At 40.9% G+C, this 57671-nt stretch carries 60 protein-coding genes; 6 read left to right on the top strand and 54 right to left on the bottom strand.

Annotation, left to right across the window (positions count from 1 at the left end; genetic code table 11):
- Positions 1-196: 196 nt before the first annotated feature.
- Entirely contained in the window at positions 197-640 is a 444-nt protein-coding gene (locus D5F11_RS18495; protein ID WP_120117421.1) for a YppG family protein, read from the bottom strand.
- A gap of 197 nt (positions 641-837) precedes the next feature.
- Here D5F11_RS18495 and yppF point away from each other — a divergent pair, with 197 nt between their 5' ends.
- Positions 838-1047, top strand: a complete 210-nt coding sequence (gene yppF, locus D5F11_RS18490; RefSeq protein ID WP_120117420.1) for a YppF family protein — start codon at positions 838-840, stop codon at positions 1045-1047.
- A gap of 19 nt (positions 1048-1066) precedes the next feature.
- On the opposite strand, the gene D5F11_RS18485 is transcribed toward yppF, so the two are convergent.
- The 3 genes from D5F11_RS18485 to D5F11_RS18475 all read right to left on the bottom strand — a co-directional run bounded on the left by D5F11_RS18485 (position 1067) and on the right by D5F11_RS18475 (position 2887).
- Positions 1067-1444 (bottom strand): YppE family protein, encoded by a 378-nt coding sequence (locus D5F11_RS18485; protein ID WP_120117419.1) that lies wholly within the window; start codon positions 1442-1444, stop codon positions 1067-1069.
- Between the two features lie 99 nt (positions 1445-1543).
- Positions 1544-1750, bottom strand: coding sequence for a hypothetical protein (locus D5F11_RS18480; protein WP_126646627.1), 207 nt, complete (start codon positions 1748-1750; stop codon positions 1544-1546).
- Between the two features lie 138 nt (positions 1751-1888).
- Positions 1889-2887, bottom strand: a complete 999-nt coding sequence (locus D5F11_RS18475; RefSeq protein ID WP_245998252.1) for a DUF2515 family protein — start codon at positions 2885-2887, stop codon at positions 1889-1891.
- Between the two features lie 85 nt (positions 2888-2972).
- Here D5F11_RS18475 and recU point away from each other — a divergent pair, with 85 nt between their 5' ends.
- Together recU and D5F11_RS18465 are read left to right on the top strand one after the other, a co-directional pair.
- Positions 2973-3584, top strand: coding sequence for a Holliday junction resolvase RecU (recU, locus tag D5F11_RS18470; RefSeq protein ID WP_120117417.1), 612 nt, complete (start codon positions 2973-2975; stop codon positions 3582-3584).
- A gap of 40 nt (positions 3585-3624) precedes the next feature.
- A complete protein-coding gene (locus D5F11_RS18465) occupies positions 3625-6303 on the top strand; it encodes a transglycosylase domain-containing protein (protein ID WP_120117416.1) in 2679 nt (892 codons plus the stop codon).
- Positions 6304-7031: 728 nt separating this feature from the next.
- Here the strand turns inward: D5F11_RS18465 and nth are convergent.
- The 13 genes from nth to D5F11_RS18400 all read right to left on the bottom strand — a co-directional run bounded on the left by nth (position 7032) and on the right by D5F11_RS18400 (position 21162).
- Entirely contained in the window at positions 7032-7700 is a 669-nt protein-coding gene (gene nth / locus D5F11_RS18460) for an endonuclease III (protein WP_120117415.1), read from the bottom strand.
- 25 nt (positions 7701-7725) lie between these two features.
- Positions 7726-8427, bottom strand: a complete 702-nt coding sequence (locus tag D5F11_RS18455; RefSeq protein ID WP_120117414.1) for a DnaD domain-containing protein — start codon at positions 8425-8427, stop codon at positions 7726-7728.
- 464 nt (positions 8428-8891) lie between these two features.
- Positions 8892-10079 (bottom strand): pyridoxal phosphate-dependent aminotransferase, encoded by a 1188-nt coding sequence (locus D5F11_RS18450; RefSeq protein WP_120117455.1) that lies wholly within the window; start codon positions 10077-10079, stop codon positions 8892-8894.
- Between the two features lie 19 nt (positions 10080-10098).
- Positions 10099-10575, bottom strand: coding sequence for a cell wall elongation regulator TseB-like domain-containing protein (locus D5F11_RS18445; protein ID WP_120117413.1), 477 nt, complete (start codon positions 10573-10575; stop codon positions 10099-10101).
- Between the two features lie 204 nt (positions 10576-10779).
- Positions 10780-13584 carry an ATP-dependent DNA helicase DinG gene (gene dinG, locus D5F11_RS18440; protein ID WP_120117412.1) on the bottom strand — a complete coding sequence of 935 codons (2805 nt, stop codon included), beginning with the start codon at positions 13582-13584 and terminating at the stop codon, positions 10780-10782.
- An 89-nt stretch (positions 13585-13673) separates the two neighbouring features.
- The gene (gene panC, locus D5F11_RS18435; RefSeq protein ID WP_120117411.1) at positions 13674-14519 is read right to left on the bottom strand and encodes a pantoate--beta-alanine ligase; all 846 of its coding nucleotides are present in this window, start codon (positions 14517-14519) and stop codon (positions 13674-13676) included.
- Positions 14520-14866: 347 nt separating this feature from the next.
- Entirely contained in the window at positions 14867-15703 is an 837-nt protein-coding gene (gene panB, locus D5F11_RS18430) for a 3-methyl-2-oxobutanoate hydroxymethyltransferase (RefSeq protein ID WP_120117410.1), read from the bottom strand.
- Positions 15704-15987: 284 nt separating this feature from the next.
- Entirely contained in the window at positions 15988-16968 is a 981-nt protein-coding gene (locus D5F11_RS18425) for a biotin--[acetyl-CoA-carboxylase] ligase (RefSeq protein ID WP_185830780.1), read from the bottom strand.
- Positions 16953-18146 (bottom strand): CCA tRNA nucleotidyltransferase, encoded by a 1194-nt coding sequence (locus tag D5F11_RS18420; protein WP_120117408.1) that lies wholly within the window; start codon positions 18144-18146, stop codon positions 16953-16955. Before D5F11_RS18420 ends, D5F11_RS18425 begins: the two co-directional genes overlap by 16 nt.
- 4 nt (positions 18147-18150) lie before the next feature.
- A complete protein-coding gene (gene bshA / locus D5F11_RS18415) occupies positions 18151-19290 on the bottom strand; it encodes an N-acetyl-alpha-D-glucosaminyl L-malate synthase BshA (protein WP_120117407.1) in 1140 nt (379 codons plus the stop codon).
- On the bottom strand, positions 19287-20003 hold the full coding sequence (bshB1, locus tag D5F11_RS18410) for a bacillithiol biosynthesis deacetylase BshB1 (RefSeq protein ID WP_185830779.1): 717 nt from the start codon (positions 20001-20003) through the stop codon (positions 19287-19289). Before bshB1 ends, bshA begins: the two co-directional genes overlap by 4 nt.
- A gap of 12 nt (positions 20004-20015) precedes the next feature.
- The gene (dapB, locus tag D5F11_RS18405) at positions 20016-20822 is read right to left on the bottom strand and encodes a 4-hydroxy-tetrahydrodipicolinate reductase (protein WP_120117406.1); all 807 of its coding nucleotides are present in this window, start codon (positions 20820-20822) and stop codon (positions 20016-20018) included.
- A complete protein-coding gene (locus D5F11_RS18400; RefSeq protein ID WP_120117405.1) occupies positions 20815-21162 on the bottom strand; it encodes a nucleotide pyrophosphohydrolase in 348 nt (115 codons plus the stop codon). The genes dapB and D5F11_RS18400 overlap by 8 nt, the downstream gene beginning before the upstream one ends.
- 141 nt (positions 21163-21303) lie before the next feature.
- Between D5F11_RS18400 and D5F11_RS18395 the strand changes: the two genes are divergently transcribed.
- Complete coding sequence (locus D5F11_RS18395) at positions 21304-22179, top strand: YitT family protein (protein WP_120117404.1); 876 nt, start codon at positions 21304-21306, stop codon at positions 22177-22179.
- A gap of 120 nt (positions 22180-22299) precedes the next feature.
- Here D5F11_RS18395 and D5F11_RS18390 read toward each other — a convergent pair whose 3' ends face one another.
- From D5F11_RS18390 to prsW, 32 genes are all read right to left on the bottom strand, one after another.
- A complete protein-coding gene (locus tag D5F11_RS18390; RefSeq protein ID WP_120117403.1) occupies positions 22300-22977 on the bottom strand; it encodes a zinc metallopeptidase in 678 nt (225 codons plus the stop codon).
- 61 nt (positions 22978-23038) lie between these two features.
- Positions 23039-23821: a sporulation protein YpjB gene (ypjB, locus tag D5F11_RS18385; RefSeq protein ID WP_120117402.1), complete on the bottom strand. Its 783-nt coding sequence runs from the start codon at positions 23819-23821 to the stop codon at positions 23039-23041.
- Positions 23822-23886: 65 nt separating this feature from the next.
- Positions 23887-24483 (bottom strand): lipoprotein heptaprenylglyceryl N-acetyltransferase LhaT, encoded by a 597-nt coding sequence (lhaT, locus tag D5F11_RS18380; protein WP_120117401.1) that lies wholly within the window; start codon positions 24481-24483, stop codon positions 23887-23889.
- 99 nt (positions 24484-24582) lie between these two features.
- Positions 24583-25359, bottom strand: coding sequence for a menaquinol-cytochrome c reductase cytochrome b/c subunit (locus tag D5F11_RS18375; protein ID WP_120117400.1), 777 nt, complete (start codon positions 25357-25359; stop codon positions 24583-24585).
- A 54-nt stretch (positions 25360-25413) separates the two neighbouring features.
- Positions 25414-26088: a menaquinol-cytochrome c reductase cytochrome b subunit gene (gene qcrB / locus D5F11_RS18370; protein WP_120117399.1), complete on the bottom strand. Its 675-nt coding sequence runs from the start codon at positions 26086-26088 to the stop codon at positions 25414-25416.
- Between the two features lie 14 nt (positions 26089-26102).
- Complete coding sequence (locus D5F11_RS18365) at positions 26103-26618, bottom strand: QcrA and Rieske domain-containing protein (protein WP_120117398.1); 516 nt, start codon at positions 26616-26618, stop codon at positions 26103-26105.
- 142 nt (positions 26619-26760) lie between these two features.
- Positions 26761-27225: a YpiF family protein gene (locus tag D5F11_RS18360; protein ID WP_120117397.1), complete on the bottom strand. Its 465-nt coding sequence runs from the start codon at positions 27223-27225 to the stop codon at positions 26761-26763.
- Between the two features lie 349 nt (positions 27226-27574).
- Positions 27575-28123 (bottom strand): ReoY family proteolytic degradation factor, encoded by a 549-nt coding sequence (locus tag D5F11_RS18355; protein ID WP_120117396.1) that lies wholly within the window; start codon positions 28121-28123, stop codon positions 27575-27577.
- A 33-nt stretch (positions 28124-28156) separates the two neighbouring features.
- Positions 28157-29410: a tetratricopeptide repeat protein gene (locus D5F11_RS18350; RefSeq protein ID WP_120117395.1), complete on the bottom strand. Its 1254-nt coding sequence runs from the start codon at positions 29408-29410 to the stop codon at positions 28157-28159.
- Between the two features lie 104 nt (positions 29411-29514).
- The gene (gene aroB / locus D5F11_RS18345) at positions 29515-30597 is read right to left on the bottom strand and encodes a 3-dehydroquinate synthase (protein WP_120117394.1); all 1083 of its coding nucleotides are present in this window, start codon (positions 30595-30597) and stop codon (positions 29515-29517) included.
- Positions 30598-31077: 480 nt separating this feature from the next.
- Positions 31078-31524 (bottom strand): nucleoside-diphosphate kinase, encoded by a 447-nt coding sequence (ndk, locus tag D5F11_RS18340; protein ID WP_120117453.1) that lies wholly within the window; start codon positions 31522-31524, stop codon positions 31078-31080.
- 98 nt (positions 31525-31622) lie between these two features.
- Positions 31623-32585: a heptaprenyl diphosphate synthase component II gene (gene hepT, locus D5F11_RS18335; RefSeq protein ID WP_120117393.1), complete on the bottom strand. Its 963-nt coding sequence runs from the start codon at positions 32583-32585 to the stop codon at positions 31623-31625.
- 15 nt (positions 32586-32600) lie between these two features.
- A complete protein-coding gene (gene menG, locus D5F11_RS18330) occupies positions 32601-33311 on the bottom strand; it encodes a demethylmenaquinone methyltransferase (RefSeq protein WP_120117392.1) in 711 nt (236 codons plus the stop codon).
- 24 nt (positions 33312-33335) lie between these two features.
- On the bottom strand, positions 33336-34139 hold the full coding sequence (locus tag D5F11_RS18325) for a heptaprenyl diphosphate synthase component 1 (protein WP_185830778.1): 804 nt from the start codon (positions 34137-34139) through the stop codon (positions 33336-33338).
- A 173-nt stretch (positions 34140-34312) separates the two neighbouring features.
- Entirely contained in the window at positions 34313-34462 is a 150-nt protein-coding gene (locus D5F11_RS26705) for a hypothetical protein (RefSeq protein WP_185830777.1), read from the bottom strand.
- A 104-nt stretch (positions 34463-34566) separates the two neighbouring features.
- Entirely contained in the window at positions 34567-34800 is a 234-nt protein-coding gene (mtrB, locus tag D5F11_RS18320) for a trp RNA-binding attenuation protein MtrB (protein WP_120117390.1), read from the bottom strand.
- A 16-nt stretch (positions 34801-34816) separates the two neighbouring features.
- The gene (gene folE / locus D5F11_RS18315) at positions 34817-35383 is read right to left on the bottom strand and encodes a GTP cyclohydrolase I FolE (protein ID WP_120117389.1); all 567 of its coding nucleotides are present in this window, start codon (positions 35381-35383) and stop codon (positions 34817-34819) included.
- Between the two features lie 119 nt (positions 35384-35502).
- The gene (locus D5F11_RS18310; RefSeq protein WP_120117388.1) at positions 35503-35775 is read right to left on the bottom strand and encodes an HU family DNA-binding protein; all 273 of its coding nucleotides are present in this window, start codon (positions 35773-35775) and stop codon (positions 35503-35505) included.
- Between the two features lie 286 nt (positions 35776-36061).
- Positions 36062-37540: a stage IV sporulation protein A gene (spoIVA, locus tag D5F11_RS18305; protein WP_120117387.1), complete on the bottom strand. Its 1479-nt coding sequence runs from the start codon at positions 37538-37540 to the stop codon at positions 36062-36064.
- A gap of 155 nt (positions 37541-37695) precedes the next feature.
- Positions 37696-38403: a hypothetical protein gene (locus D5F11_RS18300; RefSeq protein ID WP_120117386.1), complete on the bottom strand. Its 708-nt coding sequence runs from the start codon at positions 38401-38403 to the stop codon at positions 37696-37698.
- Positions 38404-38448: 45 nt separating this feature from the next.
- Entirely contained in the window at positions 38449-38649 is a 201-nt protein-coding gene (locus tag D5F11_RS18295; RefSeq protein WP_120117385.1) for a DUF2768 domain-containing protein, read from the bottom strand.
- 206 nt (positions 38650-38855) lie between these two features.
- A complete protein-coding gene (locus D5F11_RS18290) occupies positions 38856-39911 on the bottom strand; it encodes an NAD(P)H-dependent glycerol-3-phosphate dehydrogenase (RefSeq protein WP_120117384.1) in 1056 nt (351 codons plus the stop codon).
- A gap of 20 nt (positions 39912-39931) precedes the next feature.
- On the bottom strand, positions 39932-41242 hold the full coding sequence (der, locus tag D5F11_RS18285) for a ribosome biogenesis GTPase Der (protein WP_120117383.1): 1311 nt from the start codon (positions 41240-41242) through the stop codon (positions 39932-39934).
- Between the two features lie 367 nt (positions 41243-41609).
- Positions 41610-42224, bottom strand: a complete 615-nt coding sequence (locus D5F11_RS18280) for a YphA family membrane protein (protein WP_120117382.1) — start codon at positions 42222-42224, stop codon at positions 41610-41612.
- 175 nt (positions 42225-42399) lie between these two features.
- Positions 42400-43536, bottom strand: coding sequence for a 30S ribosomal protein S1 (gene rpsA / locus D5F11_RS18275; protein WP_120117381.1), 1137 nt, complete (start codon positions 43534-43536; stop codon positions 42400-42402).
- 155 nt (positions 43537-43691) lie between these two features.
- A complete protein-coding gene (locus D5F11_RS18270; protein ID WP_120117380.1) occupies positions 43692-44270 on the bottom strand; it encodes a lysophospholipid acyltransferase family protein in 579 nt (192 codons plus the stop codon).
- Positions 44267-44947, bottom strand: a complete 681-nt coding sequence (cmk, locus tag D5F11_RS18265) for a (d)CMP kinase (RefSeq protein WP_120117379.1) — start codon at positions 44945-44947, stop codon at positions 44267-44269. The genes D5F11_RS18270 and cmk overlap by 4 nt, the downstream gene beginning before the upstream one ends.
- 114 nt (positions 44948-45061) lie before the next feature.
- Positions 45062-45232 carry a DUF5359 family protein gene (locus D5F11_RS26700; protein WP_185830776.1) on the bottom strand — a complete coding sequence of 57 codons (171 nt, stop codon included), beginning with the start codon at positions 45230-45232 and terminating at the stop codon, positions 45062-45064.
- A gap of 145 nt (positions 45233-45377) precedes the next feature.
- Positions 45378-46031 (bottom strand): flagellar brake protein, encoded by a 654-nt coding sequence (locus tag D5F11_RS18260; RefSeq protein WP_185830775.1) that lies wholly within the window; start codon positions 46029-46031, stop codon positions 45378-45380.
- Between the two features lie 92 nt (positions 46032-46123).
- Positions 46124-47476: a germination protein YpeB gene (ypeB, locus tag D5F11_RS18255; RefSeq protein ID WP_120117377.1), complete on the bottom strand. Its 1353-nt coding sequence runs from the start codon at positions 47474-47476 to the stop codon at positions 46124-46126.
- A gap of 14 nt (positions 47477-47490) precedes the next feature.
- Positions 47491-48258: a spore cortex-lytic enzyme gene (sleB, locus tag D5F11_RS18250; RefSeq protein ID WP_245998254.1), complete on the bottom strand. Its 768-nt coding sequence runs from the start codon at positions 48256-48258 to the stop codon at positions 47491-47493.
- A gap of 199 nt (positions 48259-48457) precedes the next feature.
- The gene (gene prsW, locus D5F11_RS18245; RefSeq protein ID WP_120117375.1) at positions 48458-49147 is read right to left on the bottom strand and encodes a glutamic-type intramembrane protease PrsW; all 690 of its coding nucleotides are present in this window, start codon (positions 49145-49147) and stop codon (positions 48458-48460) included.
- A gap of 96 nt (positions 49148-49243) precedes the next feature.
- On the opposite strand from prsW, the gene D5F11_RS18240 reads away from it, so the two are divergent.
- The gene (locus tag D5F11_RS18240; protein WP_120117374.1) at positions 49244-50218 is read left to right on the top strand and encodes an asparaginase; all 975 of its coding nucleotides are present in this window, start codon (positions 49244-49246) and stop codon (positions 50216-50218) included.
- An 879-nt stretch (positions 50219-51097) separates the two neighbouring features.
- Here D5F11_RS18240 and D5F11_RS18235 read toward each other — a convergent pair.
- The 3 genes from D5F11_RS18235 to D5F11_RS18225 all read right to left on the bottom strand — a co-directional run bounded on the left by D5F11_RS18235 (position 51098) and on the right by D5F11_RS18225 (position 53912).
- Complete coding sequence (locus D5F11_RS18235) at positions 51098-52090, bottom strand: YpdA family putative bacillithiol disulfide reductase (RefSeq protein ID WP_120117373.1); 993 nt, start codon at positions 52088-52090, stop codon at positions 51098-51100.
- 382 nt (positions 52091-52472) lie between these two features.
- Positions 52473-53045: an adaptor protein MecA gene (locus D5F11_RS18230; protein ID WP_120117372.1), complete on the bottom strand. Its 573-nt coding sequence runs from the start codon at positions 53043-53045 to the stop codon at positions 52473-52475.
- A 36-nt stretch (positions 53046-53081) separates the two neighbouring features.
- Positions 53082-53912 carry a metallophosphoesterase gene (locus tag D5F11_RS18225; RefSeq protein ID WP_120117371.1) on the bottom strand — a complete coding sequence of 277 codons (831 nt, stop codon included), beginning with the start codon at positions 53910-53912 and terminating at the stop codon, positions 53082-53084.
- Between the two features lie 244 nt (positions 53913-54156).
- Between D5F11_RS18225 and D5F11_RS18220 the strand changes: the two genes are divergently transcribed.
- Positions 54157-54630, top strand: coding sequence for a hypothetical protein (locus D5F11_RS18220; RefSeq protein ID WP_120117370.1), 474 nt, complete (start codon positions 54157-54159; stop codon positions 54628-54630).
- A gap of 399 nt (positions 54631-55029) precedes the next feature.
- Here the strand turns inward: D5F11_RS18220 and D5F11_RS18215 are convergent, their stop codons facing one another.
- Both D5F11_RS18215 and D5F11_RS18210 read right to left on the bottom strand, forming a co-directional pair.
- On the bottom strand, positions 55030-55824 hold the full coding sequence (locus D5F11_RS18215) for an SDR family NAD(P)-dependent oxidoreductase (protein ID WP_120117369.1): 795 nt from the start codon (positions 55822-55824) through the stop codon (positions 55030-55032).
- A gap of 122 nt (positions 55825-55946) precedes the next feature.
- Entirely contained in the window at positions 55947-56954 is a 1008-nt protein-coding gene (locus D5F11_RS18210) for a helix-turn-helix transcriptional regulator (RefSeq protein WP_120117368.1), read from the bottom strand.
- Between the last annotated feature and the right edge of the window lie 717 nt (positions 56955-57671).

Below are 57671 nucleotides of genomic sequence, written 5' to 3'. Positions count from 1 at the left end.
AAATCCATCTAACTCTCTTCTGAGCCACAGAATATAGCTCTTTAAGGTGGCCGAGTCGTCGAGTTATCCGGTGGCGAACCGACAGGACGTCGCTCCCTGACCCAGGCGAGTGCCGCAAAGCAAGGATTAAGTTAATAACTGATGAAAACAAAGGCAAGCCCTCGCCTAGGTTTGAGCCGATAATACGCCATTGTGCTTAGGATTTAAAAAATCCCCCCAGACCTTTGGCCATATTTGAAACTTGTGTCAACGCATTCATCATTTGGCCTGCAGTATCCATCATTTTGTTTAAATCAAGAGAACCGTTTTGGGATTTGAATGAATTCAAGAATGTGTTGAAATGACCTGATTGCGCTGGTTTGGGGAATTTGGGAATTTGATAAGGTTGAGTATATTCACCCTGATATTGGGTAAGCAGATGATCTTCTTCAGTCTGCAACGGATTATGAAATAATTGGCTTGGCATGTTATTGCTCCCCTGAGGCTGGTTCATATATTGTTGTTGAGTATGCATATGATTCATTTGCGGAGCCGGTTGGTAAAAGCCATTAGGGGGATACATCCCATAACCTGCATGATAAGGAGCGTACATGTGGTGATAAGGAGATAATAAGCTTGTATTCCTTCTCATGTAGTACATCCATGTTATCCTCCTTCTTCAGAATTACTCTACATATAAAATATGCGCTTTGAGGGAAAACGTGATGAACGCACAATTGCAAACGCATACAAAAAATGTCGATTTTTCTTTCCCTTTGTCGGAAGTCTCACTTTTCTATTAAAAAGAAAATCAAAAATTCTATGTTACTATGTAAAAAAAGCCTGGGAGGTATGTTCATGACAATTCACGAATTGAAGGAAAAGTTTTTCCAAAAAAGGTCATATCCTATTGAAGACACTTGTCAATTGTTGGACTTTGCTAAACAGACTTATATTAATAACGAAATATCCCTAAAGGAATTCCGGAGTATTATTCGTGAGTTGGAAGCACTTGGGGCCCATAATGTGGATGTTGATTTTGAAAGCGCTATTAAAACTGAAGCATAAAAGAAAGCAAATCCCGGGGTCATTGATCCGGGGATTTGCTTTCTTTTATTTCTTCAAGGATTCGTTCCAGAATATATTCAATCGATTGAATATGGCCCTTGAATTTTTTTAAGCTTGTATTGGAAAAAAATGCTCTAATGGATACCATTTGAAGATTTTCGGCAGTATTTTTTATTTGTAAGGGATAAAGATTTTTTGGCCTGATATCGTCCACCCATTGAACAGCTTCCCGTTCCCACTCCTCACTCATTGCTTTGACTTTGTCAGCGAATGGCTTTACCTCTTTATAAAAATCGCTCTGTTTTCCGGTTTTACGGCAATGATGATAGGACTCAGCTGCTTGGCGATTGTATTCAAGCAACCCCCTTGTCATTTCTTCCAAATGCCTATATTTCATCTTTCTTCAGCCCCTCTATTTACAGCTGAATAAAGCTGCCTGATGCGACTAACTGCAATAATCATCTTATACTCTTACAAGCAACATTTCAAGATGGCTTTATGAAACATGGTATTGCCTTATTCGCTCTCTCGCACTTTTCAGTTCCAATTGGGCAAGCTTTCTATCCACGGACCTTCTTTCACGATCCATAGCGACCGTTTCGTTCGACTCTTCGCTTCTAACCCGTTCGCAAACTTGTTTTTCCAACAAATCCAACTGCTCTTTGATTTCCGCCAACCTGTTGAGACAATCATTCATATTCATCGTTATCTCCTCCGTCAAGACTTGTTTGATAACGTATTCTCTCTTATAAATCAACTTCCTTCCATCCTGACAAAACTAGAAGCAAATCGGCAAACAAAGTGTTAAATTTTTTACCTCGGAGCGCTTTTCGACAGGTTGTCACCGTTTCGATAGCAACTGCTTTGCAAGATGATATAGTTCTAGCTGTTCATCCTTTTGATAAAACCAATTTGTCAAAGCAACTGGTGAAATCGTGCATGGAGCTTTCTCCCATCCCGGCTTGGGCTGGTGATTTAATGACCAGTCTCCCACCTGCCTGTTGTGATGTTCAATAATAGGCAGTACAGTCCTAATAAAAGGATTCTTCCGCTTTCTTTTTTCATAGCCATACCGTTCATAATCATAACGTGAACCTGTAGGCTCTGTGTTGATGGCGAAATGGAGAAATCGTGGGTAAAGATCATCGTCAAACAAAATGGAGGAAAGGCGTTTGCCCAAATCAATCCTCTTCCATACCTTTTTAAATTGAACTACACTCTCTCCATACAACTCACCATTGGTTGTCGGAAAAATAACACAATTAAAATGTAAAAGCTCATGAAGAATAAAAAATGCCGAATGAAATATTTTGTACTTATAAGATGGATGTAAAATAACCGGTTGTTGAATGACATACTGTTCGTTGACAATCAGGGCATACAGCAGCCTCTTCCTGTCTCCCATTTCCCAAAAAAGCTGCCATTCATATTGCATAAAGCTCGAGACATAAAAATGCTCCAGCAAATGAAACAGTGGCCGTCCGATCATTTTTGAATATTGATATATAAGCAGTTGAGGAAAGGCATCTTTAAAAATAATCCAATTCGCCTTTTCTAATGTAAGAAAAAGCCTTTTTCTAGTCTCTTCATCAAGCAAATCAGGGATTACTTCTCCATATAGATCTCCCATATTCCAGCCAGTATTCCTCGAAACCATCGAGGCCAAAAAAGCCCATGCTATTTCTGGATTTTTCAAAAAATAACGTTGATAGGTTTTTGTCCTTGAAATATTATCTTTATTTCCTTTATACTCTTCCTGTTTAATTTGATTTATAATAAAATGTTCATTGGATTGAATCCTGTAAAATGAACTATCGGGCTTCATCACTGTTTGCTCCAAATCATTTTCTCTTTAATATGTACTAAAGTTCCATATTTTTATTCAATGCCTGTGATATAATTTAGTTTCATAAGGGGGATAAATCATGGAATTTCATTATCCTACAGGCCGTAAATATGTGGCACAGCCTAAAACAGTTAAAAAAGCAGAGTCTCCTAATAAAGATATTATTTATAGCAATAGGGGCATGACACTGGAAGAAGATTTAAACGAGACAAATCAATATTATTTAACTAAAGGACTGGCTGTCATCCATAAAAAGCCCACGCCGGTCCAAATCGTTCATGTTGATTATGCTAAGAGGAGCACAGCGGTTATCAAAGAAGCATACTTTCGCCAAGCATCAACAACTGATTATAATGGGATATCCAATGGAAAATATATCGATTTCGAGGCAAAAGAGACAAAAAGCTCCACATCCTTTCCATTAAAAAATATTCATGAACACCAGATAGATCACATGAAAAATGTAATCAAACAAAATGGAATTGCTTTTGTCATTATTCGTTTTTCAGCTTCGGAAGAAATCTTTTTGCTTGAAGGCGAGCGCCTATTCAAATTTTGGGACCGCATGGAAAATGGCGGACGCAAATCAATCACAAAACAGGAATTGGAAACCTATGGGCATTCCATCGAAATAGGATGGGCACCAAGGATCGATTATTTAAAAATCTTACGGAATCTCTATTCTTTCTAAAATGATAAGGATACTGCGGTACGGAAAGTGAGGATTATTAATGGGAGAGAATTATCAATCTCGGACAGAACGGCGCCGTAAAGTGGGTGCCAATAAAAAGCAAGATACAAATAAAGGCAAGAAAAAAAGCTTATTCAAAAAAGTGATTGTGGTTTTTTTAATTCTTGCATTTGTAGGTTTGGCGGCTGGTGCCGGTACGTTTGCCTGGTATGTTAAGGATGCACCCAAGCTAGATAAGCAATTGCTAGTTGACCCCGTTGCATCTCAATTGCTTGATATTAACGGAGAGGTATTTACGACACTGGGAGCAGAACGACGTGATTATGTTGAATTTGATCATATTTCTAAACAGGTAAAGGATGCTGTTTTAGCTACAGAAGATGTACGCTTTTATAAGCATCATGGGATCGATATCAAGAGGCTTGCCGGCGCTGTCCTTGCGAATTTTTCACGGGGCTTCGGTTCTGAAGGAGCTTCTACATTAACACAGCAGGTTGTTAAACGCTCTTTCCTTTCTGACGAAAAAACACTGAAAAGAAAAGCGCAGGAAGCATGGCTTTCCATCCAGCTTGAAAATAATTACACGAAAGACCAGATCTTTGAGATGTATGTGAATAAAATCTATTATTCCAACGGGATTCACGGAATTGAAACAGCTTCAAAGTTCTATTTTAATAAAACCCTTGATGAATTGGAGTTGCAGGAAGCAGCATTTTTGGCAGGACTTCCACAAAGCCCGAACAATTATAATCCGTATAAACATCTTGAAAAAGCGGATAAAAGGAAAAACATCGTTTTATCACTGATGCATCAGCATGGCAAGATCAGCAAAGAACAAATGGAAAAAGCACAGAAAATTTCCGTTGCTGAAACACTCGTTCCCCAAGAGGAGAACCAAAAAGAATCTTATAAATATGATTCTTTTGTGGATCAAGTCATCAGGGAAGTAGAAGAAATGGGAGACTATAATGTCTTTGCGGATGGGTTGAAAATTTATACAACACTTGATCCGGATGCACAGAAACACACCGAAAATATGCTCTTTACGGACGAAGTCGTCCAATATCCGGACGAAAAATTCCAAGCCGGGATCGTATTGATGGATACAAAATCAGGGGAAGTAAGGGCAATTGGAGGCAGCAGGAACCAAGAGGTTAAACGTGGACGCAACTTCGCTACACAATTGAAAGATAAAACTCCGGGGTCTACTGCAAAACCGATTTTTGATTATGGCCCTGCTATTGAATATCTAAATTGGTCTACCTATGAGCAAATTGTGGATGAGCCATATACTTACTCAAATGGTTCACCAATCAATAATTATAACAGAACCCATTTAGGACAAATGTCTATGCGCGAAGCATTATATATGTCAAGAAATATCCCGGCCTTAAAAGCTTTCCAAGAAGCTGGGCAGGAAAATGTCAAACAGTTTGCAGAAAAACTGGGATTGGACGATTCTGATCTTGTGGAAGCAGACTCAATCGGAGGCGGTGAACAGCATCCTTCCCCTATGACTCTTGCCGGTGCTTATGCAGCCTTTGGCAATAACGGGATGTACAATAAACCGCATACGGTCAAAAAGATTGTTCTAATGGATGAAGAAACAGAAATCAAAAATAAAGTGGAGCCGGAAGTTGCCATGAAGGATTCAACAGCTTACATGGTCACCGATATGTTAAAAGATGTGCTTTCGGGTAAAGCCGGTGCTACAGGTGGAGCTGCTGCTATACCTGGATTGCCAGTAGCCGGGAAAACCGGTACAACTAACTATACTCAAAAAGAGATGTTGGAGAATAACATTCCAGATGGAAGTTCCCCAGACTCTTGGTTCGCTGGCTATACAACGAATTATACAATTGCTGTTTGGACAGGCTATGAGAACAGAAAGAATCCAATCCTTCCAAAGGACTTGACAATCTCTCAGCAGCTATTCAAAAGCCTGATGACCCATGTATCAGCGGATATTCAAACGCCTGATTTTACCATGCCTAAGAGCGTAGTAAGGGCTGCAGTTGAAAAAGGATCCAACCCTGCCAAAAAACCAAGTAAACATACTCCGGATAGCAATATTGTGTACGAGTTATTTGTTGCAGGTACGCAGCCGACAGAAGTATCCCAGACATACGATAAATTAGATGCCCCATCAGTGAGCGGAAAATATGACAAGGGTGGAAAACAAGTTGTCTTCTCATGGAGTCATTCTGATAAGGATGTGAAATACAACGTACAGGTTGACCTTGGGGGCGGCAAGAAAAAAGACCTTGGTACAACATCCGATACTGGATACACAATCAGTGCGGTAGAACCTGGTGAAACTTACGGAATACAAGTTGTCGCAGTTTCTGGTTCTCAACGAAGTGCTGCTGGAACAGCCAGCGTGACAGTCCCGTCTGACGAAGATGAAAAAGATGAGGATGAGGACGAGGAAGATGAAGACAAGCAAGATGAGGATGATCAGGATTCTGAAGACCAGGACGATCCAGAAAATCAAGATGAAGATCAGAATAAGGATCAAGAGCCTGATCAAGACCAAAATGATGATAAACAAGATCCAAACAATGAACAGCAGCCTGATAACGGGAATAACGGCAATGAAAATCCGGGAAATCAAAATCCAGGAAATGACAACAAAGATGATAATAAGGATAAAGAACCTGATAACCCTGAAGCGCCAACCAACGTAATCCCTGATGGCCGCGAAGAAGATAATGGATAAAAAGATGAGGCTGTCTAAAAAGCCCCTAAAGTAAATCAGTCGGAGGAAAACAGTTTTTTCGTTTTTCTCCGACTGATTTTGTATTTGTGGATCTCTCCCTCCGAAAGCAGCCGGCGGATACCTGATATTGTGAGGCCATGGCCACAATCCCAAACTCCACGTGAAGGCACCGCAGGGATACCGGCGGAACGACCGATTGCCCTTGCTTTCTAGCTCGGATTTGCGTTGAGCGCAGATCCAAAAGTTGTTTTCGCCTTCGCGCTCATTTTACTAGCGGGAAGGCATTTATAGTAAAAACAGGAAAAAATATAACAAAATGTCTTTTGTAACTGAACGTCTATACAGAAAAGTAGGATATTGTCCGAATTAGATGATATTTTGTCCAAGCATGAGGATTTACTATCCAGGAAAAGCTGAATACTGGCCAATTTGACCGTGATATTGGCCGAAAAAAATACTAGCCGAGTAAGAAAAAAATATCCGAAAAAGTTTACTGTCCAAATTAGCTGAAGTACTGTCCAGGCATGAAGAGATACTATCCTGAAAAAAGAAATACTAGTCAGTTTGACCGAATTACTGCCGAAAAAATAAAAATACTATCCAAGTAAGAGAATGCTATCCCCAAAAGCGGAATGATTTCTTTTATCTTTGAAGTTGGTCCGGTAATAGTAACCGTTTTTAATGAAAACAGCAAAAAACGGGCACTAAGCCCGTTGGTCATCCTTTTTTTATTTTTTTAATGTTACAGCATCTTTCTTTTTCATTCTTTTTTTCCCTTCCCTGCACACATCGAGTAAAGGGCAAATATGACATTGCGGATTTTGAGCCTTACAATGGTATCTTCCAAAAAAGATCATTCTATGATGGCTGACAGACCATAGTTCTTTCGGTATTTTTCTCATAAGTGCCTTTTCAACTTCTAATACACTGTCTTTCCAGCGACAGAACGCCAACCGCTTGCTGACACGTTCAACATGTGTATCTACGGCAATGGCAGGAACTCCAAAAGCCACAGAGACAACTACATTTGCAGTCTTACGACCGACCCCAGGTAGTTTAACAAGCTCATCACGATCCTGAGGCACTTCTCCCCCATACTCTTCCAATAACAGAAGACACAATTTTTGAATGTTTTTCGCCTTATTACGATAAAGTCCGATTGAACGGATATCCTGCTGTAGTTCCTCTACAGAAACTTGTAAGTAGTCCTCTGGCGTTTTATATTTTTTAAAAAGCGATTTTGTTACCTTGTTAACAAGTACATCAGTGCATTGCGCCGATAATAAGACAGCAATAACAAGCTCAAACGGGTTCGAATGATTTAGTTCACATTCTGCTTCTGGAAACATTTCTCCCATTGTATCTATACAAAACCGGATATCCTGTTTATTTAACATATGCCTCACCTTCCACTGCCATAGATCATGGTTCGAGCCAATTATAAAACGGAATGGTCTTAGACGATTCTTCTGATGCCGACCGAGTGGGCTGTTTTGATTTTTGCCTGAATTGTATGCCCTGCATCCTAGCCTGTTCAATTGTACGGACTCCGTTTCTTTTCCAATTGAATAGAATTCGGTCTATATAGCGGAAGCTCAGCTTTCCCGCCAATACTGCTTCTCTCAATGCTGCTTTGATAAGTACCGGATCCTGTCCGTCATCATCAAGCCACATGGCCAGATTTTCGCATTCCATTGGAGACAGCGGCCTTCCAAATTCCTGCTCAAAAATAGTATATAAATTATTTTCTTCATGCAATGTATGTTTTAAGTCGCTCTGTTTTTTCTCAAATTGCAACTCATCAGCGAGTCTTACCCATAGTGGGCTTAATGAATATGTCTCAAAATGGATCCCATCTTCCGACATACCTTCCTCAATCGAAAGAAATTGCATCTGAACAAGTTTTCTTAACTGGGTGGAACATTCACTGGTGTTGATTGTCATTCTTTCTGCCAATTGTTCAGGTGTAGGAAAGCCATTTCCTGACTCAATAAATGACATAATATGAAATAGTAATGCCAATTCTTTCTCATCCAAACCGATCTGCTTATACTTTTGCAATAAAAGATTTGGGACTTGAATCATGCCGGCTTCCATCCACGACACTATTATATCTTTATCCATATTCAGCACCTCGTCTTTACTAGCGTGGAAACCGCTTTGTCCTGACTAAAAAAATTATAAAATACTGGTGTTTGTGAATAACTTATTTATCATATTTTGTGCTCTTTCCAGCTTCGAAGGACAGGACGTCTTAATGACAGAATGCCACTGCTCGAGCCCGCCAAGTGTCATTTGGCGCAAGGATTAAGCCAATCGCTGAAGCACTGATAAGCAGACACTCTCGCACTTCGTTTCCCTTTATCTCATTAGAGTTACTGTCAGTTACAACGCACCTTAGCCCTCGAGGCATAGGCCTCTTCCGGCTGAGAAACGTCTCCTCTGGAATTGTCTTATGCTTGTCGGGGTTGGCAAGGCGTTTTCGCCATTCAACTTAGTCTGAACGTCGGTGAACAGGAGCTTGCGCATTTGCCCTTCGATAGAAAAACCACGCACAAGTTGCACGTGGCTTTAGTTCCAAAAATAAATTAATGGCTTTTAGACTCCACAAAAGATTGAATGCGGCGGATTGCTTCCTCCAGCAATTCTAGCGATGTAGCATAGGAAAGCCTAATGTTTTCGGGCGAGCCAAAGCTGGAACCGGGAACAACAGCTACCAACGCCTCTTCAAGCAATGCCTCCACAAAGCTGTCTACATCCTTGTAACCGGAAATTACAGCGGCTTCTTTGACGTTTGGATACAGATAAAATGCTCCTTGAGGTTTCAGGCAGGTTACACCTGGAATATTTGTGAGCTTCTCAAAAATGATGTTCATTCGTTCTTCAAAAGCCTGTCTCATTTTTTCAACGGATTCCTGGGTTCCGTTATAAGCTTCAATTGCTCCGAATTGAGATGTGGTTGTAGGGTTCGATGTTGAATGACTTGCAACATCTGTCATCGCTTTAATGATTTTTTCATTTCCAGCTGCGTATCCAATTCTCCAGCCGGTCATAGAATGCGATTTAGACACCCCATTAATAATAACCGTTAAATCTTTGAGCTCAGGTGACAGCTCTGCTATTGAAACATGCTCGTGGCCGCCGTATAAAAGTTTTTCGTATATTTCATCAGAGATGATCAATATATTATGTACTTTACACACTTCACCAATCTCAGCCAACTCTTCTTTAGAGTAAATCATACCTGTCGGATTGCTTGGAGAGTTAATAATCACAGCTTTTGTTTTTGGTGTTATGGCATCCTCAAGCTGTTTTCTGGTAATTTTGAAATGATTGGCTTCTTCTCCATTGATAAAAACTGGCTCGCCTCCTGCCAATTTTACTTGCTCAGGATAGCTAACCCAGTATGGTGTCGGGATAATAACCTCATCTCCATCGTTCAAGATGACTTGGAAAAGTGTGTAAAGGGCATGCTTTGCTCCGTTTGTAACAATGATTTCGGAAGCTTGATAATCAAGACCCTGATCCCTTTTGAATTTTCCAATGATCGCCTTTTTCAATTCAGCAAGTCCGCCAGCAGGTGTATACTTTGTATGTCCTTCTTCCATGGAACGATATGCCGCTTGAATGATGTTTTCTGGAGTATTGAAATCAGGTTCACCAGCCCCAAGCCCAATTACGTCGAGGCCACTCGCTTTTAATTCTTTTGCTTTCGCTGTTATAGCCAGTGTGGATGAAGGTGCAACTTTAGACACCCGATGTGACAATTCAATCATTTGCATTCCCTGCTTCCTTTTATAGATTTTCTATTTTTCTCCACCATTTTCCAGAATCAAAGTGGATGTAATAATAATTCAAGTTGGAGTTTTCATCCAAATAAGACAATTCCCAGACAGGCAGTTCCTTTTCCATTCCAAGCCTGACACCCAGAACTTCTTTAGGCTTCTTCTCACTCAGCAATTTATTGAGCGCATCCTGTTTTGAAACACCATCTGACATTTTCTTCACATGGACTTTTTCTTTTTTATTAGCAGGAATCCAAGCAGCCATTTCCTGGCCTTTGCTGTTTTTCCCTATTACAGCATAGTAAGTACTTGAACCATTATATAAATAAAACTCGTCCACATCTTTAATATCTGTTTCCTTCTTAAGCCTTTCCTCTGCAGCAACCCTTGCTTTCTTTATGGGTGCCTTCGCTTTGCTATATACGCATCCGCCAATTCCTACAATAAGTAAAATGCAGGAGAGAATAATTGCGAGCCATTTATACATGTGCATCCCTCGTTCATGCAAAAAATCTTCGTTATATTGAGCACGCATTCCTCAATACACATATTTTGTTACTTATAAGCGGCTTGTTTTATGCCACAATATTAGTAAGCAACGCGGTATCCCGTCATCATTATATCATGATGACGCCGTCGTTTTTTAAAAAATCTAGTCCACAATTGTAAGACGTCGCTTTTTCGCGGCGTTTTACTTTTTCTTCAACCACTGCTCAACTGAAGGGATAAGGTCACTTAATGGTCCCTTTTCAATCCCTACGGAAGGAATGGACCTAAGAAAAGCTTTTCCGTATACGGTTGTCATGATTCTCTGATCAAAAACAAAGAAAACACCACTATCCGTTTTTTTTCTGATTAAGCGTCCAAACCCTTGTTTGAATTGAATAATCGCTTCTGGGAGAGAGTAGGATGAGAATGGATTTTTGCCGCTTGCCTGTACAGACTCCAACTTTGCAGCCGTGACCGGATCATCGATTGGAGAAAATGGCAGTCTTACAACGACGATGCAAGACAAATTTTCTCCTGGAATATCAATCCCTTCCCAAAAACTGTTTGTGCCCAAAAGAATCGCTTTTTGAAACTGCTGGAAGCTTTTCACAAGCCTGCTCCTGCTTCCTGATGAAACGCCGTGTCCCAAAAGTACAAAATCTGCCAGTTCATTACTGTCGTAGAGCAATTCATACGTTTTTCGCAGCATTTCATGAGATGTAAACAGCACGAGCATCCGCCCTTCTGCTGCATTTGCAATAGCAATCAAATGACAGGCTATTGATTCTGCGTACTCTTCCATTGGTGTTGCGCTGATATCTGGAAGGTCTGTCGGGATAAACAGCTTCACCATCTGTTGATATGGAAATGGAGAAGCAATTTTGGTTTCGATCCTGTCAAATGAATGAATACCAATCTCATCATTAAAAAACTTGAACGTATTATTGGTCGTCAAAGATGCAGACGTCAAGACAACACTTTTATTGGCCTCAAAGAGCTTTTCAGCTAAAAAATGGTCTATATTTAACGGCTGTCTGTGAATGCTCGTTCTGTTTGCTAAGATTTTTTGATCGCTTTCCAGCCAGATTACCTCATTTGCTATGGTTTGTGACAGCAAATATTTAACCTGTAGCCCTATTTCAGCCCATTCATCATAAAAACCTGTCATTTCTTCCAAAAACGCCAATTCTGCTGACGAAAGAGATGACTGCATTTTTTTGATCAGAGAAAGCCTCTCATCCATTCCTTCCGAAATAAGCTTATGGAAATCCAAAAAGCGTTCAGCACACAACATGACTCTCTGCCAGCTGGCTGAAGATCGAATGTTTTCAGATACCCTCAGCTTAGCTCTCCTATTCTTTTCCTTGCGGGACTGGTTATTCTTGAGGAATTGACTCAACAATATAAATAAATCATCTGTTTCCGCTTCAAGCTCTTCTATCGCCCTGTCCACCAGGAAGGTATGCCTGGAAAGAGTCGCATTCAATTTGGCTGTATACTTTTCAAGGACGTAAAAACGCTTCTTTTTTTCAGTTGTTCCCAATTTTCCCAGCAAAAACTTAATATGCTGATAATCAAGCTGTCGTCCAAGGTTAGTCCTGACCGATTTTTCCAAGTGATGTGCCTCATCAATCACAACATAACGGCTTTTTGGCAATATTTGATGTTTCAAATCAGCGATAAGCATGGAATGGTTTGTAATAATGATTTCGGCATGTTCGGCAAGGCTTTTGGAATGTAAATAAAAATCATGAGAAGCCCAAGGGTCACTGTATTGATCAACAAAAGAACCATCATTGCAGATCCTTTTCCAATAAAGTTTCCCTCCGCTTGATAGGTTCAATTCATCCATATCCCCTGTTTCCGTCTCCAGAAGCCAAACCAAAATCTTCATTTTGGTGATCGTTTCATCGTAGGAAGGATCTGGCTCCATAAGTGTCTGTTCAAACTTTAGCATATTGATATAATGCTTTCTGCCTTTGATCAGAGCAGTCCTAAATGAAAATGGGATTGCCTCTTTCAGTACTTTTATTTCTTTCTCCAAAATCTGATGCTGTAATTGAATCGTGTACGTACTAATGATCACTTTTTCCTGTTTAGCAATCGAAAAATATATACTCGGAAGCAAATAAGCAATCGTCTTCCCGATCCCAGTACCTGCCTCTATTACAGCATGCCTATCAGCACAGAAGGAATTATGAACGGTGTCCATCATATCAAATTGTCCATTCCGCGGTTCAAATTCTTCCATGTATGGCTGAAGAAGTTTAATTTTATCATCCGGCTTTTCGGGATAGTCAAACGAGCGGATTGGAGTCTCCTTAGTCGGTATCTCTTTTTTCTTCAACACAATACCGCGAAACAAATCGAGATCATTAGGAAGTTTCTCCAGCAGGCTATCCTTTTCTTTCCTAACCGATTCAAAAAAAGAAAGCATGTTGCTGTTTAGTTTCTTTGATAATTTACAAAGCCTATCCAAGGTTTCGATCGGGAGACTTTTTGCTTTTTCCAACAGCATCAACAATAATTCTGCTGTAGCAAGGGCGTCACTGTCCGCCTGGTGCGGTGTGATATGCTCAAGCTCCATTTGATCAGAAAGCTCTTCCAGTTTATAACTGTTTGCCTCAGGAAGGAGGATATTGGCTAATTCAACCGTATCCAAGGTTTTTTTTATGGGACTGGTTAAACCAGCCGCTTCCAATTCCCCGGCTAAAAAACTGTGGTCAAACTTAACGTTATGGGCCACAAAAACTGCCCCTTCCAATAAGGAATGGACCACTCCGGCAATTTCCTTGAATTTTGGTGCTTTGGCTACTTCTTCCTCTCCGATGCCTGTCAATTCTTTAATAAAAGAAGGGATGGGCACTTCGGGATTGACAAAAGAAGTATATTGATCCATGATACGTCCGTTTTCGACAACCACTGCCGAAATTTGCATCACTCTGGATCCTTTAACGTATGAATTTCCCGTTGTTTCAACATCTACAACGACATATTTGTCTGCCATCCGCTTCACACCTTTAATACTATAAACAATCGTTGCTCTTAGTTAGTTTACCATATATGAGCCCTCTTTCCACCCAAAATCAAAACCAATTATATATCAATAATAATATTGTCAATGAGCCTCGCTTTGGAAAATTTAACAGCAGCTGCAATAATCACTTTACCTTTTGGAGACGCAATCTGCTCCAACTCAGGAAAGCTTAATAACTCAACATAATCAATGTCGGCCTTCATATTTGCTTTCATATAATCCTTCACTTCACCAATAATAGCTTCAATGTCCTGGACACCGTTGCTTATTAATTCTTTTGCTTTCTGCAAGCTTTTATATATAGCAGCTGCCTGAATCCGCTCTTTATCATTTAAGTAGACATTTCTTGAACTGACCGCTAACCCGGAAGATTCCCTGACTGTCTCGACAGGAACAAGCTTAAGGGGAAAATCGAGATCTTCAACAAGACCAGATACAACAGCAAATTGCTGTGCGTCTTTTAAGCCGAAATAGGCACGATCAGGCAGTATGATATTAAAAAGCTTCGACAATACCATCACAACCCCGTCAAAGTGGCCTGGCCGGTTGATTCCACAAAGGGCATTGGTTCTCCTTAATACAGTCATTCCTATGGATTTTTCGTTACGATACATATTTTCCAGGCTCGGCATAAATAAGATGTCAACCCCGGCTTCCTCCGCCAGCTGTTTATCTCGTTCAGGGTTTCGGGGATAAGCATCATAATCTTCTCCCGGGCCAAATTGAAGCGGGTTGACAAAAATACTCATGATGATGATATCATTGCTTTTTTTGGCTTCCTTGACAAGTTTCAAATGTCCTACATGCAAATAGCCCATTGTCGGGACAAAGCCTATCGATTTTCCCTCTGCTTTATGCTGTTTCGCCAGTTGTTGCATTTCCTGCTTTGTCGTGATTGTGATCAACTCATTTTCCTCCTAAAAAAGCGCAAACTCCTTGCCCAGCACGGCCAAACAAGACGATCCAGAGGAGACTGTTCTTCAGTCTCCTCTGGGAAACGACTTGTGACCTCGAGGGCTAGGCGCTGGCCGCCTCAAACCGCCACATCCTGTGGTTTCGGTGGCACTAGTACTTCCTGTACGTCGGCAGGCTTAAATCGCGACTTCCTGTCGCTTCGCTTGCACTAGCACGTCCTGTACGTCGGCAGCTCAGATCGCGACATTCTGTCGCTTCGCTTGCACTAGAACGTCATGTACGTCGAAGCTGAACAAAGAAAAATTTCTTTTATATAAAATTTTCCATAGCAAGATACTTACTTTCCTCCGTACAAAGAAGACAGTTCTTCCTGCTTCATTTCAAATGTATGTTGCTGAAGATCGGGAAACACACCTGATTTTACTTCTTCTACATATTTCCCAATACCTGCTGATGCTTCAAAATCTATATCTGCAAATTTTTTAACAAACTTGGGGACGCGGTCTACGCCGAATGTAACAACGTCATGAAAGACAAGAACTTGTCCATCTGTATCAGGCCCTGCACCAATCCCGATGACGGGGATATTGATTTGGGAAGCGACTTCTTTTCCTAATTGATGCGGTATACATTCCAAAACGATGGCAAAAGCGCCAGCCTCTTCACATTTTTTCGCCTCTTCAATCAATTCGGAAGCAGCTTCAGCTGTTTTTGCCTGTACCTTATATCCGCCGAGCACTCCCGCTGTTTGCGGTGTCAATCCAAGATGCCCCATGACAGGCACGCCTGCATTTGTCAGAGCCCTGATCGTTTCAACCACTTCTCCCCCGCCTTCAATCTTAACAGCATGTGCCCCGCTTTCTTGCATGATTTTACCTGCAGCCCTCAGAGCCTCTTCTTTGCTGATATGAAACGTCATAAATGGGAGATCAGTGACAATAAATGTGTCCTTCGCACCTCGCTTAACCGCTTTTGTGTGATGGATCATATCATTCGTTGTAACGGGTACTGTCGAATCATAACCCAGCACAACCATCCCTAGGGAATCGCCAACAAGAATCATATCCACTCCTGCTTCTTCCGCGAGCTTCGCCTGCGGGTAATCATAAGCAGTAAGCATCGCAATTTTTTCCCCAGCTTGTTTCATTTTCAAAAAATCTGTTGTTGACTTCATTTTGTTCATCCTCCTTTTTTGTAGAGGATACGAAATGAAACAGAGTAGCAGCACTTTGAATGCAAAAGGAGTCCTCTCCAAAAAAGGCAGAAGGACTCCGTAACTGTCACTCGTTCGTTTCGGTCCTCTGTCCCCGTCCTTTTAGAGGATCAAGGCAGAATTAATCGTTTTTTCTTATATTTTGTGGTGCAGCTCAAAATATGATACCGCCCAAAAAAAGTATAGCAAATATTTCGTCGAATGACCAACAAAAGTGGAAAGTTGCCCATGATGGCAAAAGAAATCTATGTTTGCTGTATATCGGCAGAATATATATTGTGGATGACGCCCTCATCATCCTCAATTCTCAAAACTCCTTCATCAGTAATGCCTATTGCCCGTCCAGCAATTACACCTGTTACTGTGGTGGCTTTGACCCTCTTCCCGATACTAACAGCATAGCTTTCCCATAAAATACGAATAGGCCTAAATCCTTCAGTTACATATATTGAATAATAACGTTCGAAATTTTTTAAAAAGGCTTGGATCAATCTAGCACGTGGAATCTTTTCTCCTTTTTCGATAAAAAGTGATGTAGCCGTCTGTTCAACAGCCGGTGGAAAATCATCCGGCTCATGATTCGCATTCATTCCGATTCCAATGATTAAAGAGGAAATTTTATCGGATTCAGCCTGCAGCTCGGTTAATATCCCAACCACTTTTTTACCATTAATTAACACATCATTTGGCCACTTTATTTCTGGCGTAATCCCTGTAATCTCTTCTATGGCACGAGCAATTGCAACAGCTGTGACCAAGGTAAATTGGGGAGCTTGTTGCGGCGGCAGATCTGGCCTTACAATGAGGCTCATCCAAATCCCTTTGCCGCTTAGAGAATACCATTCCCTTCCTAGCCTGCCTCTTCCGGATGTTTGCTCTTCTGTAATGACGAGTGTACCTTCTGGCGCTCCATCATACGCTAACTGGTGAGCTGCTTTTTGGGTGGAGCCAAGAGATTCATAATAGTGGATATTTCTTCCAAACTTGTCGGTTTCAAGTCCAAAAAGGATGTCATTTTCAGTTATGTCTTCAGGAGTACTGACAATCCTATACCCTTTGTTTCTGACGGCTTCCAATACAAAACCGTCCTTCCTTAGTTCCTCAATATGCTTCCAAATGGCCGTTCTGGAACAGCCGATGATTTCTGCCAGAGTCTGTCCTGATAGAAATTCTCCTCCCGCTCCTGAAAGAGCCTCAATTAATTGCTGTCTTATAGAAGTCCGCAAGCTTTTATCCACCTCCTGATTTGATCTTTATCGTTGGCAACATCTTCGTTTAGGACTGCTTGAATGATGTTCTCCAACAATTCCTTCACCCAGGGGCCTCCTGGAGCATCAGCCCACATTAACAAATCATTTCCTGTCACAGCCAACTGATTCCTGGCTTTGATCGTGAGCTGATCAAAATGGTCATTGACTTGCTTGACGGAGCTATCCACCGGCTTGTGCTGTATGGTTTGGTAAACAGTCTCTACAAGTACGGCTATATCCCTTCCAGCCATAAATAAATGATAGGCAGACCAATCATGATGAATTCTCAGTTTTAAAAAATCCAATGCCCGGAGCAATACCTTTATTTTTTTTGCAGGAAGCTTCCATTCTTTGAGCTGTTTGACACTATCGACTGTATGAGAAAAATGCAAAGCTAACAGCCACATCTGATTTTCATTCAAGGTTGAAACACTATAATCCAGACTTGTTACAAGAACATCTCTTTCGTTGAATAAGGAAGGTAAATATTGATAAAGCCCGCTTTTTAACAGGATTAAAAAAGCGTCCGTTTTGTAGGGGCCATCCAAAATTTTAGCCATTTCAGACATGATTCTCTCCACAGCGATATGCTGCAGCAGATGGGCATAAGTCCCAATTGCTTTTTCCGTTTCCGATTCAAGCCGAAAACCGAGCTGGCTTACAAAGCGGATTGCCCTCATTAAACGCAAAGCATCCTCTTGAAACCGTTCATCGGCAGAACCGACTGTTACAATTAACTTATCCTTCAATGCTTTTTGTCCTTCAAATGGATCGACAAGCGAACCATTTTTATCCATGGCTATCGCATTCATTGTAAAATCACGGCGTTTCAGATCTTCTGTTAAGTGGCGAACAAAAGAAACGGACTCAGGCCGCCTGTAATCCTTATAGTCTGCCTCTGTCCGGTAGGTAGTGACCTCAAACCCCTGTCCTTTTCTAATTACAATAATGGTGCCGTGAGCAATGCCGACATCCACAGTCTTTGGAAATATGGCTTTCAATTCTGTAGGAGTTGCGGAAGTGGCGATATCTACATCATGAATTTCTTTCCCAAGCAGAAAGTCCCTGACCGAACCACCTACAAAATATGCTTCATATCCTGCCTTTTGAATATTCTCGATAATCGGCAGTGCCGACAAAAATGGTTCTTTCATGATTTCAGCCTTCTTTCTTACTGCCAAGAACGGACTCGTATACATCCTCGTATTGAGAAACAATCATTTCAGAAGCAAAACGCTCTGCTGGAACAGACATTGCCTGCCTGGAAAAACGGTTCAGCAACTCATCGTTTTTCAGCAAAAGCAACGCTTTATCCGCAACATCGTCAGTATTGCCGAGCTCGCATAAAAAGCCATTATATCCATCTTCAATTACTTCCGGAATGCCGTCGATCCTTGTTCCGATGCACGGAACACCGCACGCCATCCCCTCTAGGGCAACAAGGCCAAAGCTTTCTTTTTCCGATAAAAGAAGCATGAGGTCACTTATCGAATAGAGTTCTTCCAAATGATCCTGCCGACCTAGGAACAACACTTCTTTATCCAAAGATAGTTTTTCTACAAGTCCGCAAATATCTGTCATTTCAGGCCCATCGCCGACGAGAAGTAATTTGGCCTTTATTTTAGACGCAATTTTTGAAAAAGCGATGACAACATCACGGACTCTTTTTACTTTTCTAAAGTTGGAGACATGAATCACCACTTTTTCTTCTTGAGAAATTCCATACGCCTCTTTCAAGCCATCTATGTTCACCTTTTGATAGATCCGATCATCAATGAAATTGTGAATCACTTTTATTGATTGATCAGGGGCTACCAGCTCTTTTGTTTGAGCGGCCAATGCATGTGATACCGCGGTAACCCGGTCTGACTTTTCAATTCCGAACTTGATCGCTTCCGCCAGGGTTGAATCATACCCCAAAACTGAAATATCTGTCCCATGTAAAGTCGTTACAATCTTTACATCTGTACCGGACATTTGTTTGCCCAAAATCGCGCAAACTGCATGTGGAATAGCGTAATGCACATGTAAGATATCAAGCTTTTCCCTTTTGATAACCTCCGCCATTTTACTTGCCAACGCAATATCATAAGGAGGATATTGAAAAAGCGAATATTGATTGACTGTTACCTGGTGAAAAAAAATATTATGATGCCATAGGTTCAGCCGAAATGGAATATTTGAAGATATAAAGTGAATCTTATGGCCTCTTTCGGCCAGGTGTTTGCCCAGTTCCGTTGCCACCACACCGGAACCGCCCACCGTCGGATAACAGGTAATGCCTATGTTTAGTTTCATAATCCTTCCCCAAATATATTTTGATTGATTAAAAGTGGACGGTCTATTTTAAATCCTTCTGCAAAAGTGACTCCCGCTTCCACTCCGTAGATTCTCTCTCTTGCTTCAACTCTTTCTAAATAACCATCGGTTAATGGCGTTTTAACACCCGATTCGCCTGGTAGGAATTGCGACTGATATGCTTGAAGTGCTGAGAGCTTTTGGTCCATGAACCCGGATATATCCAAGACAAAATCCGGGCGCGGCTGGCTGTTAATAAAATAATAGAACAGATTATTTGGCTTATGGGCACTATTTCCGCCAGGGGTCTCAAACTTTTTGATCCCTGCAGAAAAGAATGCTTCCTTTACCAATTCAGCGCAGCGTCCATGATCAGGATGTCGATCTTCAGAAAATGGAGCAAATACAAGGGTTGGGCTATACTTTCTAATCAAGTCGACTATCTGACGGATGTACTCATCTTTCATATACAAGCCGCGGTCTGGCAATTGCAGATTTACTCTTTCAAGGACACCCATCCTGCTTGCAGCTTCTGAAGCTTCCTGTAACCTTGTCTCCACTGTTCCATTAGAGGATAGCTCCGCCCTCGTCAAATCGCATATCACTACGTTCCTGCCGGATGCTGTCCATTTATATATAGATCCGGCCATTCCGATTTCCACATCATCAGAATGGGCGCCGAAAGCGAGTACATCGATTTTTTTTTGAATCAACTGGATCCCACCTTAATCTAAAATGGATTCAAGTCCATAAACCAGAGTATCCAATCCCATGACGGTTTCGACGGATACTTTTACACCAGACATGAAAGAAGCGCGATTATAAGAATCATGCCTGATTGTCAAGGTCTGTCCGCCCGCTCCGAACAGGACCTGTTGATGAGCAACCAATCCAGGAAGCCTTACACTGTGGAGCCGCATGCCTTCAAAATCCGCTCCCCGTGCTCCCTCGATTGTTTCTTTTTCATCTTCATGCCCCTGCTTTTTGGGTTTCCGGTTATTTGTAATCATTTCCGCGGTTTTTATAGCTGTACCTGAAGGTGCATCCAGTTTTTGATCGTGATGCATCTCTATTATTTCTACATCATCAAAGTATTTAGAGGCCATTTCTGAAAACTTCATCATCAGAATGGCGCCAATGGCGAAGTTTGGAGCAATGATGCATCCAATTCCCTTTTGTTCGGCCAACTCCTTTAATTCATCTAGCTGTTCAGGAGTAAAACCTGTTGTTCCCACCACTGGTCGAACATTATGTTCCAAGGCGTTTTTTGTATGTATATATCCTCTTTCAGGAGTCGTCAAATCTATTAGAACATCCGCATTCGCCTGTTGAAAGCATTCTGCCGGGTCGATAAATACAGGAACATCCAAACCTGCAAAACCTTCCACTTCTGAAAGGAGTTTGCCTTCATTTTTTCTATCAATCACTGCTGCAAGTTCAAAATTTGGTGTCTCTTTTACAAGCTGAACAGCTTCTTTTCCCATACGGCCGCGCGGGCCCGCTACTATTACTCGGATCGTTTCATCACTCATCAAAATCACCTTCATCCTTTTTTGTCCATCTGTCTTTATCTCTCGTTTTAAATTTATGCATCACTTGATCATGAGCTGTCTGCAGATCAATATCAAGCGAATTCGCCAGGCAAATGATAACGAAAAGCAAATCTCCCAGCTCTTCTTGAACTGTATTTTCTTTTTCGTCGCTTTTTTTCTGCTTCTCTCCATAATAGTGGTTGACTTCTCTGGCTAGCTCACCAAGTTCTTCTGTTAACCTGGCAGTCATTGCGAGCGGGCTAAAGTACCCCTCCTTAAACTGTCCGATATATTCATCCACTTCATTTTGGAGTTGCCTAACTGTTTTATTTTCTTTCATTTTCCTCACCTTCTTACCATATGTTAGCTAATTCTTTTTTCATATACAAACGAAAGCGCTCAATTGATGGAAGTTGCTGATATAATCCTGTATTGGTTATAATTAGAATTCCAAAAACATTTTGTGCCAGGGGGCGTAGTGGTGCTTTTCCAATTAAAAATAAAAAATATTCTTTTGATTCTTTTGGGAGCAGCAATTTTTGCATTTGGACTAGTACATTTTAATATGCAAAATAACTTAGCCGAAGGCGGATTTACAGGAATTACCCTTCTTCTGTACTTCTTATTCCAAATTGACCCTTCGTATAGTAACTTAGTATTGAACATTCCTCTCTTTGCGATCGGGTGGAAGCTGCTTGGAAAAAAATCCTTTCTATATACAGTAATAGGAACCGTAGCGGTTTCTATATTCCTCTTCATCTTTCAAAGATTTCAAATCGCTATTCCGTTAGATGGAGATCTTTTTCTTGCAGCCCTGTTCGCCGGAGTATTCGCCGGTATCGGTCTCGGTATCATTTTTCGTTTTGGCGGAACAACCGGCGGTGTAGATATTATCGCACGACTCATCTTTAAATATAAAGGAATTAGCATGGGAAGGACAATGTTTACATTTGATGCGACCGTTATTCTTGTCTCCCTTTTAACTTATTTGGATCATAAGGAAGCTATGTATACCCTGGTTGCTGTTTTTGTCGGCGCCCGAGTAATCGACTTTATGCAAGAAGGAGCTTACGCTGCAAGAGGGGCTATGGTCATATCTGAGAAGCATTATGACGAATTGGCAGCTGCCATCATGAAAGAAATGGGCAGAGGAGTCACCATGCTAAAAGGTTACGGCTCATTCACAAAGGAAAAACGCGAGGTTCTATACTGCGTAGTAGGCAGGAACGAAATAGTGAATTTGAAAAGAATCATACATGCCATTGACCCCCATGCTTTCGTTTCCGTGATTGTCGTCCATGATGTAATGGGAGAAGGATTTACTCTTGACGAAAACAAACGACCTATTGATTTATAAAGGAGATACAGAGTCGTTTTGAAAGAATAAAAAAGTCGAAACAGTAAAAGTAACCTGTTTCGACTTTTTCAGCTTATTGTTCATGGTACGGTTCGAGCATATATTTAAAGAAATGTCCTCTTAATCATCCCTGTTGACAAAAATCAAAATGAGACGGAGCAATTCCAATACTGCTACGGCCGCTGCTGCAACATACGTCATGGCTGCTGCATTCAATACTTTTCTAGCGTCCCGCTCTTCCCTGTTACCGATCAATCCAAGAGATACCATTTGATCCATAGCTCTTGAAGAAGCATTAAACTCAACAGGCAGGGTAACGAGCTGGAATAAAACCCCTGCTGCCATCAGGATGATTCCGATCAAAAGCATTTTGGACATTGCTGTTGAAAGCAAACCGATAATAATAAAGACCCATGCTATATTTGAACTAATATTGGCCACAGGGACCAAAGCATGGCGGAAACGGAGTGCCGCATAGCCCTGCTGATCCTGAATAGCATGTCCTACTTCGTGCGCTGCAACAGCAGCCCCTGCAATCGAGTGTTGATGGTAGTTGTCTGAAGACAAGTGAACCGTCTTTGTCATGGGGTTGTAATGGTCACTGAGAACTCCAGGTGTTTCTTTCACCTGAACATTATACAAACCGTTTGCATCCAAAATTTTTCTTGCAACTTCGGCTCCTGGCACTCCATCCGTCGTTGCAACCTTTGAATATTTAGTGTACGTGCTTTTCACTCTGATTTGGGCCCAGATTGGGACAATCATGATGATAAGAAAGTAAATCAAAAAACCGCCCATTTTCATCCTCCAATAACAGTTTCTCTAATATTATTCTATTTGATTTTAATATTAAGGTCAATTATTTGAGTCTTTTTCGTTTACTTTGCTGTTTTTGCCCTTTATACTTTCTCCAACTTACGTATGAAAGAGTTAATATAATCGTACTCCCTGTCATGGAGATGACCCACCACAGTGATGGATCTGCTTCGTCCTCATCAGGATCAGTGAATATCTTCTGAAGGTCCTGCTCAAGTGATTCCAGATGAGCCGTCCATTCCTTCTCGGAAAAATCCACTCTGTAACGATCTAAATATGTTATTTTCGAGTCTAATTTTTGCAGTTTTTCAGCAGTCAGATCTATTTTTAGGCTTGGCTGAATGACCGTGTATGTTGAGAGGAAGGTGTTAAGATTTTGATTATAGGCGTCCTTATTGCCTTCCAAAGCTGCGTTTTTCACTCCTTGAAAATCCTTCATGACAGATGCCTCCATTTCAACCCACATCGGTTGATGGGTTGAAGCAACAGCATCCGTAGCTAACCGGAATGAAGTAACAATCCTGACTCTTTCATCCAGACTCATATTTATATTTGTCACAGCCCGCAGTGCTTCATGATGAGAGGCTGTGAGCACTCTCAACTCATCCATTGTAAATTTGCCTTCTTTTATCCCTTCTTTTGAAAACTGTACCGAAAATCTTTCAAGGATTGATTTGGCTTCTTCCAACCGGGAAAACTTGGTCAGCTGCAGAGCTTCATCAGCCATCTTATCCAGCTCAACAAATGTTGAATCGGATGAAGCAAATGCAAAAAATCCGCCAAAGACCAAGCAAAAGGTGAATAGTATAGCCACAAATGATCTCATAAGGGTCCCCCCTCCTCATACTCCTATAAATAAAGTATGAGGAAGTGGACAAGAATAGACCTGTCCTAACCTGTTAACTCATTCTCGTTCCGCTTCGATTTTTGATAGACATAAACAGCCACACCAATTGACAAAATACTTAACCAAAAGGTGAAATACCCGATTTCTCTGACATACAGTTCAAGACCCGGATATTTTGGATACTGCATGAAGACATAATCTATCACATCATTGTGTAAGGTCCACACGCCTGCTGCAAGGACATGCCAAAGTTTAAATCTATAATATTTTGCGTAGAGAATGCCTTGGATAGCCATCGCTCCGTGAGATGCGATCAGCATATAGCCTTGCCACGGAAGATAGCCAGTGACCTGAAGCGTAAGAATATTCATGACAACTGCCCATACCCCATATTTTATCAACGTGATCAATGCAAGCGCTTCAATAAGAGGATAATTTTTATAACGAAGAAAAGCAATCAATGCGAAGACAAAAAACAAACTTGCTGTTGGACTGTCGGGCACGAACGGGACAAAAATCAATGGTGTGACATCCAACTGGGGAATGTACCAATAATAACCGTAAACTGTTCCAAGAATGTTTACAATTAATAACAGCCATAAAAAACGGCGATCCATTAAATAAGTCATCATTAAGTTCATATATCCGGCTCCCGAAAAAATAAAAGCCGGCATGATGCCGGCTTTTATTTAAATTCTATATTCGCTCACATACAACGCCGATGCGTCTTATTTTACGTATTATTCCTCAGATTTCAATGAAGCGATAAATTCTGCCAGCTTGTCAAGATCTTCATCAGATCCTTGATACTGATCTGCTGGCATCGTTCCGATACCGTTGTGAGCAATATCTTTAATCTCATCTGGAGAAAGATCTAAATCGACTAAAGCTGGAGCGGCAGGACCGCCTTCAAGGTTCTCACCATGACAGTTAATACAGCTTTGGCCTGCATAAACCTGGTAGCCTTCAGAATCTTGATCAATTTCTACATCTGTTCCCTCTACAATTTTCCCTTGCTGTTCAGCAGCTGCCCAATCATGATTTACCACAGATTCCCATGTCAGGTAAAAGACTGCTGCAATACCTAATAACATAAATCCTGTAGCAAATGGGCGCTTTGATGCACGGCGCTCTGGACTACGATCCAAGAATGGTGCTAGTAACAAAGCTCCGAATGCAAGGCCAGGAATAATTGCAACACCAAGGATGTTAAATGGGCCAGAAGCAAATTGGTATTTGATTAATTGATAAAGAAACAAGAAATACCAGTCAGGCATTGGGATATAACCAGCATCCGTCGGATCGGCAATACGTTCAAGCGGTGCCGGATGGGCTGCTGTCAAACATAAGAAACCAATCAGGAATACAGCTCCTACCATCCATTCCCTTAACAGGAAATCAGGCCAGAATGCTTCGGTTTTACCCGGGTATTCGGAATAATCTTTAGGGATGTTCGGCATCTTTTCCGCAGGAATACGGGAGTCGCCGACAAACTTCATTCCTTTTCCTCGTTTCACAATGTCCCCTCCTTAATACATCGATTAATTAAATCTGCAATAATGGGTCAGTTTTTATAGTGGACCAGAAATTCCTTGTCTTCTGATTAACACAAAGTGAACTCCCATTAAAGCAAGCAACGCAGCAGGTAGGAAGAAAACATGAATCGCAAAGAAACGAGTCAATGTTTGAGCCCCAACAATGGTTGGATCTCCTGCTAGTAAAGTTTTCATAGGAACACCAATGAATGGAAGTGATTCGACGATATCCAATGTAACCTTTGTTGCAAATAAAGCTTTCATATCCCATGGAAGCAAGTAGCCTGTCAGTCCAAGGGCTAACATGACAAAAAAGATAAGGACTCCGACAACCCAGTTAAGTTCACGAGGCTTTTTATATGCTCCTTGGAAAAACACTCGCAGTGTATGTAAAAACATCATAACGATAACAACACTGGCTCCCCAGTGATGCATCCCGCGAACGATTTGGCCGAAAGCCACTTCGTTTTGAAGATAATAAACGGATTCCCATGCGTTTTTGATATCAGGAACATAATACATCGTCAAAAACATTCCTGATAAAATTTGGATAACTGTAACAAAAAATGTTAACCCGCCAAAACAGTAAACAAACGCAGAAAAATGATGTGCCGGATTAACATGTTCAGGCACCTCATGGTCTGCAATGTCTCTCCATATCGGCGTAATATCCAAACGCTCATCAATCCAGTCGTACATTCTGTTCAGCAATGATTACGCCTCCTTTACTTCTTTCTTACAAATGGGTTTTCTACTGGATTACCCAACATTAAAAAGCCGTCTTTTTCCTTAACCGGATAAGCGTCAAGAGGCCCCCTTGGCGGTGTACCCGGAATATTGTTTCCGTCTTTTGTGTAAAGACCGTTGTGGCATGGGCAGAAGAACTTATCTGGGTGATCTTCATTTCCCGCCCAGTTAACCGTACAGCCTAAATGTTTACAAATTGGAGAAAGTGCTACTATTTCGCCTTCCTTGTTTTTATAAACCCAAGCTGTTTGTGTAACGTCGGAAGTGTACCAGGCATCTTTCTGTTCATAGCTAAAGTCTACTCGAACAGGCTCTTCAGTAATGTCAGCAATCTTTTGGTCAGTCATTTTAAAATCACCGCTAGCTTTCGCTGATAAAACAGGATCCACTGCAAACCGAACCATCGGCATCAGCATTCCAGCCGCCATGAATCCGCCCACCCCCGTCAGCGTATAGCTGAGAAATTGGCGTCTTGTTACAGGATTCTTGCTCATCCTTTTCCCCCCTCTGTCAGTAAGGTAAGTCCATCGGACAAATTATTGCGCACATTTACAAACTGGGACATAATTATGATATATCAATACAACTGGAAGGTCAATAATATACCATTCCAATACGTGTCAACTATGTGGCGATTTAGTAGGTTGCCTGCCATCCCTTGACAATCTCTTTCATCAACTGCTTAACCTGGTCTTCCATGATAGATTGCTTATATTGGTCATCCATATTATTAAGCGGTATGGATGGGATGAACAATAAAGATTCGGACGCAAATTCCTCCATATTTCGCCAAATTGGATCAGATGTCAGGAAAAATACATATTTGAACCCGCTTTCCTTGATCATTTTCTCCCATTCAAGCAGATCTCCGAATTTCTTGCTTTCCCCGTTATCACTGAGATATGTATACGCAGGCAAAAAAAGCATCCTGCCCTTGAACTGCCTTTCAAGATGCAAAGACAACAGCTGTATGAACTCTCCTTGTTCAACTGTTTGCTTCATGCTACGGCCAAGTGAAATGGGAATGAGCGGAACAACGGCTGTGTCAATATATTCCTTCTCCTCCAAATAAACCTCAATATCTTTTGACTTCCATTGCATTTTCCACACTCCTAGTATGCTCTTTATTACTGCTTACCATTCTAACAGAATTAAAAATATGAAACAAAAAAAAGCTATGAGCTTTTGGATTGGGAGGGAATTTTCAAAAGTTCATACCTCTTCAACTAAAGCCACATATGATTTTCCGTTGTCTCGCCACAACGCCTAACCCCTCGGGGGCATAAGCCGCTTTTCTATGGTTGATGAGGAACACCTCCTCGAAAATTTCCTTATGCTTGTCGGGGTTGAGCAAGGTGTTTTCGCATTTCAAGTCAGTCTGTACGTCGCTATTCGACCACTTCCGCTTTTCTTTTAAAACGTAATAAATCCTCCAAGTATACCGGAGGATTTATTGCTGTTCTCTTAATTCCTTCAGCCTTAAGGACAACTCATTAAAGCTCTGTTCATCATATTGGTCGAGCGCTTCATCAATTGCTTTCAAAAGTTTGTTTTCCTGATATTTTCTCAGGCTTTCTTTTAAAAATTGTTCAGCAATCGATTTATCTTTTTCACTTATAAAAACCGTTTTCTTAACGAATGGATTTTCTTCCAATACCGCGGCGTATTGATGGCTTGTATTGGATGCGCGAAAATTGATCTGGATATAAATGTCCTCATCCCTGTTCAAACGGATATCATGGAACGACTTTTCCGCGTCTGTCGTCATGATATTGTCTTTGTAAAAACGGAATGGAACCTCTTTTGTACAATGAGTAGACATGATCAAACCCCTTGGGCAGAATTGCGCCTCCTCAACAAAATGGACTTTTTCCATTAGCTGATCGTGACTCATCAAATAGTTTAAAATCCAGACAGATTCCCTTCTTTTTAATTGATACCTATTTAAAAACCAGCGAATAAAATCTTTTTTCTCGTTGACAGATACAGGGGTGGCCATCATAATCCCTCCTCTGCGATTTTTATTCCACGGCTACTCCTCAAGTCGATCAATAATTTCATGCCATTCTTCGTTTGAAGGATCCAATGAGCTTAAACGTCTGAATACAGCCGCCCCCTCGCTCCTCATTCCTTCTTCCATCAGAAAAAATCCATAGTCCTTTAGAAAATCAAGGTTGTTTTTAAGTTCATTATATGCAAGCTTGTATTCATTTAATGCCTCTGAATAATTTTCTATCTGCTGGTAACTATAGGCAGCATCCCAGTGAAGTTGAGAGTCATCTGCATTTTTGATGTTCGATAGGACTTCCAATACATCTTCATATCTCTCCTGGTGCAGCAAGAGTTTGTTCAGTAGACTGGCCGCTTCTGTTGACTCGGGATCCAGTGCAAGCGCCTGGTGAAGAGCATCTTCTGCTTCCTCTTCCCTGCCAGCTTTCATTAGCAGACCAGCAATGTAAATGTATAAATCAGCATTATATTCATCTGCTGCCAACCCTTGTTCTGCTGTTTCGATCGCCTTATCTAAATCACCTAGCTGATCATAGGATTTTGCTAAATACAGATAAAGCGCGTGATATTCGTGATCAAGCGTTTTTAATTCTTCGAAAGCATTTTTTGCCTTTTTGTATAGCCCGGCCTGAAAAGATGTCAAACCATAGCCGAAAAGCACATTTAAATCTTTAGAGTTTTCCAGCGACTTCTCATAATAGGGAATGGATTCTTCAAAAGCACCTCCAGCACTCAGTGCCTCTGCCAGCCTTGCATATATATCATTACCGCCTACCGTTTCCTCTTCGGCCTTCAGCAGCCTTTGATAAGACGTCACTGCCTCAAGGAAACGCCCTAGCGACATATATAATTCTGCTAGCGCAAAATCGATCACAGGCTCTTGACTATACATTTCCTTTGCCTTGAGAAGCTTTTGCTCACTTACTTCATATAAACCCTGCATTTGATATAAATCTGCTTCCAGAAGCAGCGCAGCTGCATAGTTTGGATCAGTTGGTTCAACCGTTTCCAAATATGGATAGGCTTCCTCATCCTTTCCCAAGTCAATTAGTAGCTCAGCCAGCATGATCTTCAATTCACTTTCTTCGGGAAACACTTCAAGCAATCTTTCATACAGTTCCTTCGCTTCTTCTAGGAATCCATACTGGGACAACTGTTCCGCAAGGAAAAATTTTTCTTCCGGAGAACCGGATTTCTTTACTTTGTTAAAAATTTCTTTGGCCTTTGACAAATCCTGCAATTCAATATGTTTGAGCACCAATTCGGCATCATTCATTCATATAATCCTTTCAGAGAAAGTGAATGTTTAATAATATTTCTACAACAAATATGAAATATCCTCTTTTTTTATGGTTGAAAATAATGAAAAATAATTAAGTTTTACTTTTTAATGTAGTTGTTCATCATGTCAAACACTTGTTCAAGCACGTTTTCTTCAACTTCTTTTAATACTGGTTCCCCAATAGTCTCCAGCAATACAAAGCGCGGACGCTTTGCAATCGTCTTTTTATCCCGTTGCATGCCCGTATAGGCATCTTCAAAAGAAAGATCCTGCGGAATTTCCATTTTATAGCCAAGACCTTTCACCCATTCTTCAAAACGTTCTATTGGGAAAGACAGCCCAAGCACTTCCTTGCTCACATGAAGGGCAAAAACGATTCCTATCATTACTGCCTCGCCGTGGGTTGTTTTTCCATATCCAAGAGAGGATTCAATGACATGTCCCAGTGTATGGCCCAGGTTTAGGACAGCCCGAAGACCATTCTCTTTTTCATCTATTGAAACAATGTTTGCTTTTATTTCCATTCCTCTTTGCAGCACATGCGTCAGTTGTTCATCATTCATTTCATGCAAATCTTTTATTTCGTTCATGAGCATGTTTAATAGATCAGAATCAGCAATCAATGCATGTTTTACTGCTTCGGCAAAACCGGACCGTATTTCATGATCTGGAAGGGTCTTAATAAAATCTGTATGATAAATGACAGCCTCTGGCTGATGGAATGCTCCTATCATATTTTTTCCAAGTGGATGATTGATGGCTGTCTTTCCTCCAACCGCACTGTCGTGCGCCAAGATCGTTGTCGGAACCTGAATAAATGAAATGCCCCGCATATAAGTCGCAGCAACAAACCCAGCAAGATCCCCCACCGCACCACCACCAAAAGCAATGATACATGACCTTCGATCAAGCCCTTGTTTAAGAGCAAATGTCTGGCATGATTCATAGACAGACATTTGTTTTGCTTTCTCCCCTGATGGAACTGTGTAGACTGAATGATCCACAGTTTCCGGCAATGCGGAACGTAGATTGTCCAAATGAAGGCGACCGACTGTTTCATCTGTAATGATCAATAGGTTTGTAAAGTTATTTTTTTGAATCACTTTTGAAAGCTCATCTAAGGCATTTGGTTTAATATAGATTGGATAGCTTTTTGACGCTGTTTGAACTGTAATTTCCATTCGGATCACCTCGTTGTTCATTTTATTTTACGACTTTCCGACAAAATTTGAAAGAACAAAAACGTAAGCGCCTGTTATCGAAGTACAGACCGAGCTAAAATGTGGAAGTCGGCCGTTTAGGGGCGACAGGCGCTGGCAGGCTCAGTACGCGACATCCTGTCGCTTCGCTTGCACTAGTACTTCCTGTACGTCGGCAGGCTCAGTACACGACGTCCTGTCGCTTCGCTTGCACTAGTACTTCCTGTACGTCGGCAGGCTCAGTACACGACGTCCTGTCGCTTCGCTTGCACTAGTACTTCCTATACGTCGGAGCCGAGGTCAACTTATCGTAGGAGAAATGCGAAGTCTAGTTGATAGGTGCTGGATCTGGAAGCAGCATTTAGTGAAAAATAAGCTATTCACTATTTAGGTATTTTATAACTTCCAGGTATCCTGGTATATAATAAAAAAACACCTGCCACGAAGCAGGTGGAGTGAAAATTAATAAATCCAATTATTGCTAAGCTTGGAATACTCGATCAGTTCGCTGTCATTGAAGAACAAACCGATTTCCCTTTTCGCACTTTCAGGCGAGTCGGATCCGTGAATGATATTCTTACCAACTGTTACGCCAAAATCTCCACGGATTGTACCAGGAGCCGCATCTGCTGGATTTGTAGACCCCATCATTTGGCGAGCAGTCGCAATGACATTTTCACCTTGCCACACCATTGCAAAGACTGGTCCAGAGGTAATGAATTCTACCAATTCACCAAAGAAAGGACGCTCTTTATGTTCTCCGTAATGTTCAGAAGCCAATTCGTTTGATATATTCATCAATTTTGCTCCAATTAACTGAAAGCCTTTCTTTTCAAAACGTGAAACAATCTCACCAATCAATTCTCTTTGAACCCCGTCGGGTTTAACCATTAAAAATGTTTTTTCCATGAATGTCACTCCTGCCATAATATCTGTATCTTTTTCCTTAAAACTCAAGAAAGATAATATCATTTTTTTTATCTGCTGGCAAATATTGAAAAAATTGCTTAATACCTTCTTTTGCCAATATAATGAGCAATTTCTTTCAGAGGCCTTTTAGCTTTGCTTTCTGGCAACTCAGCCAGAATAACGAGGGCTTTGTCAAGATATCGTCTACTAAGCTGATGAGACCGCTCAATAGCCCCGCTGTCTTTGATCAGCTTAATAATGCGACTCATTTCTTCTTTACTAGTTTCATGGGTCACTTTTTCAATTTCCGCTTTAGTATGAGGATCACACATCGCATATAAGGCCGGAAGTGTTACATTGCCCTGACGCAAATCATCACCAACGGGCTTACCTAACTCCTCTTCACTGGAAGTGAAATCTAAAATATCATCAGTTATCTGGTAGGACATGCCAATAAAATATCCGAATCTGTAAAGTCGACGGTAAATGGATTCATCGTTGTTTCCTGCAATGGCACCGAGTTCACAGCTAACTGCAATCAGAAGAGCTGTTTTCCTTTTGATTCTTCTTAAATAATTCCTTAATGACTGCTCAAATCGGTATTTATCTTTTATCTGTTCGATTTCTCCAATACAAACCTCTACAATGGCCTTGGATAATTTCTTATGTAACAGCGGGTTTGGAATGTCGGTCATATATTCCAATGATCTTGCCAGTATATAATCTCCTGTGTACATGGCCACGCGGTCATCCCATATATAATTAATAGTCGGCAGACCTCTTCTCATGTTGGCACCATCGATGACATCATCATGAACAAGTGTTGCCATATGGATTAACTCAAGAGCCATTGCTACATTTTTGACTGTTTCAATGCGGTAGTCCCCAAATTTTGCGGACAATAATACAAATACTGGGCGTATTCGCTTGCCTCCAGCTTTAAGCAGCTTGAGAGATGCATTCTGCACCAGTTCAGAATTTGAAGAAACAGCTTCTTCAAGCTCTTTTTCAATTAAGTCTAAATCAGATTTAAAATTCCTATAAAGCCATGTCAGTTTCATAAAATTTCCACCCAGTTAATCTAATTTCTGCTTTACGCCGATATGCGCCGCCGCAGCTCCTCCGCTGAAAGGTTTATAAATAACATCCACAAAACCGGCACGCCAGAACATTTGAGCTAGCTCATCCATCCCCGGAAAATCTCGTGCTGACTCTTGCAGCCATGAATATTCTCCATAGCTTTTTGCAAAAACCTTTCCAAACAGCGGCATGAGAAAACGGAAATAAGCATAATAAACCTGTCTGAACACCGGGAGGGTTGGTTGAGAGGTTTCCAGACAAACAGCCATTCCACCGGGTTTTGTCACACGGTACATTTCTTGCAGCACCTGCATGTAATCAGGAACATTGCGAAGTCCAAATCCGATAGTTACATAATCAAAACTGTCATCATCAAATGGAAGCTCCATCGCATTGCCTTGAATTAAAGTCACTTGTTCAAAGCCTTTTTCTTCCATTTTATCTTTTGCAACCGCAAGCATGTTCTTACTGAAATCAAGGCCGACCACACGTCCATCTTTCCCTGCACTCTCTGCAAGCGCAACTGTCCAATCGCCAGTTCCGCAACAAACATCAAGGGCGCTGCTTCCTTCTTGAACATTCATTTTTTCCATCGTAATCTGCCGCCACTTTTTATGCTGCTGAAAACTGATAATTGAGTTCATCTTGTCGTAATTTTTGTGTATTTTCTCAAATACATTATGTACACGTTCTTCTTTAGACTGCATTTTTCGTGACCTTCCTCCGACTGTTTATGTTGCTAAACGCTTATAATTGTTGGTCAAATCCTTTATGCGACCCAGGAAAATGTCCGGCAGGCCTGAAACCCGTAACGATTCTTCCAATATCACCTTTTTGCTCTGAGCTATGTAGCTGAAGCATATCTCTTTTAAGCCATGTTGGTCGCGCTGGGACAAATTAGATAGAGGGATAGATTTCATTTGAGGCAAAGAGAAATGTTTAAGGCCTTCAAAAAGTATTGAATAGTGGCCCCTATTAAAACGCTCCATCTCTGCAAGCAGTTTTTTTAAGTATAAATGCTCTATAAAAAGATGAATATGCCGAGTTGTTTCGAAATGCCGACAAAATTTATCAATAACAGTTGTTACAATTTGTTTGAAATCTGTCATAAACGAATCTAAATCAGCTGCTTCCAGCCTATATATGGATATTTTATATTCATTGATCAGTTTGATCGCACTGGCAAGGGTTCTGATCAAATCAGTGTCCTCAATTTCAGCAAGGGTTTGATAATATAAACCACTGAAATAGTCTCCCGCCAGAACAGACAACTGTCTTTCCGTGAGTGCTTTCTGTTGGTGAGTCACTTTGTCATGTATATCAAGAGCGATCTGAACAAGCATAGCAGAAGTGATTTGATGCTCGTATCTTTCAACAGGGATCCATGTTTCTTCCATGGCTATTAACAGCATAAGGATACGGTCTTCGTCTATTTCCGGAGATTCGATATGTTCAAAAAGAAAATAACGATACATTTTACTTTCTATCATTTTCCTTATCGATTCCGTCTTTTGTTCATACAAACATAGAGCCATTTCCGTAATCCCCATTTCTTTGCATTTTAATTCCAACTTTAATTCTATTCATTATAGCATAACAAAAGCATATAGCACGTATCTACACCGGCTATAAAATGTGCCGTTTTAAAGACAATCCTTAAACTGATCTTCCTTCAGCTGCCGCTTTTAGCATTACGCTAAACACAGATTCACACCGGATCAACTGCCCCAGTATTATCAAATACGCCTTGGCGTATTTGCGCCCGGATTTTATCGAGCTCCGCTCGATAAATTTCCTCTGAAAATCTGTGGCATCCGCCGGAGACTTTGACTTTACTCAGCCGGAGTTCGCCCCCCACTGAATGGAATACAAATATGCATTCATCTCACCACTTTAAGAAGTGGGAGATTTCTGCTGAATGAAGTTAAAGAATGTCTATTTTATACTTTCTCATATTGGACATCAATTACTTTTTTCACTGTCCACTTCGCCATACGCAGTAAAAATTTTTGCATTTCCTCTGACCTTTATAGCAGAAGTATGATCGGTGAACTGGGCAATGAGCACTTCCCCTTGATCAAGCTTTTCCGCATGATGGAAGCGTGTATCTGTTCCCCTTGTCAACCCCATCACGTTTACTCCGTTTTCAAGTGCTTTAATTACTACAAAGTCAGTTTGATTATTTGAGCTCTTCATTATTTCACCTCAAAACTCATTGCTTAATCAATGTCAGTACTTCATTCCGGGATTGGCTGTCCTTCAGGAAGATTCCCCGTACAGCGGATGTAACAGTTTTGGATCCCGGTTTTTTCACACCACGCATTGTCATGCACATATGCTCAGCTTCAATGATGACCATAACTCCATGCGGCTCCAGCTTCTTCATGATTGCATCCGCCACTGTAGACGTAATTCGTTCCTGAAGCTGCGGACGGCGTGCCACTGCTTCAACGGCGCGAGCCAGCTTGCTCAATCCAGTTACCCGTCCGTTCCTTGGTATATAGGCTACATGTGCCTTGCCAAAAAAGGGAACCAGGTGATGCTCACATAATGAGTAGAAAGGAATATCTTTCACAAGGACTAACTCCTCGTGATCCTCCCCAAAGATCGTCTCAAAATACTGTTCCGGATCAGTGTTGATTCCTGAAAAAATTTCCTCGTACATTTTAGCTACCCGCTTCGGTGTATCAAGCAAACCCTCTCTATTTGGATTTTCTCCAATCGCATCCAAAATCATTCGAACCGCTTCTTCGATTTGCTTCCGATCAAAATTACCCATGTCCACAGCCTCCCGCAAAAGTAAAACGCTAATAGAGCAATATTAACACATATGATGAGTAAATAAAAAGGAATCGCCACTTGGCAATTCCTTTTTAAACACTCAAACAATGTATGTAATTATTTCACAGCGTCTTTAAGAGCTTTACCTGGTTTGAAAGCAGGCACTTTGCTCGCTGCGATATCAATTTCTTCACCTGTTTGAGGGTTACGGCCTTTACGGGCAGCACGCTCACGAACTTCAAAGTTACCAAAGCCGATCAAAGATACTTTGTCGCCACTTGACAATGAATCCTGAATGGATTGGAATACAGCTTCAACAGCTTTTGTAGCATCTTTTTTAGATAGCTCAGCTGCTTCAGCTACGGAATTGATCAAGTCAGTTTTGTTCATTCTGTTCACCTCCTCCAAATGGATAGTTTACCTTTACTACTACCTCTATTACATGTGTAATCAAATTTTTAGATTTCTAAACATTTTTATGCTTGAAATCGTAAGAAATGCTTTTGAATCAACGCTCGAGGAGCATTTCTGCTTAAAAGATTATCATAATCAAATAATGATAGCAAGAATAAATCACGGAATAATTGAAAAGACACCGAATTACTGTCATTTCGGCGTCTTTTTCTATATATATTCGCTTTTTTTGAAATAACCTGATTGTTTTCATAGAAAGTCCTTACAAAATAATGGCAATTAAGCCTCCGGAACCTTCATTAATGATTCTTTCTAAAGTTTCTTTGAGTTTATATCGTGCATTTTCAGGCATCATAGCTAGCTTTGCCTGGATGCCTTCCCTGACTAAAGAGCTTAAGCTCCGGCCAAATATATCGGAATTCCAAATGGAGAGTGGATCGTCTTCAAAATCCTGCATCAAGTAGCGGACCAATTCTTCACTTTGTTTTTCAGTTCCAATAATTGGTGCGAATTCAGACTCAACATCAACCTTAATCATATGGATAGAAGGTGCAACAGCTTTTAATCTTACTCCGAACCGGGCTCCTTGCCTGATGATTTCCGGTTCATCCAGGCTCATGTCCTCTAAGGAAGGAGCCGCAATGCCATAACCTGTCTGCTTTACCATGACAAGCGCGTCGGAAATTTGATCATACTCTCTTTTGGCGTCTGCGAATTCTTGCATCATTTCAAGCAAATGATCTTTCCCTCTGACTTCTGTCCCTACGATTTCTGTTAACACTTGGTCGTACAGCTCATCCGGCGCAAACAAATCGATTTCAGCAATCCCTTGCCCCATATCAACTCCAGCCAGCCCAGCACTTTCAATGTATTCAAAATCATTGAAGCTTTGAACGACCTGATCAACATCTCTCAGTCTTTTTATATCCTTGACTGTTTCTTTCACAGCCTCCTGATAATCCGACCGAAGCCAGTGATTTTCTTTTAAGACCATTACCCAACTTGGAAGGTTCACGTTGACTTCAAGTACTGGAAATTCATAGAGCGCTTCTCTCAACACGTTCAGGACATCCTGTTCTCTCATATTTTCCACCGACATGCTTAATACCGGAATATCATATTTCTCTCCAAGCTCGGAGCGCAAGCCTTCTGTTTCAGGATGATGCGGCCTGGACGAATTCAGAATCATAATATACGGCTTTCCAACTTCATTAAGTTCAGCTACGACCCTTTCTTCTGCCTCTATATAATCATTCCTTGGTATTTCTCCGATCGTGCCATCGGTTGTGATCACAATTCCGAGCACTGAGTGCTCCTGAATGACTTTACGCGTTCCAATTTCCGCTGCTTCGTGGAAGGAGATTTCCTCTTCATACCACGGTGTGCGGATCATGCGCGGCCCATTTTCATCCTCATATCCTTTGGCTCCGGGAACAGTGTACCCTACGCAGTCCACCAAACGAACATTCACTTCCAAGCCGTTATCCACTTGGACAGACACTGCTTGATTTGGAACAAATTTCGGCTCAGTTGTCATAATAGTTTTCCCTGCCGCACTTTGAGGCAATTCATCCTGTGCCCTGGCCCTGTCTGCTTCGCTTTTTATATTAGGCAAAACGGCAAGCTCCATAAATTTTTTAATAAACGTGGATTTTCCAGTCCGGACGGCCCCAACGACCCCCAGATAAATATCCCCGCCCGTTCTTTCTGCGATATCTTTAAAAATATCTACCTTTTCCAAGAGATTCCCTCCTATCTTTAAGTTCAAGGGACAACATGATCCCATGCCCGTATATCATCAAGTCAATATATTTGTATGATGTTGTCCTAATCAAATATAACTTCAATAATAAAAATCCTTCTTCCACAGTATATTTTGCAGAAGAAGGATTATGACTATTTCCCCATATAAACAGGTTCATTGTTTTCATCGACTGTATAAGGCATTGAAAAAGCAGGTACAATCGGGGAATCCTTATATAGTATCTTTCTTATATCTTCACCTGGTGAAAAACCTTTCTTTTCATCTTTCAAAACCTGATAGAGATCAGAAATATAATCAACATAAATTTCGCCTTTTCCGTTAATCACAAACGGCAAATTATTATTTGTATAAGGTGACGTATAGTATTGTTCCTCTTTATATCCTAATTTTTTCTGATCAAGAGAATATACATTATCGGCAACCTCTTCTTTAAAAGGCGGATAGCCCTGCGACCGGATCCGTATGTAAAACTCATTTACTTTTTCCGCCAGTCTTACATCAAAAACTTTCACTGTTGGATTGGTTTCCACATCAATTAAGACATATTGAAAAACCCCGCCACTCTCATAAGCATTTCCGGGAGGCGTCTCCAAATATTGAGGGATCAACTTTTTAAAATCGATGGGATATTTCTGATAAATAGGCGTGTCCGCTTCTTTTGTTTTTATTGGCAGCAATCCACCCGTTTCTTCTTGAAACTTCTCAACGGATCGTTGAACACTGTCGATTTGTTCTTCGTATGGTATGTTATTTTCAACTTTTCGATCCTCCGGGTAAAAGCACCCACTTAAAAGCATTGCAGTCAATAGAAAATAAAATCCTGCCATCCATTTTTTCAATGATTGGCTCACTCCTTATCTGTCTAATATGGCGGCAGTTGTTTCTTAGCCTGTCGGCCCTGTCAAAACAACGAAAAGCATGAGGAGCCCGCCTACGATCATAAGTATCCAGGCAGCAAGGGCTGTAATGACCTTGAAAAATCCTTTGTTAAGTTTGAATCGGCTTATGTAAATAGTCAGCATCGCAAGAGCCAACAGTCCCATTGCCACTATGGAAATCCACATTTTTTGCATTGATAAAGACATTTTTTTCCCTCCATCACCGAGTAAACAGTCGAAATTATTATAGCATATTCTCAGCAATAGCCATCCCATAAAAAAAATGAAGCAATTATTTTTGCTTCAAAAAAATAAAATAAAGACATTGATTACCCTGTCCCCCGGTTATGCGAATGTTCTCTCTAATAGCATATGACTTTTTGTAAATAACGCATCATCGTATGCCTAGTTAATCATTTTTGTTCCATTTGTTCACTCAATATATCCACCAAATCTTCCATCTCATTTTTCTTGATCCTCTGCATCAACTGGTCAACAGCTTCCTTCGGGTCCACATCTTTAAACAAAACATTGTACAATGCCTCTGTAATGGGCATGTTCGTTTCATATTTTTCAGCAAGCTGATGAGCCGCTTTTGTTGTACGGACCCCTTCGACCACCATTCCCATGTTTTCTAAAACTTCATCAAGGCTCTGCCCTTTACCAAGCATGTTACCTGCTTTCCAGTTCCGTGAATGTACACTTGTACACGTTACGATCAAGTCTCCAATACCTGCCAGTCCAGAAAATGTCAGCGGGTTAGCTCCCATTTTCGTACCAAGCCGTGAAATTTCAGCAAGTCCCCTTGTGATCAATGCGGCTTTGGCATTATCTCCATATCCGAGACCATCTGAAATTCCGGCCGCAAGGGCAATAATGTTTTTCAGCGCCCCGCCGATTTCAACGCCAAGCAAATCAGGATTCGTGTAAACGCGAAAATGCTGATTCATGAACAAATCCTGAATTTTTTCCGCGGCAGCCATATCTTTGGAAGAAACAGCTACGGTTGTCGGATGACGCAGACTAACTTCTTCAGCATGGCTTGGACCTGATAAAGCGACCACAGCTTTTAACTGTTCCTGCGGGACTTCTTCTTCAATCATTTCCGAAATTCTTTTCAGTGAGTCTGGTTCAACACCTTTACTTACATGAACAAACACCATTTGTGTATTTATAACTTTGACAATGTTCCTCATTGTTTCTCTAATAGCTTTAGTAGGCACGGCAATAACAGATATATCTACATCTTCAAGCGCCTCAGGCAAAGAATGGAAACCTGTAATATTGTCCGGGAGAGAAATTCCGGGCAAATATTTTTGGTTTGTCTTACATTCATGTATTTCCGATTGTTGTTCTTTGGAGCGCATCCACAAATTCACCTGATGCCCGTTATCTGCCAGTACGAGGGCCAATGCCGTTCCCCAACTCCCTGCACCAATGACGGCAATTTTCTTTTTGTCTTTTGCCACAAATTTCACCCGTTTCCTGATTATTTTCTCTTTCGTGAAATGATTTTTAATGGCGTTCCTTCGAAAGGGAAAGCTTGCCTAATCGTATTTTGAAGAAATCTCTCATATGAAAAATGCATGAGTTCCGGATCATTTACAAACACAACAAAGGTAGGCGGCTTTACCGCAACCTGAGTAGCATAGTAGACTTTGAGCTTTCGGCCTTTATCTGAAGGGGCAGGATTCATCGATACGGCATCCAAGATCACTTCGTTCAATACACTTGACTGTACCCTCATCGAATGGTTTTCGCTGACCGTTTGAATGGCCGGAAGCAATGTACCGAGACGCTGGCGTGTTTTTGCCGATAAAAAGACGATTGGTGCATAATCAAGAAATTGAAATTGGTCCCTGATTTCCTGCTCAAATTTCCTCATCGTTTTATCATCTTTTTCCACTGCGTCCCATTTATTGACGACAATAATAACAGCTCTTCCTGCATCATGAGCATAGCCTGCAATTCTCTTGTCCTGTTCGCGTATCCCTTCTTCACCGTCCAGAACAACCAAAACCACGTCGGAACGCTCAATCGCCTTCAAAGCTCTTAACACACTGTACTTTTCAGTCTTTTCATAGACCTTCCCTTTTTTTCTCATTCCGGCCGTATCGATAATAACGTAGTCTTGGCCGTCGTATCTATATGCGGAATCAATCGCATCTCTGGTTGTCCCTGCAACCGAGCTGACAATCACTCTTTCCTCTCCAAGAAGAGCATTCACCAATGAAGATTTTCCAACATTCGGCCTGCCGATCAGACAAAATTTCACAACCTCATCTTCATACGGTTCACCCTTATTTTCAGGAAATTTGCTCACTACTTCATCCAGCATGTCACCAAGGCCCAGGCCGTGGGAACCGGAAATAGGAAATGGTTCACCAAAACCCAATGAGTAAAATTCATAAATATCCGCTCTCATTTCTGGATTGTCCACCTTGTTCACAGCTAATACAACCGGCTTCTTTGACCGGAACAAAATTTTTCCGACTTCTTCGTCGGCGGTTGTTACACCTTCTCGTCCATTAACAATAAAAATGATAACGTCTGCTTCTTCAATAGCAATTTCTGCCTGTTGCCGAATCTCTTCCAGAAAAGGAGCGTCACCAATATCAATCCCACCCGTATCAATAAGATGGAACTGATTGGTCAGCCATTCTCCAGTTCCGTATATTCTGTCTCTTGTCACACCAGGTTCATCTTCCACAATTGAGACTCTTTCGCCGACAACCCTGTTGAAAATCGTTGATTTTCCAACGTTTGGTCTGCCGACAATAGCCACTGTCGGTAAAGCCATTCTCATCACTCACTTCAAACATATTATCTATCATTCATGCTGGTATAAACCGAGCATATATTCCACTATATTCCTTTTTTATCGTATCACAGTGTTTTATCATGCGCCAATCTCAAAAGCGTAAATGTCGAAACACCGACAATCAAATGCGCCTTGGCGTATTTGCGTCCAGATTTTATCGAGCTCCGCTCGATAAATTCCCTCTAAAAATCTGTGGGATCCGTCGGAGGCTTTAACTTTATTCAGCTGGGGTTTGAACCCCCACTGAATGGAATACCAATATGCATTTATCTCACCACTTACTGAAGTGGGAGACTTCTGCTGAATGAAGTTAAATGATCATTCGTAAAACCAGCATGATGCGAAATCAATGAACCATTTGCTTTTTCTCCTTAAAACCATCTTTAACAGCTCTTTTGACCCCAAACAAAAGCCTTCTCGCCGCATATACTGTCAAAAGCGCCGAAATGGTTAAAGCAAGTACATCTAAATAATCATTTGAACCTATTGGATAAGGCATTTTCCACTTTGAAAAAAATACCGATAAAAACACTTCCCCCTGCAAAGACCCAATGACAATGGCAGCATATCGATATACAAAGGAAACGGGATATAACATCCATCCAATAAGAAGCAAGCCGACAGAAAGCAAAATCTTTCGGTCAACCAGCACCCACACTGGATCATACAGTTCAAGGAGATAAAAACCTATATATCCGAGCATTATGATCATAACAGAAAAAAACAAATAAATCTTTTTTAACCATGTTCCTTGGTATACGAGCAAATAAGCTGAAAAAATAAGAAGAAAAGAAGCTGCTCCTATCTGAATAGAATATATTGTAATTGATTTGGAGTGCAATATGATTAACATCAATGACCCCATTGCAACCGGGAGACGGAAAGTCTTTTTTTTATCCAAAATAAACGTCGCAGTGATCCAAGCGCCCCAGGCCATAAAAAGAAATATCATTCCTGACATAAAAATCACCTCCATTTCTTCCATTATGGGAAAGAATATGAAGGTTTAATCATGGAAAAGCAGCCATGCCTAGGGTGAATCAGCTTCTTCCAGCGGTAAACCGTCAGGAAAAAATATATGTACTTTTCAATTTCAAGAAAACAACCTTCCGTTAAAAAACGGAAGGCCGGCATTTTTATTCTTTATTGAAGTCTTTCAATTTATCACCAATCATATCGCTAAGCTGGAACCCTTTTGTTTCTTCTGGAGCTTCATATTCTTGCTGTGTGTTGTCTTCTTCAAGCTCCTTCATACTAAGGGACATACGCTGTTCCTGTTCGTTCGTATCAAGTACTTTAACCTTTACAGTCTGACCCTCTTGTAGAACTTCATGTGGAGTTCCAATGTGTCTATGAGAGATTTGAGAGATATGAACAAGTCCTTCTACTCCAGAGAAGACCTCCACGAATGCACCAAAAGATACAAGTCTCTTTACAGTTCCTTCCAGAACTGCTCCCCTGGGAGCTTTGTCGGCAATGTCTGTCCATGGACCAGGAAGCGTTTCTTTGATGGAAAGAGAAATTCTTTCATTGTCTCTATCTACAGAAAGAACTTTGACCTCCACTTCATCACCTTCACTTACTACGTCCGAAGGCTTTTCTACATGATGATGCGCCAACTGAGAAATATGAACCAATCCATCGACTCCCCCGATATCAACAAAAGCGCCGAAATCAGTAATTCTTTGAACAGTTCCTTTCATCGTTTGACCGACTTCCAATTTCTCAAGCAGACCTTGTTTTTCCTTTTCTTTCTCTTCTTCAACAACCGCACGGTGTGAAAGGATCAGACGGTTCTTTTCTTTATCGAGCTCAACAATTTTAAAAGAGAGCGCCTTTCCTTGATAGCCGCTGAAATCCTCCACGTAATAGTCTTCCACTAAAGAGGCAGGTACAAATCCACGGACGCCCAAGTCAACAACAAGGCCTCCTTTAACCACCTCATTCACTTCTGCCTCAAATACTTCATTATTTTCGAAACGCTTTTCCAATGTTTCCCATGCATTTTCAGCATCTACTTTTCTTTTGGAAAGAACGAGGAGATCTTCCTCCACTTTAGTAACGATTAAATCAAGTTGATCTCCTTCAGAAACTACATCCGATGCTTTTTCCACATGGAGACTGGAAAGTTCGCTTATTGGAATTATTCCATTCAACTTACTGTTTTCAATATCCACAAGTACTTGCTTTTCTTCGATTTTTGTAACGGTTCCTGTTACTTTGTCACCTTCAGTAAATGTTTCCACTTCAATATTATTCATATCCTCTGACATTGTTTACTCCTCCTATCCAGCTAATGAAATCGTGCAAGAATTCATTTCTCTCCGATTCATAAGGAAAGAAATGAAAAAACCCTCACATTTTATAAATTCATCTTCTTATTAACTTCTTATAAATAAAGTCCTTTGTCAAGCAATACACGTCAACTCTAATGCGTCTCGGTTAATTTTTTTATTTCATTCATTATAATTTCAGTTGCTGCCTCCACAGAGATCTTTTCCTTTTTTAATTCGGTAAAATCTATCGGCTTGCCATATACGACTCTTAATTTGCCGAAAAGCTTATAAGGGCCTATGATAGCGCAAGGTATAATTTTTGCATCGGATCTCAATGCGAAAAAACCTGCTCCAGCCAGTCCCTTGCCAATCTCGCCTGTCTTGCTGCGTGTCCCTTCCGGAAACAGTCCCAGGACTTCTCCCTCTTTTAATAGAGCCAGCCCTGTCCTTAAAGCCCCTCTATCGCTCATCCCTCTTTTTACAGGGAAAGCTTTAACGTTAGGCAATATTGATTTAAGGACAGGAACCCGAAACAGCTCCTCTTTTGCCATAAAAGAAACAGGACGAGGGCACGTGATGCCTACAACGGGCGGATCCAGATTGGATATATGGTTCGTACACAAAAGGACCCCGCCGGATTCCGGAAAGTTTTCCAGCCCTTTCACTTCAATTCTGTAAAGGGGGCTTAATAAGCCCTTAACCACTGATCTGGCAAAATGATAAAATGTCACGGCCGTTCGATCCTTTCTTTCGCCAAAGCAATGATATGCGCGACCACTTCTTCGATAGATAGCGTTGATGTATCGATCTCAATAGCATTCTCCGCTTTTACCAGCGGGGATACCTCCCGTTCGGTATCATTTTTATCACGGAGCATAATCTCCTCTTTTAATTGCGCTAAATCTGAAGGATAGCCTTTTTCCACATTCTCTTTATGGCGGCGCTCAGCACGTATATCAACACTTGCCAGCAGAAAAACTTTCAACTCGGAATCCGGCAATACTTTTGTCCCAATATCTCTTCCATCCATTACTACTCCGCCTCTTTTGCCCAGCTCCCGCTGCCGGTACACCATTTCTTCGCGTATTGCCCCATGTGCAGCGACAGTAGAAACGTTGTTGGTCACATTTGAATTACGAATCTCTTTGGTGACATCTTTCCCATCTAGAAAGACCGTCTGAAGGCCGCTTTCTTGTACCAGATCTATAGTAGTTCCTTTAAGAAGACGGAAAAGAGACTCTTCGTCATGGATGTCCGTCCCTTCCATCAAAGCCTTATAGGTAACTGCCCTGTACATGGCACCTGTGTCGATGTATATGTATGAGAGTTTTTCTGCGACTATTTTCGCCACAGTGCTTTTGCCGGCTGCTGCCGGCCCGTCAATGGCAATACTGATTTTCTTTGTCAAACCTTTCACCTGCTTGTCTGTTTATATACCAACACTTATTTTACCATAATTAGAAACAGACTATAGCACTTATTTACATAATTAAAAATATGAAGACAGGAATACTTGCCTTCATTAATGGTCAAACACATCCATCTTATTTTCTTCCAAGTCTGCCCCCACACCCTCGTACAAATATATATTGTTCAAGCTTTTTATAAGGGGAGTATGCTTCAAAAAGCCTTGGACAATAAGAAGGATTAAAAGGTGAAAAATGATCAGCTTATAAAGAATTCTTTCAAACATTTCTAGTTCCTCGTTTTTTTCTTAGTATGTTTCAAAAACGAGAATCTTATTCTTCTATATGTGCCTTTTCAAAACATAGACGAAGCATTATTGTTTCGATCAGCTCAGAAAAAGCAGATGAAGAGGTTTGTTCATAAAATTCTTTTTAAGGATGTAAACTTTTTTTCCGATTGGATAGCTGCCTCTCAAAACAAAAGCGTGTTAGCAGTTGTTGATCGGCATGGGGTGGGTCAACATATTCTAGAGACACAAGAGTCAGTTTGTTTTTTGGGAATGTTCGAATTACTTCGCATAAAAAAGTTAATTGGAACTGCTCCCCCGAACCCATCTGAATGGTAAATTCAATCGTTCCCACTTCAGCAGGCTGAATTTTGACTTCAGGCGGCAAGACCACTGCGCACCCCCCGGCGCTTATATCGCTTGTGACTGATGCAAACTTTACGCCTGGACCCGAAAAATCAAGTCCGACCGGAACCGCAGCATCTACTCTGACATATTCACGACGCTGCACTTTATTGAAAAGCTCCACTTCCGGCAGAGCTAGCTCAACCAACGGGACGGTGCTTCTTTGCACGCCTATGACTTCGGACTCAAAAGAAAACACACTGGTACTGCCGCGAGCAAATTCTACCACTACTTTAGTACCTATAGGCAAAAATGCCGGTTTGCTGTCTGCCACACCCAAAGGATAGTAAATGCATACCCTCTCTTCATATAAATCGGCAACCTTACTCTTGTACTTTTTCACAATCCCATTATTGTCTGTCTCAATAGTCAAATCCATTCCAATTGACAACATATTCATACACTTCCTGTTCATTCCAATGATTTCATTATACATCATCTGTGAGCGTTTTCCACTATAAAAAAGCAGCCAAGTTGGCTGCTTTTTTATAACAAATCTTCATAAACAGGTTCAGCATTTTTCAATTTATCAACTTTTTCTTCAATACCATTTTCGGCATTGATATACATTCGATACGTATCGTTATGGTCCATTGTACCCAAAAATTCATAGCAAAGCACTTCTTTTCCCAGATTATTTACAATGACTGCTTGTCTGTCCTCTAGTACTTTTAGATTAGGGTTTAATTTTGACCGCGCTTCTTCCAATGTAAGATTCGGTTTAGGCAGTTTTCTTTTTTTGCTGCCTTTCAAATAATCATCTGCCGCAAATCCAATGATCTGTCCATTATCAAGTGCTACTTTTACTTTGATCGACTCTGGGTAAATCCTGACTCCGTCTTGGTTCGTTACATAAGTAAAAAGCCCAACGGAATCATACTGTGCACTTTCAGACATTTCGAGATCCTTGTAATCATGCCTTTTAAGAAAATCGTTAGCTTTGTTCATAGCCTCATTTAGGCTTACTTGCTGTTTATTCACTTCTCTCGAATCAATGAACCAGATTGGGTAACCGCCTTTTTTCGTGACATCCATCGTGGATTCATGACCTCTGTTGTTTGCTAATACGACATTGTAAAACCCATAAGAGGACCCTTTCCTGCTTTCAGTGACTTCCACCTTTTTTGGGTGATTGATCCCGCTATATTTTTGAGCCAGGGCAATCGCTTCTTTTTTTGATATTTTTTCTCCCTTTAAATGCTCATAATTTTCATCACGCTTTTGAAAACTGACGATAGATGGGTTTTGAAGGTTTTTTTCATCATAACCTGTTGCATGCTTTTCAACCGTTTTAAACCCATCAATAATTGTATTATCAGCAGTTTCCTTACCTGATGCGAGTGCTAGTTCAACATCCATCCAACGAAGGTTATTTTTTAAAGCGAGGTGTTGAACTTTTCTAAGCTCATTCCTTATTTCTTCACTTTGCTTGTATAAGTTCTTTAAAGTCTTCTGCTCATCTTTTGACAGCGGTTCATTATCCAGGTTCCGAACAGCTGTCCTATAACTGAACGTACCGATGTTGGAAAGAAATTCTTCGGTCTTATTAAAAGGAAGTAAGGTGAGAGGCAGCTGCCCCACCTGGCTGCGAGCGTCGGATGTAATCCGCCATACATCTGCCAAAGCGGGAGATAAAGATGTGCTGGAGTTCATCGCGATTGTCCCGCCAAGCTTCTCATGCAGCAAGTCCATTTGATAGCTCAGGTCATGGAATGCACGTTGATAATTATTTTCGGCATTAATCAAAATCGTATTTTTCTCCTTATGCTCTTGGTAGCCCCAAACTCCTGCCCCGACTACAGCAATCGCCAATATGATTAACAGTATGTTTCTGATCAAAGCTTTCCACCTCCTCAACTACAGAAAATATGTTTACCGATTTTTTTAATTTGCGGCCTTGACCAAATCCATGCACTCGTGGCGGTATCCGGATTAAAGTAGTAAAGGGCGTTGCTCGAAGGATCCCATCCGTTTATAGCATCTAATACGGCGTTTTTGGCTGTTTCGTTTGGTGTCAGCCAAATTTGCCCGTCGGCTACAGCCGTGAACGCACCAGGCTCAAAGATAACGCCGGAAACGGTATTAGGAAAGGAAGGGCTATTCACTCTGTTTAAAATGACAGCAGCTACAGCAACCTGCCCCTCATATGATTCGCCCCTAGACTCACCATAAACGGCATTCGCCATGAGCTGGATATCGTTTTGGGAAAAGCCGGCAGGCGTATTGACAGCAGTGGGCGCTGTAGGCTTTGAAGCAGCTCCACCACTTTCCTTTCCCTTCCCTCCATAATAGGTGAAATTTTTTCCCTTATTTACCTGCTCCTTCACGTATTGTTTATCATATTTGGAAGCTTTTACTAATTTTGTTTTTGTAGTTTCCCCAGCAAGACCGTCTACTTTAAGTCCAAATTTATTTTGAAAGTTCCTGAGTGCCCAGTACGTACCCCAACCGAAAACCCCGTCTATTTTTCCATGATAATATCCAAGGTATTGAAGCCTTGCCTGAAGTTCGATCACATCATCTCCAACCGCACCTTGTTGTATGACTTGGTTAGTGAACGCCTCTGGTTTTATTCCCGGAGAGGCTGTTACTGCAACAGCACACAATAAAACAACAATCATCATTTTGCCCCATGCGGCATACTTCATGCTGTACACCCTCCATAAAATAATTTCATGCCGATAGTATTTGGATTGGGAACCTTTTTATTCAATTTGATTCAAAAAACTACTCTTTGGACAAACACAAGAAAAGCCATTCAACTTTTTGGGGACCCATTCAAGCTCAATCAATGAGACGAAAAGAACGCATCCGTCATAATCAGACAGATGCGTTCTTTTCCTGTATTTTACTGCCATAATGCTTTTTCGTAAGTAGATGGGCATGTTTGACTTTGTGTAAACCAAGCCACCATAAAAACAACATGAACGGCAGGATATAATAAAGCCAATTTTTCTCAGAAAGTAGAATAAAGTCATATAAACCGTGCAGTAAGAAAGGCACAAAAAAAGAATAGAAAAGCCATCGTTTTTGGGTTCTGTTCGACTGGAACTTCGCCTTGCCCAAATAATATCCCATGATGACACCAAACAGGGCATGACTGGATACAGGCAGCAATGCCCGGCCAATTGCAAAGGACACGCCATTTGCGGCTAAATATAAAATATTTTCTACGGTTGCAAAACCAAGTGAGATGCTTGCCCCATATACAATTCCGTCAAATGGCTCATCAAACTCATCATGTTGATAGATAGCAAAGAAAAGCACAAACCATTTAATAAACTCCTCAAATAGTGCAGCGGATAAAAATGCCGACATAATGCTACCCTGAATAATCTCTTCTGTAGACATAATATATTGAACAAACATAATTGGAAAAGTAATAACAGCACCCATTAAAAACGTCTTGAACACCGTTAATATGGGCTCCTGGCCATATTGATCCCTTAAGTAAAAATAACTTAACAGAGCTAATCCCGGGGCAACACCAGCTGAAACTACCACCAGCATACACAGCCCTCTTTCTTTTTCATTTCTTACATCGTATCATGGAAAATAGAGTTTGAACATGCAAATTTAGAGTAATTTTATATGGGAGTTGAGAAAATGAAACATATACTTGTCATCCATACGGGGGGAACCATCTCCATGGAAACAGATGCCGAAAATGACACGGTCAATATCGGAGCCACTAATCCTTTGACAAAGGCAACGGAAGAGCTTCATAAGTTGGCTAATCTGACTGTTAAGGAGCCTTTGCATAAACCCTCTCCTCACATCACGATAAACGATATGATTAAACTAAAAGCCTTGATTGAGTCAGAATGTGCAAACGGGGATATTGACGGTGTCGTCATTACCCACGGAACAGATACAATGGAAGAAACAGCTTTTTTTCTTGATCTGACGCTTGACACAGACATACCGATCATCATGACTGGCGCCATGCGCTCCAGTAATGAATCTGGATCGGATGGATTATATAATTTTATGGCCGCTATTCGTACAGCTGTCCAAGAAGATTCCAAAGGCAAGGGCTTGCTTGTCGTTTTCAATGATGAAATACATACTGCGCGCGAAGTGACAAAAATTCATACGACGAACGCCTCAGCTTTCCATAGTGTCACAACTGGACCGATTGGAACGATAACAAACAAGGCGATTCATTTCCATTACGCCCCCCTTCAACAACCAAAAATTAAAATAATAGAAATCACAAAGAAAGTCGGTCTGGTTAAAGCGTATGCAGGAATGGATGCCTCTATTTTAAATGCATACAGTGAATTGAAATATGACGGAATTGTAATCGAAGCCCTGGGCCAGGGAAACCTCCCCCCTTCTGTCGCTGAAGAGATTAAAAAACTCCTTTCCGAAAATATTCCGGTTGTGCTTGTCTCCAGATGCTTTAAGGGAGTTGTACAGGACACATATAGTTATCCGGGAGGCGGAGGAGAACTCAAGAAGCTTGGTGTAATTTTTTGCAAAGGGCTGAACGGGCAAAAAGCACGTCTGAAACTGCTCGCCGCACTAATGCATACGAGTAATATAGAAGTATTGAGGGATCAATATTTCTCTAATTGATTTTCTACTATTTCACGCAAAAGAAATGCGCAAGGCGTACACGAAAGCGATACAGGCGGTGAGCACTGATGAAAAAATTTTACACCTTTTTAGCACTAGACCAGTGGAGCTTTTATAATTGAGTTGGAAGCTTTATTAGAGAGTTGGAAGCTTTATTAGAGAGTTGGAAGCTTTATTAGAGAGTTGGAAGCTTTATTAGAGAGTTGGAAGCTTTATTAGAGAGTTGGAAGCTTTATTAGAGAGTTGGAAGCTTTATTAGAGAGTTGGAAGCTTTATTAGAGAGTTGGAAGCTTTATTAGAGAGTTGGAAGCTTTATTAGAGAGTTGGAAGCTTTATTAGAGAGTTGGAAGCTTTATTAGAGAGTTGGAAGCTTTATTAGAGAGTTGGAAGCTTTATTAGAGAGTTGGAAGCTTTATTAGAGAGTTGGAAGCTTTATTAGAGAGTTGGAAGCTTTATTAGAGAGTTGGAAGCTTTATTAGAGAGTTGGAAGCTTTATTAGAGAGTTGGAAGCTTTATTAGAGAGTTGGAAGCTTTATTAGAGAGTTGGAAGCTTTATTAGAGAGTTGGAAGCTTTATTAGAGAGTTGGAAGCTTTATTAGAGAGTTGGAAGCTTTATTAGAGAGTTGGAAGCTTTATTAGAGAGTTGGAAGCTTTATTAGAGAGTTGGAAGCTTTATTAGAGAGTTGGAAGCTTTATTAGAGAGTTGGAAGCTTTATTAGAGAGTTGGAAGCTTTATTAGAGAGTTGGAAGCTTTATTAGAGAGTTGGAAGCTTTATTAGAGAGTTGGGTCGCGCCATCGCCCAAAAAGGCTCGGCGCGCTCCAAACCGTTCCAGTCACAACTGGAGTATTTGATCTTACCTTTACAAAAAACATCCCGGTCAGTTGGATAGCCGGGATGATGTAGGGAAAGCTTCTCTATTTCTGATGGTGTCTGTAATCTGACTGCCATGAAAACGCCCATTTTCAATAAATATCTCGTTGGCATTATTACCAGCGGCGATGACTCCAGCAATAAATAAATCAGGGATGTTCGTTTCCATTGTTTCGGGATTAAATTCCGGCCTTCCAGTCAATTCATCTATTTGTACTCCCATAGCCTTTATGAACGAGTGATCAGGATGATAACCAGTCATGGCAAATACAAAATCATTAGGAATCTCTTCTTTCCCCTTATCTGTAACGTAGATGATGCTGGTTTCCGTGATCTCTTCCACTTCTGCATTGAACAGCATTGTAATTTCGCCATTTCTTGCTAAAGCTTCAAAATCTGGAAGCACCCATGGTTTTATGCTCGGTGAATATTCATTTCCGCGATATAGTACTGTAACTCTTGCACCTGCTTTTTGAAGTTCAAGAGCCGCGTCGATCGCAGAGTTTTTCCCGCCGATGACAGCCACATCCGTATCAAAATAAGGGTGTGCTTCCTTGAAGTAGTGAGAAACTTTTTCGAGGCTTTCTCCCTTGATTCCCATTAGGTTCGGGTTATCATAATACCCTGTTGCAACGATCACATAACGAGCTTCATAAGCATTGCGATTCGTAGTGACTTTAAAAAAACCATCTTGCTTTTCAACTGATTGCACCGTCTCAAACCTGTTAATCCTCAGTTCCTTTCTTCTAACTACTTCTCGGTAATAGGTAAGGGCCTCATTCCGTCTCGGCTTCCGGTTTACCGTCAAAAATGGGACATCACCTATTTCCAGCTTTTCACTCGTGCTAAAAAAAGTTTGGTGGGTCGGATAGCGATAGACGGCATTTACTATATTTCCTTTTTCGATAATTAAGGGATTTTTGCCTATTTGCTGCAATGAAATGGCCGCAGACAGGCCGCACGGCCCTCCGCCTACTATAATACAATCCTCTTGCTGCATGAAAACAGACTCTCCTATCTTAAGAATTATAAGAAAAGCGCAAGCGCCTGGTCAACCCCGACAAGTACAAGACGATTCCCGAGGAGGCAGTTCTTCAGCCACCACAGGGAAGCGGCTTGATCCTTGCGGGGTTAGGCGCTGGCCGCCTCAAACCGCCACATCCTGTGGCTTCGGTGGCACTAGGAGTCCTGTACGTCGGCAGGCTCAGAACGCGATATCCTGTCGCTTCGCTTGCACTAGTACTTCCTGTACGTCGTAGCTGGACAAAGAAAAAGCTTCATTTGAATCAAATTTTCCATATCAAGCTATACTTTCTTTACTCACTAAAAAATCTCCTTTCTTTATGATAGGAGATTTCGACTTTTCGTGCAAAAATAAAGTTTTAAAAGTGGTCATCGATCAACGGGAACGCCTTTTTATCTATAATCTTGACCGCGTATTCCTCCAGATACGCTTCGGACACACCCGCTTCTTCACCGTATTCACTGCAGAGGCTCTCGATCGTATCATGAATTATAGAGACACCATCCATTTTTAAATAATACAGATCTCTAAATGCAAACAAAGTACTGCTTGCACAGTCAATATTTAATGATGCCAACCTTTTAACCAATAAGATGACATGGTCAAACTCTTCAAATCTATATAGGAGTCCTTGATCCTTTTCTGCTTCCGGCAACTCATCTTTTATAATCGTATCGTGCCAGACCTCTTCCTCTTCTAAAGTCAAAATCAGAACAAGTTCCCTAGATGTTAGGGAAAAAATCTCGATGGAGACGGCACCAAAGTCATTAAGTTCGTATATCCGGCTTGCTTCATCCAACATTTCATCAAATAAAACATCCCATACAAAGGAGTCTCTCAGCAGCTCATCTTGCAAAAAGCCCTTATTCGTCAACTCTTCAAATGTGATCGAATATTTGATTTTATTTGATGATATTCTCTCCAGCTTCATTTGACCCGCCCCCCGAGGAATACTGTTATCCTCATACTATGAAGGAGAAGCCGGATGGTTCATGGACGTGGTGGATAAACCCTTATTCCTTTTGACAGTAATAAGATGGGTTTCAGCAGGAGCACCAAGTCTTAGCGGCAGCAATGAGGTACCATAGCCATTACTGACAAACAAAGTTGTCGCTGGATATTTCTTGATTCCACCTTTTTCATATGGTCCAAATCCGAGTATGCGGATTTGGCCGCCATGCGTATGCCCGCTTAAAATAAGCGGTACATTGTCCACTTCTGAGACTTCCTCTGCCAATGCCGGATTGTGGCTAAGCACGATCCGGAATGCAGAATTATTGATTGAATAGAGAATAATCCGCATTATTTCGCTCGTATCAGTGAAGTCTGTTCCGACCAAGACAACCTTTTCATTTGATCCTGGCAAAAAAGCCGCCTCGTTCTTTAAAACAGTCACATTAAACTCCCGAAATACATTTTCAAGCTGCTTTAAATCAACCTCATAATCATTGTTTCCCCAAATAAAATAAGCTGGCGCAATTTTACTCAGCTTTTTCAAATTGTCTCTGACTCTTGAAAAAGGAACCCCTTTTTCTGTCAAATCTCCGCCGATGATGACAATGTCTGCCTTACCTTTTGCCTCATTAATGATATTGTCATGAATCGTCCTACGGTGAATATCCGAGATGAAAAATAGATTCAAGTCATCGATCTCTGATGGATATTTATCAAAAGACAATACATGCACATGGACAGAATCCGCAAAAGCCGCACGAACCATCATAAAAAGGAGAAATAGTCCTCCTATAAACACCGCCGCCAACAAAAACTCTGTCATGCCATCACCTTTATTTTTCAACTCTCCTACCTATGAGCAGGATGTTCTATGGTCCTCATCTTAACATATGCCAGTATTAAAAAAACAGTCTTAGCTAAACAGCAATTTGAACGGCTCACAATGGTCGATAGAAGGAGGCGGTTGTTTGCTTGCCAGTTAATCATCAGAGCATTCGGCCCCCCATGCCTGTAACTTAACCTTTGAGGATTTTCTATATTTATAGGGGGATAATATATTTAAAAATCAACGCATTGGAGGCAGGGTCTTGATAAGAAAAATGGCCACTTCATTATTTGTTTTATTTTTAGTAGGAACTGGATCAATTTCTATTGCAAGTGCTATTTCAAATCAACCATTCAAAACTCCTGATACTAAACAGTCAGAGCAATGGAAGGTAGAACTGGATGAAGTGAAATACGATTCTAAAATGAGCAGACCCATAAAGGGTGAAAATGAAATGTACAGCTTAAAAATAATCAATGTTGGAAAAGAGGTGTATGACGTGGAGTTTGAAACCTATAGAGATGAACCTAACACTAAAACAAAATTTGGGTTAAGTCTTCAAGAACAGCGAAAAGGTGTTTTTAAAGAGGGAATGAATGTTCATTTCGCAAACTTCCCCATACATGTTAAAGCAAAAACCTTTGAAGTTGAGGTCAGCTGGCACGATAAGCCTGTAAATATAAAAAACGGTAGAGAATTTAAACAAACTTTTACTTTTACACGACCGAATGATTAAAAATGATGTCTAGAAAAGTAAGTGGGCATCAGGGCGGGCATGATGGGTGAAGAAAAATTCTTAAGGGGCTTTCATTAATAACGAGCACATTCAGCGGAGATTGATTCCCTTCCTAAGAGGTTTTCGTTAATAACAGGTGTAAAATGACAATAAAGTTACTTAATTTAAAAAACTCAATCAAGCATAAACCCGTTCCAAATTTAGACGGGTTAAAAATATAGTTGTTTAATTTTTGATATAAGATACTTAACAACACTAAAAATATAACAATAAAAGTTGTTTAATAATCTAAGTTTATTCAAAAAATAGCACCCTTTTGTGGATTAAGAAAGGAAATAGGAAACTCCAATTCTATAGTATTAGAGCATCCTATTGTTGTACGTTTGAAATAGAAAAATGTTAAAAAATAGTCGGTACCATTCCCCCATCCATACGGATTGGAGAACCTTTAAATGCGGATGCATAAGGACTACACACAAATGTAGTTAGTCTACCTATTTCAATTGGCCTGATAAATCGTTGAATTTCAGATTGAGGTAGGTTTGTAGTCATAAATTCTTTCTCTTTTTCTGAAAAAGTCATATCAGCATTAGGGTATATACCCTCAATTATTTGATGAACATTTTCAGAAAGTGTTGGTCCTGGCATGATTGTATTGACTGTAACTTCAGTTCCTATTGTTAATTTAGATAAGCTTTTTGACAATGATAATAGCATTGATTTTGTCATACAATACTGAGGCATTTGTCCTGAAGGCATGATTGCTTCTTCACTCGCAATAAAAATAATGCGACCATAATCATTTTTTAACATTTTAGGTAAATAAAATTTAGATAAGCCATTTGCAGCAAGAACATTAGTACGGAAGTATTTTTCCCATACTTCATCGTCAATGTCCTCATATTGCATAATTTCATAAATACCCATATTGTTAACTAAAATATCAATGGTGGGGTATTTTTTAAATAAAGCTTCTCTTTGTTGAATATCGACAATATCGGATGTAGCATTTTGAGGAGAGGTAGCCGGGAAATCCGATTTAATTTCATTTACAACTCGTTCTACCTCTTCATAATTTCGTCCATTAATTAGTACATTGACACCTTCTTTCGCAAGTTCAATGGCAATTGCTTTACCTATACCTTTCGTTGATCCTGTAACTAAAGCTGTTTTATTGTTTAATCCCATATCCATAATACATTTCTCCACTTCATTTACATTTTATGATTATGAAAATGCTCCTACACTTTGAGGTAATCATTAGGTTATTCTTTTTTTATATAGTGTTAAAAAATTACTTTTAAGACAAACTTAATTTATCGAGTTGTACCTAAATGTTCAGTACGCCAATTTGAAGGAGTATCACCTTCCCAAATGCGGAAGGCGCGGTAGAACGAGTTCTGGTCTTCATATCCAATCAAAAAAGCCACTTCTTTAATATCGAGCGAGGGGTCTGCCAAGTAAGCTCGTGCCTGTTCATGTCGGACTTGTGTTAACAGATGCTTGAAGCTCGTGCCTTCGTCAGTAAGTCGACGCTGTAAGGTACGATCACTCATCCCCAACTCGCTCGCGACAGTCTGAATGTCCGGGCGCCCTCCTGTTAGGCTACGTTTCAGGATCCATTTAACCATCTCGGTGATTGTGCGGCAGCGTTGTTGCTCATCCAACGATTGGTCCAGTACAGGAGTTAGAACCTCCAGCAACTCTGCGTTGTACGAGACAAAGGGGCGGTCTAAGTCTCCACGATGTAGCGTCAACCGGTTACAATCTGCACCGATCCGAATACGGCAGCCGAAGTAAGCTTCAAGTGCCTGTAAGTCGCCCATTGGGTGCGAAAATTCGACTAACCTAGCCTTCAAAGGTTGACCTGTGCCCCGGCGCCCTAGCTCCAAAAGAAACGCCAGCGTGATACCGACTAGCAGAGGCGGACCGGCTTGCTCAGTATGCAACCAATCCAGTTCGATTGTACAGTGCTCACCTTCCTCGGTGATACGTAAGCTTTCAGGGGGGCACAGTTGTTTGTACCGGGCCATTCTGTTTAGAGCATCACGATAGTCACGAGCATGGTAAGTCGCTAAGACGGTTGGTGGGTAATGCGCTGTTTCAAAAATGGTCGTAAGCTTGATGATTCCTTTGGCAATGTCATCAATGAGATCGGAATAAGCCTGCCAGATCGCGAAATATTGGGCGGTAGTGACAACTGGGTCAGTAATAATGGTTAGCGGCAGTCGTGCTTTTCGAGCCACGTCGTGTGGGACAATCCCTAATTGATGTATGCCTGCCCAAAACCCTGCCGGGATTTTAATACGAGTATGAGACTTCATAATGGCTCCTCCTTTAGCTATCTACACACTCACTAGTTTTGGTTGTGATTACGTTCTGTCTAGTCAACGGAACTGATAATTATATTACCTATTCAATGTCACCTTGTAACTAGCAAATGGCGACATTTTACTAGCCAACTACGTCGAATAAATTCGTTAGTTATAGGCACCATTAACGTAATAAGCTGCTGTTTTATACAGACAGCTTCATTAAAAAACACCCTAAAAAATCCTATTTACCAAAGTGGTTTAAAAATGTATTAGTGCTTTTGTTATTTGTACCTACTCATCAGAAAGCCACTCATTATAATCTTGGACTTAAATTGATCTTATAATTTACCCGGTATTCAATATGTCTATACTTCACAATATGGCCCGATCGTAATATAAGGTTAGCCAGATATTTCTGGTTGAACATTTTTTATATCGATATATGATTACTGTAGCCGGGGTAGAACGTATGGCCCGTGGGACAATGATCCCGTCCGCAAAACAGTTCACCCCCTACTTGTAGAGACATGTTTGAGGCTGGTTGGGACTAAGATCTCGTATAACAAGCGAAGCTATGACACTACAGGAAGGGTTAGGGGTACCGGTAATTATTTTTGGAGGAGGAATTTGAATGAATCCAATCATTGGTCTGGATGTAGCAAAAGGTGAAAGCCAGGTTCAAGCATACCTGGATAAAAAGAAACCCTATAAAAAGAGTTTTAAAGT

Origin of the sequence: Siminovitchia terrae (genome assembly GCF_003605405.2) — a bacterium.
Lineage (GTDB): Bacteria > Bacillota > Bacilli > Bacillales > Bacillaceae_C > Siminovitchia > Siminovitchia terrae.
Note: the sequence above shows the minus strand (reverse complement) of the source record. Positions and strands in the feature narration are given on the sequence as shown.

Bases quoted from the DNA above. Each gene is read 5' to 3' on its own strand.
- D5F11_RS18495 (WP_120117421.1), bottom strand. From the start codon at position 640: ATGTACTACATGAGAAGGAATACAAGCTTATTATCTCCTTATCACCAC.
- yppF (WP_120117420.1), top strand. From the start codon at position 838: ATGACAATTCACGAATTGAAGGAAAAGTTTTTCCAAAAAAGGTCATAT.
- D5F11_RS18485 (WP_120117419.1), bottom strand. From the start codon at position 1,444: ATGAAATATAGGCATTTGGAAGAAATGACAAGGGGGTTGCTTGAATAC.
- D5F11_RS18480 (WP_126646627.1), bottom strand. From the start codon at position 1,750: ATGAATATGAATGATTGTCTCAACAGGTTGGCGGAAATCAAAGAGCAG.
- recU (WP_120117417.1), top strand. From the start codon at position 2,973: ATGGAATTTCATTATCCTACAGGCCGTAAATATGTGGCACAGCCTAAA.
- D5F11_RS18465 (WP_120117416.1), top strand. From the start codon at position 3,625: ATGGGAGAGAATTATCAATCTCGGACAGAACGGCGCCGTAAAGTGGGT.
- nth (WP_120117415.1), bottom strand. From the start codon at position 7,700: ATGTTAAATAAACAGGATATCCGGTTTTGTATAGATACAATGGGAGAA.
- D5F11_RS18455 (WP_120117414.1), bottom strand. From the start codon at position 8,427: ATGGATAAAGATATAATAGTGTCGTGGATGGAAGCCGGCATGATTCAA.
- D5F11_RS18450 (WP_120117455.1), bottom strand. From the start codon at position 10,079: ATGATTGAATTGTCACATCGGGTGTCTAAAGTTGCACCTTCATCCACA.
- D5F11_RS18445 (WP_120117413.1), bottom strand. From the start codon at position 10,575: ATGTATAAATGGCTCGCAATTATTCTCTCCTGCATTTTACTTATTGTA.
- dinG (WP_120117412.1), bottom strand. From the start codon at position 13,584: ATGGCAGACAAATATGTCGTTGTAGATGTTGAAACAACGGGAAATTCA.
- panB (WP_120117410.1), bottom strand. From the start codon at position 15,703: ATGAAGTCAACAACAGATTTTTTGAAAATGAAACAAGCTGGGGAAAAA.
- D5F11_RS18420 (WP_120117408.1), bottom strand. From the start codon at position 18,146: ATGAAAGAACCATTTTTGTCGGCACTGCCGATTATCGAGAATATTCAA.
- bshA (WP_120117407.1), bottom strand. From the start codon at position 19,290: ATGAAACTAAACATAGGCATTACCTGTTATCCGACGGTGGGCGGTTCC.
- dapB (WP_120117406.1), bottom strand. From the start codon at position 20,822: ATGAGTGATGAAACGATCCGAGTAATAGTAGCGGGCCCGCGCGGCCGT.
- D5F11_RS18400 (WP_120117405.1), bottom strand. From the start codon at position 21,162: ATGAAAGAAAATAAAACAGTTAGGCAACTCCAAAATGAAGTGGATGAA.
- D5F11_RS18390 (WP_120117403.1), bottom strand. From the start codon at position 22,977: ATGGGCGGTTTTTTGATTTACTTTCTTATCATCATGATTGTCCCAATC.
- ypjB (WP_120117402.1), bottom strand. From the start codon at position 23,821: ATGAGATCATTTGTGGCTATACTATTCACCTTTTGCTTGGTCTTTGGC.
- lhaT (WP_120117401.1), bottom strand. From the start codon at position 24,483: ATGAACTTAATGATGACTTATTTAATGGATCGCCGTTTTTTATGGCTG.
- D5F11_RS18365 (WP_120117398.1), bottom strand. From the start codon at position 26,618: ATGAGCAAGAATCCTGTAACAAGACGCCAATTTCTCAGCTATACGCTG.
- D5F11_RS18360 (WP_120117397.1), bottom strand. From the start codon at position 27,225: ATGCAATGGAAGTCAAAAGATATTGAGGTTTATTTGGAGGAGAAGGAA.
- D5F11_RS18355 (WP_120117396.1), bottom strand. From the start codon at position 28,123: ATGGCCACCCCTGTATCTGTCAACGAGAAAAAAGATTTTATTCGCTGG.
- D5F11_RS18350 (WP_120117395.1), bottom strand. From the start codon at position 29,410: ATGAATGATGCCGAATTGGTGCTCAAACATATTGAATTGCAGGATTTG.
- aroB (WP_120117394.1), bottom strand. From the start codon at position 30,597: ATGGAAATTACAGTTCAAACAGCGTCAAAAAGCTATCCAATCTATATT.
- ndk (WP_120117453.1), bottom strand. From the start codon at position 31,524: ATGGAAAAAACATTTTTAATGGTTAAACCCGACGGGGTTCAAAGAGAA.
- hepT (WP_120117393.1), bottom strand. From the start codon at position 32,585: ATGAAACTGACATGGCTTTATAGGAATTTTAAATCTGATTTAGACTTA.
- menG (WP_120117392.1), bottom strand. From the start codon at position 33,311: ATGCAGTCTAAAGAAGAACGTGTACATAATGTATTTGAGAAAATACAC.
- D5F11_RS18325 (WP_185830778.1), bottom strand. From the start codon at position 34,139: ATGGCTCTATGTTTGTATGAACAAAAGACGGAATCGATAAGGAAAATG.
- mtrB (WP_120117390.1), bottom strand. From the start codon at position 34,800: ATGAAGAGCTCAAATAATCAAACTGACTTTGTAGTAATTAAAGCACTT.
- folE (WP_120117389.1), bottom strand. From the start codon at position 35,383: ATGGGTAATTTTGATCGGAAGCAAATCGAAGAAGCGGTTCGAATGATT.
- D5F11_RS18310 (WP_120117388.1), bottom strand. From the start codon at position 35,775: ATGAACAAAACTGACTTGATCAATTCCGTAGCTGAAGCAGCTGAGCTA.
- D5F11_RS18295 (WP_120117385.1), bottom strand. From the start codon at position 38,649: ATGTCTTTATCAATGCAAAAAATGTGGATTTCCATAGTGGCAATGGGA.
- der (WP_120117383.1), bottom strand. From the start codon at position 41,242: ATGGCTTTACCGACAGTGGCTATTGTCGGCAGACCAAACGTTGGAAAA.
- D5F11_RS18280 (WP_120117382.1), bottom strand. From the start codon at position 42,224: ATGTCAGGAATGATATTTCTTTTTATGGCCTGGGGCGCTTGGATCACT.
- rpsA (WP_120117381.1), bottom strand. From the start codon at position 43,536: ATGTCAGAGGATATGAATAATATTGAAGTGGAAACATTTACTGAAGGT.
- D5F11_RS26700 (WP_185830776.1), bottom strand. From the start codon at position 45,232: ATGTTTGAAAGAATTCTTTATAAGCTGATCATTTTTCACCTTTTAATC.
- D5F11_RS18260 (WP_185830775.1), bottom strand. From the start codon at position 46,031: ATGTTGTCAATTGGAATGGATTTGACTATTGAGACAGACAATAATGGG.
- sleB (WP_245998254.1), bottom strand. From the start codon at position 48,258: ATGATTGTTGTTTTATTGTGTGCTGTTGCAGTAACAGCCTCTCCGGGA.
- prsW (WP_120117375.1), bottom strand. From the start codon at position 49,147: ATGCTGGTGGTAGTTTCAGCTGGTGTTGCCCCGGGATTAGCTCTGTTA.
- D5F11_RS18240 (WP_120117374.1), top strand. From the start codon at position 49,244: ATGAAACATATACTTGTCATCCATACGGGGGGAACCATCTCCATGGAA.
- D5F11_RS18235 (WP_120117373.1), bottom strand. From the start codon at position 52,090: ATGCAGCAAGAGGATTGTATTATAGTAGGCGGAGGGCCGTGCGGCCTG.
- D5F11_RS18230 (WP_120117372.1), bottom strand. From the start codon at position 53,045: ATGAAGCTGGAGAGAATATCATCAAATAAAATCAAATATTCGATCACA.
- D5F11_RS18215 (WP_120117369.1), bottom strand. From the start codon at position 55,824: ATGGATATGGGATTAAACAATAAAACAGCTTTAGTTACAGGATCAACG.
- D5F11_RS18210 (WP_120117368.1), bottom strand. From the start codon at position 56,954: ATGAAGTCTCATACTCGTATTAAAATCCCGGCAGGGTTTTGGGCAGGC.